At 69.6% G+C, this 57,671-nt stretch carries 31 protein-coding genes and 1 pseudogene (1 of these 32 running past the window's edge); 10 read left to right on the forward strand and 22 right to left on the reverse strand.

Annotated features, from left to right (window positions below; all coding sequences use genetic code 11):
* Positions 1-204: 204 nt before the first annotated feature.
* Both VM889_10200 and VM889_10205 read left to right on the forward strand, forming a co-directional pair.
* On the forward strand, positions 205-1,485 hold the full coding sequence (locus VM889_10200; GenBank protein HVL48917.1) for a helix-turn-helix domain-containing protein: 1,281 nt from the start codon (positions 205-207) through the stop codon (positions 1,483-1,485).
* Positions 1,486-1,556: 71 nt separating this feature from the next.
* Positions 1,557-5,351 carry a fibronectin type III domain-containing protein gene (locus tag VM889_10205; GenBank protein ID HVL48918.1) on the forward strand — a complete coding sequence of 1,265 codons (3,795 nt, stop codon included), beginning with the start codon at positions 1,557-1,559 and terminating at the stop codon, positions 5,349-5,351.
* Positions 5,352-5,643: 292 nt separating this feature from the next.
* Here VM889_10205 and VM889_10210 read toward each other — a convergent pair whose 3' ends face one another.
* Positions 5,644-6,411 carry a 3'-5' exonuclease gene (locus VM889_10210; GenBank protein ID HVL48919.1) on the reverse strand — a complete coding sequence of 256 codons (768 nt, stop codon included), beginning with the start codon at positions 6,409-6,411 and terminating at the stop codon, positions 5,644-5,646.
* A gap of 73 nt (positions 6,412-6,484) precedes the next feature.
* A complete protein-coding gene (locus VM889_10215; GenBank protein HVL48920.1) occupies positions 6,485-7,057 on the reverse strand; it encodes a protoglobin domain-containing protein in 573 nt (190 codons plus the stop codon).
* A gap of 149 nt (positions 7,058-7,206) precedes the next feature.
* Here VM889_10215 and VM889_10220 point away from each other — a divergent pair, with 149 nt between their 5' ends.
* Positions 7,207-8,154, forward strand: coding sequence for a winged helix-turn-helix transcriptional regulator (locus tag VM889_10220; protein HVL48921.1), 948 nt, complete (start codon positions 7,207-7,209; stop codon positions 8,152-8,154).
* Here VM889_10220 and VM889_10225 read toward each other — a convergent pair.
* The 16 genes and pseudogenes from VM889_10225 to VM889_10300 form a co-directional block, all read right to left on the reverse strand.
* Positions 8,151-8,351 (reverse strand): hypothetical protein, encoded by a 201-nt coding sequence (locus VM889_10225; protein HVL48922.1) that lies wholly within the window; start codon positions 8,349-8,351, stop codon positions 8,151-8,153. The two genes, VM889_10220 and VM889_10225, sit on opposite strands and share 4 nt — an antisense overlap.
* Positions 8,352-8,415: 64 nt before the next feature.
* Positions 8,416-8,595, reverse strand: a pseudogene (locus VM889_10230) (hypothetical protein).
* 615 nt (positions 8,596-9,210) lie between these two features.
* Positions 9,211-9,492, reverse strand: coding sequence for a winged helix-turn-helix domain-containing protein (locus VM889_10235; GenBank protein ID HVL48923.1), 282 nt, complete (start codon positions 9,490-9,492; stop codon positions 9,211-9,213).
* Positions 9,493-9,503: 11 nt separating this feature from the next.
* Positions 9,504-10,409: a hypothetical protein gene (locus tag VM889_10240; GenBank protein ID HVL48924.1), complete on the reverse strand. Its 906-nt coding sequence runs from the start codon at positions 10,407-10,409 to the stop codon at positions 9,504-9,506.
* Positions 10,410-10,624: 215 nt separating this feature from the next.
* Positions 10,625-11,242: a hypothetical protein gene (locus VM889_10245; GenBank protein HVL48925.1), complete on the reverse strand. Its 618-nt coding sequence runs from the start codon at positions 11,240-11,242 to the stop codon at positions 10,625-10,627.
* Positions 11,239-12,006, reverse strand: a complete 768-nt coding sequence (locus VM889_10250; protein ID HVL48926.1) for an ABC transporter ATP-binding protein — start codon at positions 12,004-12,006, stop codon at positions 11,239-11,241. Before VM889_10250 ends, VM889_10245 begins: the two co-directional genes overlap by 4 nt.
* A 9-nt stretch (positions 12,007-12,015) precedes the next feature.
* On the reverse strand, positions 12,016-13,416 hold the full coding sequence (locus VM889_10255) for an ABC transporter permease (protein ID HVL48927.1): 1,401 nt from the start codon (positions 13,414-13,416) through the stop codon (positions 12,016-12,018).
* Between the two features lie 289 nt (positions 13,417-13,705).
* On the reverse strand, positions 13,706-15,367 hold the full coding sequence (locus VM889_10260) for an MBL fold metallo-hydrolase (GenBank protein HVL48928.1): 1,662 nt from the start codon (positions 15,365-15,367) through the stop codon (positions 13,706-13,708).
* Positions 15,364-16,209, reverse strand: coding sequence for an HAD family hydrolase (locus VM889_10265; GenBank protein HVL48929.1), 846 nt, complete (start codon positions 16,207-16,209; stop codon positions 15,364-15,366). The genes VM889_10260 and VM889_10265 overlap by 4 nt, the downstream gene beginning before the upstream one ends.
* A 58-nt stretch (positions 16,210-16,267) precedes the next feature.
* A complete protein-coding gene (locus VM889_10270; protein ID HVL48930.1) occupies positions 16,268-17,350 on the reverse strand; it encodes a hypothetical protein in 1,083 nt (360 codons plus the stop codon).
* Entirely contained in the window at positions 17,343-17,825 is a 483-nt protein-coding gene (locus VM889_10275; protein ID HVL48931.1) for a hypothetical protein, read from the reverse strand. The genes VM889_10270 and VM889_10275 overlap by 8 nt, the downstream gene beginning before the upstream one ends.
* On the reverse strand, positions 17,822-18,436 hold the full coding sequence (locus VM889_10280) for a hypothetical protein (protein ID HVL48932.1): 615 nt from the start codon (positions 18,434-18,436) through the stop codon (positions 17,822-17,824). The genes VM889_10275 and VM889_10280 overlap by 4 nt, the downstream gene beginning before the upstream one ends.
* A 2-nt stretch (positions 18,437-18,438) precedes the next feature.
* Positions 18,439-18,999: a MarR family transcriptional regulator gene (locus VM889_10285; GenBank protein HVL48933.1), complete on the reverse strand. Its 561-nt coding sequence runs from the start codon at positions 18,997-18,999 to the stop codon at positions 18,439-18,441.
* 188 nt (positions 19,000-19,187) lie between these two features.
* A complete protein-coding gene (locus tag VM889_10290; protein ID HVL48934.1) occupies positions 19,188-20,249 on the reverse strand; it encodes a hypothetical protein in 1,062 nt (353 codons plus the stop codon).
* Positions 20,250-20,254: 5 nt separating this feature from the next.
* Positions 20,255-20,971: a hypothetical protein gene (locus VM889_10295; GenBank protein ID HVL48935.1), complete on the reverse strand. Its 717-nt coding sequence runs from the start codon at positions 20,969-20,971 to the stop codon at positions 20,255-20,257.
* 9 nt (positions 20,972-20,980) lie between these two features.
* Positions 20,981-21,745: a hypothetical protein gene (locus VM889_10300; protein ID HVL48936.1), complete on the reverse strand. Its 765-nt coding sequence runs from the start codon at positions 21,743-21,745 to the stop codon at positions 20,981-20,983.
* Between the two features lie 146 nt (positions 21,746-21,891).
* Here VM889_10300 and VM889_10305 point away from each other — a divergent pair, with 146 nt between their 5' ends.
* The 6 genes from VM889_10305 to VM889_10330 all read left to right on the forward strand — a co-directional run bounded on the left by VM889_10305 (position 21,892) and on the right by VM889_10330 (position 28,308).
* Positions 21,892-22,437 (forward strand): hypothetical protein, encoded by a 546-nt coding sequence (locus VM889_10305; protein HVL48937.1) that lies wholly within the window; start codon positions 21,892-21,894, stop codon positions 22,435-22,437.
* Positions 22,438-22,523: 86 nt separating this feature from the next.
* A complete protein-coding gene (locus VM889_10310) occupies positions 22,524-22,664 on the forward strand; it encodes a hypothetical protein (protein ID HVL48938.1) in 141 nt (46 codons plus the stop codon).
* A gap of 116 nt (positions 22,665-22,780) precedes the next feature.
* On the forward strand, positions 22,781-24,082 hold the full coding sequence (locus VM889_10315; protein HVL48939.1) for a choice-of-anchor X domain-containing protein: 1,302 nt from the start codon (positions 22,781-22,783) through the stop codon (positions 24,080-24,082).
* Positions 24,083-24,128: 46 nt separating this feature from the next.
* A complete protein-coding gene (locus VM889_10320; protein ID HVL48940.1) occupies positions 24,129-25,031 on the forward strand; it encodes a hypothetical protein in 903 nt (300 codons plus the stop codon).
* Entirely contained in the window at positions 25,015-26,376 is a 1,362-nt protein-coding gene (locus VM889_10325) for a choice-of-anchor X domain-containing protein (GenBank protein HVL48941.1), read from the forward strand. Before VM889_10320 ends, VM889_10325 begins: the two co-directional genes overlap by 17 nt.
* 192 nt (positions 26,377-26,568) lie before the next feature.
* Complete coding sequence (locus VM889_10330; protein HVL48942.1) at positions 26,569-28,308, forward strand: hypothetical protein; 1,740 nt, start codon at positions 26,569-26,571, stop codon at positions 28,306-28,308.
* A 117-nt stretch (positions 28,309-28,425) separates the two neighbouring features.
* Here VM889_10330 and VM889_10335 read toward each other — a convergent pair whose 3' ends face one another.
* Genes VM889_10335 through VM889_10350 form a run of 4 tightly spaced genes read right to left on the reverse strand, consistent with a single transcriptional unit; the run spans position 28,426 to position 52,434 of the window.
* Complete coding sequence (locus VM889_10335) at positions 28,426-29,430, reverse strand: MoxR family ATPase (GenBank protein ID HVL48943.1); 1,005 nt, start codon at positions 29,428-29,430, stop codon at positions 28,426-28,428.
* Positions 29,427-33,368 carry a hypothetical protein gene (locus VM889_10340; protein ID HVL48944.1) on the reverse strand — a complete coding sequence of 1,314 codons (3,942 nt, stop codon included), beginning with the start codon at positions 33,366-33,368 and terminating at the stop codon, positions 29,427-29,429. The genes VM889_10335 and VM889_10340 overlap by 4 nt, the downstream gene beginning before the upstream one ends.
* Complete coding sequence (locus VM889_10345) at positions 33,365-43,060, reverse strand: CARDB domain-containing protein (GenBank protein HVL48945.1); 9,696 nt, start codon at positions 43,058-43,060, stop codon at positions 33,365-33,367. The genes VM889_10340 and VM889_10345 overlap by 4 nt, the downstream gene beginning before the upstream one ends.
* Entirely contained in the window at positions 43,057-52,434 is a 9,378-nt protein-coding gene (locus VM889_10350; GenBank protein HVL48946.1) for a fibronectin type III domain-containing protein, read from the reverse strand. The genes VM889_10345 and VM889_10350 overlap by 4 nt, the downstream gene beginning before the upstream one ends.
* Positions 52,435-52,671: 237 nt before the next feature.
* Between VM889_10350 and VM889_10355 the strand changes: the two genes are divergently transcribed.
* On the forward strand, positions 52,672-57,671 hold the 5' portion of the coding sequence (locus VM889_10355) for a hypothetical protein (protein ID HVL48947.1). 1,057 nt of this gene lie beyond the right edge of the window; 5,000 of the gene's 6,057 nt are visible here — the first part of the coding sequence; it begins with the start codon at positions 52,672-52,674; its stop codon lies off the right edge, out of view.

Genomic DNA, 57,671 nt, shown 5'->3' on the forward strand with positions numbered 1-57,671 from the left:
CCTCACCCCCGCGCGGACACAACAAGGCCGCCCCCAAAACTATCAAAGCGTCCCTCTTCCTTGCCGCATCGCCGGCGTTCTTCGTCGTGGAAGCCGCCTGTTGCCCCTGGGGTGACCCGAATCCGATCGTCGCGCTTACGAAGCTCATCGGCTGCATCCTCGCGGCGGCCCCGCCCTGTTAACGTCGCGCTGCTCGTCTTCGCGATGCTCGCGGTCCTGCCCCCCGCGGCCGCCCAGCTCGAGCCGGGCCCCCCGGGAACCATCACGGTGAGCACGTCGCCCGCGATCGACACGCCGCTGCTGAAGACGCCCGGGGTCCGCATCGCCCAGGACGCCAGCATCCCCGCGCTCATCATTCCGGAGCCCGTGTACGGCCCCGTCGCGGGCCTGCGCGTGGACCACCCGCCCTTCGTGCAGTTCTGGCTCACGTACCACGGCTGGAACATCAACGTGCTGGACCTCTGGTTCAGCAACAACTACTCGAACGAATACCTCCAGAACGGCAACCGCTTCACGGTCGCCGGCTGGCAGTCCTTCGACGGCGAGACGCACTGGCATTCCCGTTGGGCGATCGAGATCGCGGCGCGAGTGCAGGAATACCACACCGGGACGCGGGGCGCGCCCAACATGACGCCCTATTGGCATCCGATCGCCTATCGGGTCCACGACGAGACGCCGAACATCCATTACTCGGTTCACGCCCGCGAGGCGGGCGTCGCGGTGAATGATTTCGTTCCCGTCGTCGAAAGCGAGCACGCGCCGTTGCGGGCGATCACGCCCGCGCGCGCATCCGACTCGCACGCCGCCGGCAATCTCGAGAGCGCCGTGCAGCCGTTGGAGGCCGCGGCGCTCGCGCCGGCCCCGGCGCCCCCCCGACCTGCGGACGCGCCCCTGGAGGCGACGCCGGTCCCGAAAGAGGAAGCGACGATCGCCTCGTTCGCCGATCCCGCCTCAATTCTTTCAAGCCCCACGGCCTTGGCGCTCGTCGCTGCGGGCGCAATCGTCGTCGGCTGGCTTGTCGGCCTCCTCGCAAGCAGCCGGCTGGTCCGCCATCGGATCCTCCAGCAGCGGACGCGAGCGGCGATCTTCGAGGCCATCGACGGCCGACCGGGCCTGACGCTCGCGGAACTCGTTCCCATCGTGGGCGTCCGGCGCCAGACCGTGGCGTACCACCTGCGCGTCCTCGTCCAGCAGAAGTACGTGGTCACCCGACGATGGGGCGAGCGCACCCTGCACTTCGCAAGCGATGCGAGCGAGGCCCGCGAGCCGTTCACGCGGGTCGTGGTCGGGCGCGCGGATCGCGCGCGCCAGATCCTGGAGACCGTCCGCGCCGAGCCGGGCATCACGTCCACGCGCCTCACGGAGCGGCTCGGACTCGGGCGCTCGACGGTGCGATGGCACCTCTCGCGGCTCGAGGCGTTGAGGCTCATCGAGACGCGGCGGGCGGGCGGGGTCATCGAGTTGCGGGCGGCCGGCGTCCGCTGACGGCGTCCGTCATTTCAGTGAGCGTGCCGAATCGAAAATTAAAATAGTGACATTGACATGTCACCCCTTGGGTGGGGCGTCTGGTTTCATTCCGGGGAAAGGAGGCGATTCAATCGGCAGGCTTCGCGGTCATCCTTCTGGTCCTCGTCCCGACGGCTTCGGCTGGAACCGTCGAAGTCCACCCTCAAACGCTGCCCGGTCCGAAGGCCTTCGCCGCAGCGGTATGGACCGGCGAGGCTGTGTACCTCTTTGGCGGCACCAACACTGCCGGGGGATTCACGCGCGACATCATCAGGTTCGACCCTGCGGGAACCGCGACTCTCCTTGCAGCTATGCTGCCTGAAGCCGTCATCGAGTCAGCCGTTGCGTGGGATGGCACGCACGCATATATCATCGGAGGGAAAACGGCGACGGGCTATTCGGATAAGATCACGCGATTCACACCCTCCACCGGCACGGTCGCGGTCCTCGCTTCTAAGCTTCCATCGCCGCGCGGCGGGTCTGCCGCGTTTTGGGATGATCGAGACCTTCCCGCCAGAGGATGTCCCGGCGGTTGCGTTTATGTCCTCGGGGGAAGAATTGGGTCTTACAACGACATCGATGCGATCGTGAAGTTCAACCCAGGCGATGGAAGCGTTACGACACTTCCTGAGGTACTGCCACGTCGCTCTTCTAGCCATTCAGTCGCCTGGACGGGCGACAAGGCTTATGTCGTCGGCATTTACGAGGGCAATCAGGGCTACCTCGATCCAAGCATCGTCGAATATACGCCAACTTCAGGCGCCGTGAGGACAAAGTCCGTTGCTCTGCCTTTTGGTCGGCAAAGTCCCGCGGCTGTTTGGAACGGCTTCAACGTCCTCGTCATGGGCGGTTACAACAATGGCGCGACGTCTCAGATATTGCGCTACGACCCCGTGCGCGATCAAATCGTAAATTTCGCGGTCAATCTGCCGACAGGCCGTTATGCGAGTGCAGCCGTATACCAGGGCGCGCTGCAAACTCTCGTCTTCGGCGGCTACTCAAGCGCTGGCCAAACCTCTCAAATTCTCCGGGTCTTCGGCGATGCGCCGCCCAGCGGGCCTGTGGACACGACCGCGACAGCCGGTCCCGCGCGCGGGCAGGTGACTGTGACGTGGGCCCCCTCCTCGAGCAACGGCGGGGACCCCATCACTGGGTATCGCGTCTATCGCGGAATCGCGCCCGATAACGTCGTCCATCTCGCGACAGTGATCAGCGGAACAAACTATGCCGATACCGGTCACGGAGACGGCTTGGCGCTGTACTATCAAATCTCAGCCGAGAATTCTATTGGCGAATCGGTTCGGTCGGAGGTCGTCAGCGCGAGGACGTTCTCAGTGCCTGGCGTCCCCCAAGCGCTCATTGGCGAGAGCGGCCCAAGGAGAGGCTCGATCACCCTAACTTGGGCAGCGCCGGCGATAGACGGTGGCAAGCCAGTCACGAGCTACCGTATCCAGATCGAGTCCGAGGAACGTGGACCGATGCCCACAATGTCGGTCGGAACGTCCACGAATATCGCGATCGAGAATTTGCTGGACGGTGAGCAGGTCTCAATCCGCGCCGCCGCGGTCAATGAACTAGGAGAGGGACCTGCAACTTCGAGTATCCGCGTTCGGGCGCCTCATGGCCCCCTGTCGGAAATCAAAACCGCCCCTTCAATGTTGACGATGCGCATAGGTGAAAGCGCCCCCTTCTCCGCGAAGGGATTCGATGCGCGCGGGAACGAAATCCCTATCCAATTGACCTGGAGCGCGACATGTGGGGCCGTAGACGCAACTGGGTTCTACGTAGCGCCACGAGAAGTTGGCAGCTGTGTCATTGCTGCAACGGCGGAATCTATCCAAGGCCGAGCGAGTGTCGAAGTTCTCCCGGGCCCTCTCGCGTCCATCGAGATCCTCGCCTTTCCGGTCGAGGTGGGCGAGCGCGTCGAGTTTGCGCTCATCGGCTTCGACCGCTACGCCAACCGCGTGCCGATTGACCCCTCCGTCCTCGTTTTCGAGGCTCCCACACGAGCGGGCGAGATACGCCTCTGTCATTCTCAAAATGAAATCGAGGTCTGCGCATCGGTCATGGTTCAGCCGGGACCTGTTGCCCGCGTCGCGGTCGAATTGCCGGATGGGCCCATCGTCGCGGGACAATCCTATCCGGTGGTCGCGAAGGCCTTCGATCGTTTCGAGAACGAGGTCGCCACGTCCATTGCACTCATCGCTCACCGCGGACAAGCGGATGACGGCATCTACGCTGCGCCCGAGGTCGCCGGATACGATCAGATCGACGCCCACGTTGACGGCGTGGCAGTCTCTCTCTTCGTCGAAGTCGTCGCCGGGCCCCTTGCGACGCTGCGGGTGCTACCGGAGGCGATCACCCTATCGGCGGGTGAATATCTAATGATCGTGGTCGTGGGCTTCGACGCGTTCGGCAATGCGGTCGCGATTGAACCCGAACTGACGGCTTCGTGTGGGTCCGTCACGGGCAGCAGCTACCTAGCCCCGACAATGGCGGATCAGGCCTGCACGATCGAGGCCCGCTTGGGCGCCATCGCCGGCTATTCGCTGATCGATGTGGTGGCGGGACCCTTGGATCTCCTCCTCCTGTCCGGCCCTGAGAGCGTCGAGGCAGGATCCGTGATGACGCTCCGCTTCGATGGCTATGATTTCCACCGTAACCTCATCCACCGTGCCACCGGATCGTTCGAAGAGGCGGTTCCAACCCAGGCGGGCACGGCGAAAACTTGCATCGAAATCGATGGCATTGAAGCCTGCTGGAATTACAGCGTGGTTCCGGGGCCCATCAACGGTTTCGAGTTGCGATTCGAGGAATCGCCTCTCGTGGTGGGGAGCATCTATGCCTTGATCGTTGAGGCCTTCGACCGATACCGCAACCCGGTCATGGCTGACCCGCTCGTCACCGCCGAGCGAGGTTTCATGGAAGGCCTGCAATACAGAGCCCCCACGCTTGCGGGTCACGACACGGTCGTCGCTCGGGAGGGCGGTGTGGAGGCCTCGCTCTCGTTTGTCGTCATTCCGGGCCCCTTGGCCCGCCTTGCTGTGACGGGGTCAACGGCGGTCGAGGTCGGCAGCGAAATCAAGTTCGACGCATTCGGTTTCGACGCATTCGACAATTCCGTTCTCTTCACGCCAACTTGGACCGCGAGCAGGGGAGTGATCCAAGCGGATGGGCGCTACGCCGCGCCGACAGTTCCGGTCACGGCTGAGATCCAGGTCCACGCTGACGGCGTCGCGAGTCCGGTTCACGTCGTCCAGGTGCACGCCGGGCCACTCGCGCAGATCACCGTCGTATCGCCGGCGGCGGTCGCCAATGTGTGGCGCCCGTTGACGGTGGGCGCGATTGGTCACGACCGCTTCGGGAACGATGTGCCCGCGTCCGGTCTCGAATGGTCGACCGACCTCGGTCAGATCAGCACCACGGGCAAGTTCCTATCGACCCGGACCGGCAACGCGACGATCCTCGCGACGGTCGGCGAGATCGTCGGGGCGCTCGCGCTGCCCGTGGTCGATCGGCTCGGAGTTGAGATCGAGATCAACGACGCCGCTGGCTCCATGAGCGGTCTCCTGCGAGGAGACGGCGAGGGCAAGGTCAACGTCACCTTCGCCGACGGAAGTCCCGTGGCGCAGGCGCCCGTGGCCGTGGATCTGCATTACGTCGACGTGCTGGGCCGGCCTCGCTCCGAGCGCCTTGCGTCGGGCGTCACCGGGCCTACGGGCGAAGTTGAATTCGAGTTCCCCGCCAAGCTCTATCCCCCCGGTTCCTACGCTATCGTCGTGTCAACGTCGTGGTGGCAAAACCAAGGCATGGCCTCACGACCGCACACGGTTGCGGCTCCATGACGGTGATTCGAGTCAAGAAAACGGAGGGTGGCCCCCGTCCTCGAGCGGGCCCCGCGGGAGGGCGATACATCTCCCGTGGCTGGCGAGCGTCGAGGACGGAGGACCGGGGACGCAAAGCGAGCCTTGCGCCAAACCTCTCGACCATGGAGAATACGCGGCGGGAGATAAGTTGGTTCTGCCTTTTCTAGCCGGCCGGGTTCGCCCGCCGCGCTGCGCCCCGCGTGGTTGGACGATGAACGGGCACCGGGAGTCGGGGGGATTCGAACCTGTTCGGAGGCCAGCCCCCGGGTGTTCACGCAGGTTCCTTGTGACCGGCCTCGCGCCAGCGCCGGGCCTTCGGGTGGTCGCCCTTGCTGAGGATGAGCTCCTGAACGGCGGCCTTGGTGGACGTCGGGAAATCCTGGTTCGACATCCACTGCAGGTACCCGGGATCCGTATGGGCGACGATCTGGCCCTGATAGCGCCCGAAGTTGTAGACGACGCGGCCCTCGTCGTTGATCACGAACTTGCCCGCGCGGTCGATCTCGTTGTCGGGTCGCGTGAGCTTCACGCTCGACGCCTCGTCGAGGCCCGCCGCCTTGCACATCGCGCGCCACACGTCGAGCGTCATCTCCACGTCGGCCTTCGCGTCATGGGCTTTCGCGTGCTCGACGCCGAGCCATCGCAGGGCCGCGCCCGCGAGGGTGCGCGGCTCGAGCGCGTGCCACATTCGGTAGACGTCGATCTCCTGCACCGTCGCGAGGTCGATGCCGCGCTCTCCCGCGCGCCGCAGCTCGCGGTCGAGAATCAGCGTGTCGAAGCCCCTGGAATTGTATCCGAGGAGCGTGGCGTCCGCGATGAGGCCCTGCACCTCCGCGGCCACCGCGGCAAAGGGCGGCGCCTCCGAGACGTCGGCGTCCGTGATGCCGTGCACCGCGGTCGCGGCTTCCGGGATCGGGACGCCGGGATTCACGCGGAACGTGCGCGCGGACCCGCCGATCGGCAGCAGGGTGATCTCGACGATGCGGTCCTTCTCGGGATCGGTCCCTGTCGTCTCCGTGTCGAAGGCCACGATGCGCATGAAGGTCCTTTTCACGAGCGCTTCGGGGGCTTGTAGCCCTTGCCGTGGCCTGTTTGCCCGCGCTTCGAACGATCTACCAATCGCCGTCGCGTGCGTAGGGTCTCGACCAGAGCGCGACCTGGATCGTGAGCGACTTTCCCCACGCGGCGTGCATGGCGTCGACCTCCTCCGGCGTGTGGCCGCCGAGCGCAAGGAACTTGCGGATGTCACTCATCGGGTGAACCATCGCGACGATGAAGCGAAGCGGCACGACGTCGGTGGACTCGACGCCGTCCGTCCGGTTCTTCTTGCTGCGATGGTGCCGGAGGGCGATCTCGTTTTGGTAATCGAGCCACGCTTGGTCCATCGGACGCTCGAGCGTGTCCTTCAGCCACATGACGAGGCGGCCGTGCGCGGCCTGGAGGTAGCGGTCGATGGGCTGGCCGTCCTTGCCGACGAATCCGGAAACGAAGATGCGTCCGAAGACGCCTTGCCATTGACCGAGCATCGCGTCGAGGTGCTGCGGCAGGAACGTCGCGGCCTTCCGGAGCGCCGCCTCGTCTCGCGGGGTCCACCCGACGCATTCCTGGAGGTCGGCGAGGTCCTTCATCGTGACCGGGGAGCGTGCGACGGCGGCCGTGCCGTACGTGTAGCCGGCGGTGTGCATGGGATCCATCGGGGAGATTCCATGCCGGAGAAAAGGGCGTGGATCGAGGGCCCGACGGTTCATGCTCCGCCGTCGCCGCGGGTTCCGTTTCGTTCGGGGGCGCGCCCGCTTTCGGAAAGGGCTATGTCGCGCGCCGACCGTCCGCGGCCGTGGACGCGACGGACATCGCCATCATGCGGGAGGTCTTCCGCGAGCGTGTCTTCTTCTGGGGGAACCTCGACCCGCGTCTCTCGCTTGAGACCATCGCGCGCCGCGTCGGCCTCGCCCGCACCACGGTCCGCGCGCGGATCCAGCGCTGGTCCAAGGACGGGTTCATCGAGCGCTACGAGGTCATGCCCAACCCCTCTCTCTTCGGCGCGCGGCTCGGCGCGTGCGGGGTCCGCATCGAGGACCCTCGCGCGAAGGCGCGCTTCCTCGACGAGCTGGACCTCGTCGACGGCGTCGTCGTGGCGCTCGATCACCTCGGGCCTTGGGTCGTCGTGGATCTCGTGATCGACGAGCCGCGCCTCCTGGAGCGCCGGCGCAGGCTCATGGCGCGCCTCCCCGGCGTCAACGAGGTCGAGGAATGTCTTCCGATCGAGACCCCGCGCGCGACCGCCGACTTGACGGATCTCGACTGGCGCATCGTGAAGGCGCTCCGCGAGGCGCCGCTTGCGACGATCGACGCGACGGCGCGGAAGGTGGGCGTGAGCGCGAAGACGCTCGCGCGGCGCTACGAGCGCCTCGTCGCGTCGAACGCCGTGTGGTTCGTCCCGGTGCTCGACTTCGGCGGCTACACGGGCGGGAGCGTGGGGCGACTCATCGTCACCCTCGCGAAGGACGCGGACCCGCGCAAGGTCGCGAAAGGCCTGCGCGCGCTTCCGGGTGCCCTCGTCGTGGCGGACCTGCACCCCGTGCACCCGGGCCCCGTCCCGGGGCCCTTCGACGTGCTCTGCCACCTCGACGCCGTCCCGCACGCGGAAGCGGTGCAGCGAGCGGCGCTCGACGTGACGGGCGTCGCGGGCGTCGAGGTCATCTTTCCCCGAAGCCTGCGCGTATACAACGGATGGTTCGAGGCGCAGATGGGGAAGCTCGACGGCGCGTCGCCGCGGCGCTAACGCTTCGGGACGTCCCGGATCGGCGTCATGGGCGGGGCACCGTCCGTGGACCCTCGCGCGCTCGCCACCAGAGCCTCGTCCTGCAGTCGATCGACGCGGATCGCGAGATTCCGGCGCATCGTTCCGTGGCGGTCGAGGTGGTCGGCGTCGCCCTCGTTGAGGATGGGGATCTCGTGATCCGTGCGCGGGATCGGCACCCTCGCCCCTGTCGGCCGCGACGTGTAGAGTGTACGCGGCCATGTGGCCCGTCCGCGGTCCCTATCAGATCTCCACCACGACCTCGCCCTTCGCCGCGTTCGCGTACGTCCGTCCCTTGAACGTCCGCATGTCGCCCGCGAGGCCCGCGAAGCGATCGAGGCTTTTCTCCTGCGTGTGGATGGGGACGAGCATCCCGGGCGAGGCGTTGCGGATGAGCTTCAGGATGTCCTGCGCGCCGCCGTGGCCGCTGACGTGCGTCGTGCCCGTCTCGCTCCGAGCGTCTTCCGTCTGGCGTCACGGGTTCCACAACGAAGTTGAGTTCGCGTTCCCGAGCAAACTCTACCTCCCCGGTTCCTACTGGAAGGGTGCGTCAACGTCGTGGTGGCAAAACCAGGGCACGGCGTCCCGGCCGCACTCGATCGCGGCTCCATGATGGTGGTCAGAGTCAAGAAAGCGAAGGGTGGCCCCGTCCTCGAGCAGGCCCCGCGGGAGGGCGATACATCTCCCGTGGCTGGCGAGCGTCGAGGACGGAGGACCGGGGGCGCAAAGCAGGCTTCGCGCCGAACCCCTCGTCCATGGAGAATACGCGGCGGGAGATAAGCTGGTTCTGCCTTCTCTAGCCGGCAGGTTTTCGCCTGTTTTTCGTACGGGGCCGTTCCCGTCAGGTTTTCCGCGGCCTTTTCTCCTCCAGAAGTTGAATCGATCCCAACCCATGTCACCAAGTCAGTTGACCACGCGGGCCTTGCGCTCCATTTCCCACGCTGTGCGAGACCTCGAATTCACGCCGTCGCCCCGCGGCCGTCGACCGGCTTGTACAAGAATCGCCCAGGATCGCGCGATCGGCTCTTCGGCCAAGGCTCAAAACCGTTCGTCGCCCACGAATTCCCGAAGGGTGCCGACGAAGGCATCGTAGGTCCGCATGCCTTTCGGGGTCATGGCGATCCTTTCGACTCCTTCCGCGTCTCGCGAGACCGCAATGAGGTCCTTGGAAATCATCCAATCAAGATACTTCTTGTAGACGCGATAGTTGAGCCGGACCGCCAACTGGAGGTCCGTCTTCCGGTAGACGCGCTGGTCACGCCAGAGCCGTTCGAGAAACCGGGCCACGACATACAGGTCGGGACGTTCGAGGTCGGCCATCGGTGTCCGCCTCAGGACTCGATCTGCGCCATGAGCTCCTCTTCTCGACGGCGCAGTCGGGCCACTCGTTTTCTCCAATCGCTGAGCTCGCGGTCCAGGGCGCGGAATTCACGCAGCCAGATGCCCGTGAGGCCGAGGAGGAGGACGGCGGCACCCGCGACGAAGGCCCATCGCGCCCACGGCGCTCCGCCGACGGTGTCTCCCACTTGCCACGCCCAGGGAAGCAAGAGGGGGTACCAGAGGAAGATCCCGAGGAACCCCGCCATGAGGAGATATCGGCGCGTCCGGACGAGCCACGCCTCCGTGCGGATCGCGAAATGGTAGAGGGCTTCGGCCGTGGTCTCCTCAGGGGTCACCACGGATGGCTCGCGAGCTCGTCGCTCCTTCGTCCAAAGGGTGAAGCCGATGAAAGCGACGATCGCGCCGAGGGCCGCGAGGGCGGGCAGCACGGCGGAAAAGGGCGAATCGAAGAGCGCGCTCGAAACGAATTGCGCGCGCGCCTCCGGTCGGTTGGCGCGCCAGTCTCCCGAAGCAGGCCATTCGAAGACGGCGTAGAGACCGGGGCATCGCGGGTCCGCGTAAAAGGAATCGACGGCCTCCCCGGCAAGGAGGCGCGCGGGGGGATTGATGATGTCCTCGACGGGTGCGCGGAACTCGTGTTCGCGCATGCCGCGGATGACCGGCGCTTCCGGGCTCACGGGCCGACCCTGGACAAGGTCGAGGTAGGCCCAGCAATCGAGGAAATACGCGTCGCCCGGGCTCACGGGGAAGCGGTACGTGGCCTCGACGTAGCTGTCGTGGGGGATCGAGTAATGGCCCACGAGGCCGAGGGTGACACGCGCCGTTTCATTGACGACGGTCTCGTTCCCGATCGACTCGAAGGGCATCTCGCGCGCGGAGCTGGCGAGGAGGCCCAAGAGGAACAGGCTGGTCCCCAAAAGGACCAGGCCAGCAAGAGCGATCGGCGCGGCAGTGCCCTGATGGACCGCAGTCGATGAATCTCCTCGAAGTTGCGTCAAGGGATCACGGGACATGCTTGCGCGGAAAGCGACCGCGGCGTCATTTCAGCTTTTCGAACCCTACCACGGCCGATGGCTCGGCCATCCCCGGACGAAACGCCCGTCGTCACGTGTTACCGTCCCGAAGGGCCGCGGCGTTCGCGCCGTTGGATCATCAAGCCCGAGAGCGCGGCGAGGATTCCCGTGGTCCCGACAGAAATGAGGACCATCGGAAGCCACCCCTCCATTTCGGGGTTCTGGACGAGTTCGGTCACGGCGCTCGGCGGATTCGATCGCCAGTCGCCTCGGTCGCTCCAAGTCAGGATGACGTAGACGTCACTCGCGCAATGTCCGTCGGATGCGCGCGATGGGAGCGTGCCGGCCTTGACGTGGAACATCCCTTCCGTGACGCCGCGCAAGACTGTCGCGCTCGGACTGAGGGGCGTCCCGGCGAGGAAGCGCTGGTGGTCGTCGCATCCGAGAACGTAGACGTCTCCCGAGCGGTTCGGGAACCGGTACATCCCCATGATGGTGCCGCTGTCGAGGACGTCGATGCCGTGTGGGACGGCGTACGTCCGCGACGCCGTTCCGTCGCGCGCCGTCGGGGCGCCCACGGGGACGAAGTCGTTCCGGTCGACGTCGGCGCTCGCAAGGGCATACGAGAAGCCGCTGATCGCGAGCAGGACGACGCCGACCATGAGGACGTGTCGTCCGCGCGCCGAGGGTTTGACTGGGCTGAGATGAGCTTTCATGCGTTTTCCTCCTGACGGGTCGGTTGTGGAGTTTCAGATCCGGTGCCTTCGAGAAGCTTGATGAGGGCGGCCTCGAACGCGCGCGGGTCGCTCCCGAGCGTCGCGGCCGGGCCGCTGTAGGTGAGGCGACCCCGCGCGACGATGGCGATGTTCGCGCAGAGTTCGTGGACTTCGGTCGCGTCGTGGCTCGACAGGAAGACGGTCACATCCTGCTCCCGCGCGAGCCGCCGAAGAAGCTCCCAGGTTTCGCGCTTGGAGGGCAGATCGAGTCCCCGCGTGGGCTCGTCGAGGAACAGGACTCGAGGGCGGGAGAGCAGGGCGCGCGCGAGATCGACCCGCCGCTTCATGCCCGTGCTGTAGGAGGCGATGGCGCGATGGCGGAAGCGGGGGTCGAGCCGCACCGCGTCGAGAGCCTCGCGAACGGCGTCCTCCGCGCGAGGCATGCCGCGGATGCGGGCGAAGTATCCGAGATATTCCCGGCCGGTCCACGACGGCCGGCTGTCGGCCCCTTCGTCGCCCACGAGTCCGATGATCTCGCGGATGGCGAGCGGCTCGCTGACAATGTCGTGACCCGCGACCGTCGCGTGGCCCGCGGTGGGGCGGATGAGGGTCGTGAGCATTTTGATGGTCGTGCTCTTCCCGGCTCCGTTCAGCCCGAGATAGCCGTAGATCGTGCCGGTGGGAACCGCGAGGTTCACGCCGTCGACGGCGACGAATTCGCCGTATCGGCGCGTCAGGTTCTGTGTTTCGATGGCGTATTTCATGGGATCATCTCACGAGATGCGTAGGCGTCGGACGAAGGCGAAGGCGGCCAACGCGAGGGGCGCGGGCAAGGAGGCGATGAGCAAATGCTCGGACGCATCCGAGACCGCGGCGTGGATCGGGATTTCGGCGTGCGCATGACGCGTCTTGTTCTCGCCGGCGACATCGTACTTCGCGTGGATGTGGGCGACGTAGAAGTTCTTGGAAAATCCGTGCGGGTCGCCCGGATTCACCGTCAGGGGGAGGCGCAAGACGACGCCTTCGATGGGGCCGTTCACGATGGCGCCAGGGAGCGGTGCCGTCTCGTTGCGCGCGACCTGCTCAAACGTGAAGTTCCGCGACAGGTACGTTCCGTTGTCCCGTCCCGCGGGAATCGTGATCTCCACGGTGAGGTTCGTGACCGGAATGGATGGATCGACGGGAAGCAGGAGGACGAGGTGACGCTCGTTGTCCTCGTTGACCGCGAGGGGATCATCGGCCGTCTCGAGGTGGGGGTTCAGGAAATCCAGCTCGAGAGGGCTCGCTCCGGGTTCCCCGAGGGAAGCGAGGATGTTCACGGGACGCGCCCCGGGGATGTGGACCTGGGGCGCGCTCGGCTCCGCGATTCGGTACTCGTCGTTGGCGGCGGCCGCGGGAGCGAGGACGATCGCGGCGACGACCAGGGTTGTCAACCCTTTGTGGCGCGGCGATGCCTCCCAATCTTCGGGACCTTGACCGCGAAGGTAGACCCATGCCGAGAGGAGGGTGAAGCCGAGGGTGGTGACGGCGAGGGCGACGATGGCCTTCGCGGGGTCGACCGGTGCTAGGCCTCCGCTGGCCTCGCTCGATACGGCGTCAAGGAGGTTGGGGTGGGGGAAGAGGTGCAGGATCGCAAGGAGCGTTCGGTTCGGGGCCGGATCCTGGAGCACCTGAGCCATGAAGACACCGCTCATCACCGACACGACCGCAATCGAAACCGCGAGGCCGACGGGCGCGGCGAGCGAGCGTCCGGTGAAGACGATGCCGAGGAACGTGCCGATGGCGGTGTAGGCGAGGATGAGCCCGATCGCGATGGGGACGAAGTCCTGGAAGATCTCCCCGCCCGCGCCGAGATGCCAAGCGATGACGGCAAGAATGGGCGCCGTCGTGACGAGGTACAAGACCCCGACGCTCGCCGTCACCAGAATGTTGGCCGCGAACCATCGGGATTGGGTGATCGGCGCCGTATAGAGGCTGTGCGTGAGGCGGGACGCGCGCGGAGCCGACATGCGGGCGGCGGCGAAGGGCGCGACGAAGGCCGGGACGACGAGAAACGCGACGACGCCGAAAGCGCGCAGCAGTTCGGGTGCGATGGCGACGGCGAGGAATCCGATGAAGGCCGTGGCCGCGGCGGCCCCCGCGAGCGCGAATCGTCCCCGGGGGAGGCCCCGCATCTCCTCTCGGTAGATCCTCCAAACGGTCGCCCTCGCGGATCGAGGCGATTGCCATGACGGGCGGGGGCTCGCGCGCAAGTTCGGCGGCGGTGTCATCGAGACGTCATGGCGCGACGTGGGCAACAGGGTAACGCCACAGCGATACGTACCGAGGATACGTCGAATCCGCCCCGTCCAGCTTGCGGGCGAGTACCACCGGGTTTGCCTCCGCCGGGCCCGTCATGCGAGGGTCCGCCGCGTGGCCACGCCCTCGCGCAGCCGCCCGCCGCGGCACGACGCCGGTCGCGTATCAGACCTCGACCACGACTTCGCCCTTCGCCGCGTTCGCGTACGTCCGCCCCTTGAACGTCCGCACGTCGCCCGCGAGGCCCGCGAAACGATCGAGGCTTTTCTCCTGCGTGTGGATGGGGACGAGCATCCCGGGCGAGGCGTTGCGGATGAGCTTCAGGATGTCCTGCGCGCCGCCGTGGCCGCTGACGTGCGTCGTGCCCGTCTTCGCGACGAGGACGTCGGCGTCGGCCTTCGAGGCCTTCACGTTGTGCTCCATCCCGAAGCGCGCGAGCCAGTTGCGCTGCCGCGCGAGATCCATCGCCATCTCGTCCGAGTAGGGCTCGGTCGAGCAGCGGATCCAGCGCGATCCCGCGGGCGGCGCGAGGTCGAAGAGCTCGTTCGAGGCCCAGAACGAGAGGTGCACGATGTAGCGGTCGGGGTTGTCGAGCACGTCGAAGGCGCGCTTCGCGTTCAAGAAGTGGTGGAGGCCGAGCGAGAGGTAGCCTTCGTCGCGGTCCTTCCACGCCTTCTTCATGTCGGCGCTGCGGTCGCCCCAGTCCGCGAGGTAGCCGGCCTCGTGCTTCTCGTAGTCGCCGGGCTCGTCAAGCATCGACTTCTTGCGGCGAAGGTACACGCCGACGTTGTCGTAATTCTCGACGCTTCGCGAGGGGAATCCTGGCACTGTTTCGAGACGCTTCAGGAGATACGCGGTGCGCGGGTCCACGAGGAGTTGGCGCCCCGTCGCGCTCGCGACGCGCTGGAGCGTGTCGAAGCGGGTCGTATCCTTCCATGCGAACTCCGCGACGACGAGTCCCTTCGCCTCCTGCGCGAGCTCCGTCACGCCGCGCTCGACGCCTTCCTCGTTGTCGGCTGCGTCGTGGTCGATGCGCGTGCCTTCGCAGAGCATCACGTCCGGCTCGAGGCTCTCGGTGGCCTTGAGGAGCGCGCTCGTGCGGTCCATCAGGCGGCCATGGAAGCGGATGTCGCCGCTGTAGAAAATGCGCTTCCCCGAAGGGGTCTTGACGAAGAAGGCACACGCACCGGGGACGGAGTGGTCGACGGGGATCGGGACGACGCTGAAAGGACCGACGTGGTGGACCTCCTGCTCGGCGAGCGTGCGGATGTCGCGGACCCCGTCAGTCGTGTCGACCGTCGGTCGATCGGGGAACGTCGCGCCCTTCCCGCTCGTGCCGAGCTCGCGCCGGCGAACGGTGGAGATCTCGCTCTCGATGTCCGTCCCGTTCACGTCCTGGATGGCGTCGATCATGCCCTTCGTGACGGGCGAGCAGTAGACGGGGATCTGCGGGTCGACGAACGAGAGGTCCTGGAAGTGGTCGACGTGCGCGTGCGTCACGAGGATGCCGTGCACGAAGTTGCGCCCGCCGTTGCGGCGGCGCCACGCGTCGGCGCTCTCGGGGAGGTCCTTGTCGGTCGCGGCGCGCGCGACCGTGAGCATGTCCTCGCGGTAGATCCCGTCGACGTCGGGGAGGAGATCGAGGCGCAGAAGGTCGCGGAGGATCGCGTTCGCGCGGGGCCTGAGGAACTCCTCGAAGTAGTTCCCGCGCGCGCCGATGCTCATGCCGAAGTCGAGCAGGATCCGGTCGTCGCCCTCCTCGACGAGGAATTTGTTGCCGCCAATCTCGTTGACGCCGCCGTAGAGCGTGATGCGCGTCTTCGTCATGGTGCTTCCCCCGGGGTCGTCGGGGCCGTCGCGGCGGCCACGGGCAGAGCGACGCCACCGGACCGTAAATCCATTTGCCTTCGCGGGACCCGATCAGGGACGAGCGCGAGGAGGTCGTCGAGCTGACGGATCTCGCGATCCGCCCGGTGCGCGGGGTGATCGCTCGCGAAATCGGGCTGAAGACCGTACGTTGCGAGGGCCGTGCGGCAGCCGAGCGCCTTCGCGGGCCCGACGTCGCGGCGCGGGTTGTCGCCGACCATGAGAAGCGCGCTCGCCGGGAGGTTGAGGCGCGCGAGGGCTCGTTCGAAGGGGCGGCTGTCGACCTTGCCGCGGGGCGTGTCCTCGACGGTGATGACGTCCTCGAAGAAGGCGCGCAGCCGCGACGCCTGGAGGCGCTTGAGCGCGCGGTGGCGCGGCGCGTCGGTGATGAGCGCGAGCCGGTAACCGCGTCGGCTCAATTCGAGAAGCGTGCGATGCGCGCGCGGATACGGCCGGGCCTCGGCCTCCTCGGCCGCGTCGAACGCATGCCTTCCCAGGATGACGAGCGACGGGTCGACGGTCCCGTAGGCGTCGAGGAGGAACAGGTCCACGACGTCGTCGCGGTCGATGCCCTGCTCGAGGGCCAGCCGCATCATCGTCCGCGCCGCGACGGGAGGGTCGAGGTCGAGTCCAGCGTCGGCGAGCGCCCACGCGGCCGCTTCGCAGGCGCGTTCCTTGAGGCGGAGGATGTCGACGAGCGTGCAGTCGAGGTCGAACGCGACGGCCTCGACCCCGTCGAAGGGCGCGGCGCCTCGCGGCTTCCAGGCGTCGTCGAGGTCGTCGTCGGCGAGGGTGGATCCCATCACACCCCGATTGGAGCCCGAACGGGATCGGCCCTCTTTCAGATCGTTCGATGCCGACTCAAACGACCGATCGGGCGCGGAGGATGGCCCGCGAGGCCTCGACGTCCCGCGCGAAGGTCTCCATGACCGGGCCGCCCCCATGATCGACGCGCAGCATCTCGGCCGCGCCGTGCGCCGGCGTCTTCGCGCTCCAGTCGCCCCAGAGCCGCGCGTTCAACCCGCTCAGGTGGACGACCCCGAAGGCGACCGCTAGGTCATGGACGAAGCGCGCGAGCGTCCGTTCGTCGACGAAACCCTGCGGGATGGCCGTTTCCCGCGGGAGCTGGAGGTGGAGGCTCTTGACCCCCGCCGCCTGGGCGTGCCGCGTCATGTCGCCGTCGGACGTGAGGAGGAGCAGGTCCGCATGGTGCGCGCGCCGGAACGCGCCGTAGCTCTGCGCGATGAGGCGATCGTTCGTCTCCTTGTCGGTGGCGAGCGGCTCGCAGCTTGCGCGCATCGCGCGAGTGTGTTTCGTGAAGGCCTCGACCGCGTCGTATCCGAGCTTCGCCCTGCGGCCTTTCTTGAACGAGCGCCCGCGGAGCCATGACGCGGAGCGCCCCTCGTGCAGCTTGGCCGCGAGCGACGTCACGTCCGCCTCGCTGTACTTGTCGGCGATGGCGCGGTCGAGTTCCGCGAGGACGCCCTCGCTCACGACGTAGCGGAACGACCCCATGCGGCCCGTGAGGAGGTCGAGCGGCAGCCCGCGGTCGGGGAGCCGGTTGTAGAGCGCGTTCGTGTCGAAGGCGAGGAACGTCGGATTCGGGTTCGACGGATTCGCGGCGTTCGCGGCCTCCCGCTCGAGCGTCGCTGCCGCCTCGTCGTGGTTCGCGTATCGGAGCAATCCCGCCGAGAGCATCGCGTCGCGCAGGTCGCTCCACGCAGGCTGATCGTCCGCGAGCTTCGGCTTCGCGGGGGTGTATTTCTCGCGCGCGGCATCGAGCGCTTCCTCCGAAACGCCGTGCGTGATGGCGCCGCTTCGCGGGTCGTACTCGAAAAGCGCGAGATTGAAGTACGGATAGCGGACGACGAGTCGTTCCCGCCGGTCGTGGAGCGCGTTGAGGAGCGCGACGAACTCGTGCGAGGCGACGACGAGATCAGTCATCGGCGAGGCCCTCCTCGGACAGATCGCGGGCGCGTTGGATGCGCGCCGGGACGAGCGGATACGGGAGGTCGCGGTAGTCGTACCCCGCGACGTCGAGGTAGAACACGTGATCGGGTCTGCCGCTTCGGGCCGCGTCGAAGAGCGCGAGCTTCGCGACGGTGCGGCCCGGGGTGACGTCCACGGCCACCTTCCTCGCCTCCATCTGGGCCTTCTTGATGAGACGCAGGGCCTCGTTGCGGATCGCCGCGAAATCGTCGATCTTCACGGGCACGAGATGGATGACGGGTTTCTCGACGCCGAGCGCCTGCAGCGCGACGCCGATTTGGTCGACGAGCCGCCGCGCGCGGTCCGTCGTCGCGTCGGGCGTGAAGACGTGCACGTCCTTGGGGACGAAGCGCCGCTGGCGCGCGGCCGCCCAGAGGCTGTTGAGCGTCGCGAATTCGGACGCATACTCCTGCGTGATGAGGACGGTCACGCCGACCCCCCCGCGGCGACGAAGTGCGACCGATAGTAGTGGCCTGCCGCGGTGAGCGACGCGGTCAGGTGGTCGGCGCGGACGAGGCCGGCCTTGCGCAGGCGGAGAAGCGCTCCCTTGAGTGTCGCGGGCGCGAGGCCCGAGGTCGCCGAAAGCGCCGCCTGCGTGGCCTCGCCCTTCACCGGAAGCGCGAGGAGCACGCCGCGGTCCGTTTCGAGGATGCGGTCCGCGAGCTTCACCGAGACGGCGACCGGGAGCCGGGACACGCCGCGGGCGTGGCAGAAGAAGGCCTCGACGCCCTCCTCGAAGGCGGCAAGCATGAGCGCGGTCGTGACGAGGTTCGGCCCGCCGCCGACGTGCACCCGCACCCCGCCCTTGCGATGGGCCTGGATCGCGGCGCGCGCCGCGGCGAGCGTCCCGAGGAGGTCGGCGGCGTCCACGCCCACGACGTCGACGTCGACCCCGGTGAGACGCTCGTTTTCGCGCACCGCGTCCATCTCGACGCTCTTGGGGTCGGCCGTGACGACAACGAGCCGCGATCGCCCGACGAGCCGTCGCGCGGCGTCGAAGGCTTCGCGGTCGAGGCCGTGCCCGGTCAGAAGCGTCGCCATGCTCACGGCCCCATGAGGAGGAGCGCGGCGGATTCGCGCACGCGCAGCGTCTCGCGGCGGGCGTCCTTCGGGTCGGCCTCGCTCGAGAGGAGCTGCTTCGCCTTCAGGTTCGTGACGTGGTGGCTCACCGTGCCGCGACTGAGCTTGAGCGCGCGCATGATCTCGGCCTGGTCGCATCCCTTCGCGCCCTTCTCGGAAACGAAGCGCAGGACGCGGCGCTGGGGCTCGTTCAGGATCTCTTCGTAGCGAAGGCTCAGAAGCGGGAGCCGGACCTCCTTCTGGCTGCGCTCGTCGATGTACACCGCGCGCACGCCTTCGAGGATGCACGCGAGCGTCGCCGCGGCGCTGATGACGGGCGTCCCGCCCGTGATGTTGAACACGACGTTCTCCGCGCCTTCCTTGCGAAGGTCCGCGCGCATCGCCTTCGCGCACTGGATGATGTCGAACGCGTCGAGCGCGATGGCCTTCGCCGCGAGGCCGCGCTCGCGGCAGAATGCGCGAACCTGCTCCGCGGCCTCCCGGCTCTTCGCCGCGTGGTCGTGGTAGAAGACGAGCTTGGTCACGTCGTCGTAGGCCGTGACCGTCGGGAGCAGTTTGCCCGGCGTGAAGCCGAGGGTGCCAAAGACGATGATGTTGAGACCTCCCCGTTCGAGCGGCCGTGAAATATTCGACCGGGGCGGATAGATGGTGTTGGATTATTTAACGAATCGTAGAACGAGCGGGGCCGGACCCGGCCCCGCTCGGGTCGCGCCTACGCCGTCCGGTCGAGCATGCGCCGGGCGGCGAAGGCGAGGAAGGCCGCGACGAAGGCGCCGACGACGATGGCGAGGAACGTCGGGCTCATGACGAGCGCGAGCGTCGCGCTCACCCACGAGGCGGCGCGCGGCGCGGGCTCTCCCGCCGTCTCCGTCGCGACCGTCTCCTGGGGCGCCCCTTCCTCGATCCGCGTCTCGGCAGGCGCGGTCGCGCCGGGCGTGCCCATCGTGAAGAACACGCGCGGCCCGTCGGTCTCCTTCGCGCTCCCCGCCACCGTCTGGAGGAGGATGCTCGAGCCGATGTCGTGCTGCACGAGGTGGGGCACGCGGTCGACGCTGCCCGTGACGTGCTCCACGACGGCGGGGTCGAATTCTCCGTTCGCGCTTACGCCGTTGAGCTTCGTGAAGGAGTACGTCCCGCTCGCGCGCGCGACGACGCGACCGGCGCCGTCCGTCACCGTGAAGAGATACGGCACGCTCGGCGCGGCGCGCGCGAGCGACACCGTCGCGCGCACCTCGCGTCCGACCGCGCGGACCGTCTGGGACTCCGCCGCGCTGATCTCGCCATCAGCGTCGGCATCGATGCCGAGCGTCGCGCTGCAGCAGTCCGGCGTCCGCAGGTGGCCGACGAGCGCGACGGTCGCGCTCACGTGCCCCTTCACGACGCGCAGGCTCGTCGTGTCGCGCGGGAGGTCGAGGCGACCGGAATCCACCTCGCTTCCGAGGATGCGGATGCCCTCCGCGGAGAGCTCGCCGCCCACGCGGAGAAGTCGAACCCCGGCGAGCGTGGCAAGCTCCACCGACCAGGACCCCGCGCCGCCTTCGACGGGCAGGGAAAGGCTTCCCGCGAGGGCGTCGCCCGCGCGCGCCGCGAGCGTCGTCTCGGCCGTCGCGTTCGCGAAGGTCGCGCGGAACGTCCCCTGGAAGGGGGCGCGCGCGACCACGTCGCCCAGCTCGAAGGTGACGAACAGGAAGGAATCCCCGGCCGGAGCGGCGGGGGCCGTCGGCACGAGGGCGGTCGCGAGAACGAGCGCGGCGATGGAAAGCGTGGTGCGCATGTGTTTCACCCGTGGATGATCCCCGTCTGGGGCGTGAGATTCGCGAGGGCGCGGTCCGAGCGCTCGACGTACTGGGCGTAGCCGGGCTCGGTGCGGAGCGTCGGGAAGACGGCGTCGATCTCGGCGTCGGAGAGCTGGACGAGGATCGCCCAGTGGAGGTCCTCGCCCGGCCGCTCGTGATGGCTCCACATGTGGCGGTGCGGCCGGTACGTCGTGTCCATCTGGCGGTAGAGCGACTCCCCCTGGCGCGTGTCGCCGGCCGAGATGAGCCACATCATGGGCGAGCCGTGTCCCTCGGCGGGCGCCGTGAGCGGACGCGGGCCGTACGTGTCGACGCCTTCGAGCAGGCGCTCGATCGCGTCCTGGATGCCATACTCGCCGATCGACGTCTGGACCGCGGTGGGCGTCATGAAGATGCCTGGCATCAGCTCCTTCGCGAACGTGCCGGGCTCGCGGCCGTGCGTCGTCCGGAGGACGACGAGGTCGAAGAGGTCGAGCACGTTCTGGAGCGCCAGGTCCGTCTCGGTGCGGGCGCCCTTGTTGACGACGACGAGGTTGAGCTCCGACGGGCCGAAGCGCGCGAGGTGATCCGCAAGCAGGCCGTCGTTCGTGACGCCCTTCGACCCGCTCGTCGCGGATCGGGCGACGCGCTGGACGACCTCGAGCGGCGCGATGCGGCGGCTTCCCGGCAGGCTCGATCCCCTGAATCCGTTGGTGTGCATGCGGTTTCCTCACAGGACCTTGACGCTCTCGACGACGGGCTCGACGGGCGTCTCCGCGGTGAGCGGCTGCGCGGCGTCGGTCACGAAGCAGTTCATCCGGAGCTTCGCGGGCGTTCGCGCGAAGTCCTCCCTCAGGGCGTGCGCGCGCGTGAGGCTCGTGTAACCCTTGCCGACGCCGACCACGACGCGCAGCAGCGAAAGCTGGGACGCGTCGCGCTTCAGGCGCTCGAGCGCCTTCGCGTGTTTCACGCGCTCCCGGCTTGCGAGCTGCAGGGCCGGCTGGACCTTCGAGTCGCCGGCCCGCGTCGGCTCCAGGAAGAGCACGGGCTCGCCCCACACGCGCTTCGAGAAGCCCCACGCGTCCTTCGGCCGGACGACGTACTTCCGGCGGTGGCTTGCGACGAATCGCCGTTCGGTCGCCGGCAGCGCTTCGCCTTCGGCGAGCGCGGCCGCGGTGACGCTTCCGGCCGAGAACTCGAGGATCGGGGCGGTTTCACGCGCGCGGGCCGCGGCGCGGCGCCGACCGATCACGTCGCGCAGAAGGAGCGTGACGCTTGCGAACGTCAGCGCGAGGAACACGAGGACGCCTCCGAGGAGGAGCAGCTCGCGGACCTCGAGCGGGATGCGTTCCCAGACGGCCACTACGTGTCCGCCGAACAGGCCCCATGCCAGGTACGCCGTCATGCCGCCGACGACGAGGCCGAGCGACACGACGCCGATGAGCTTCAGCGTGCGGGCCGCGCCCTTGACCTCGCGCCACAGGTTCGCGATCATCGGGGCCGCCGACGACAGCCCGGCGGAGAATTCCTGCGTCGAAACGTTCGAATTCCCTCAGGACACGCGCGCCATTCGATGCCCGATCGAACGTGACGAAGGGATTCCTTTCCGCCGCCGCGTCGAGGCGGGGTCGGAGGCCTTTCTTGGAGATCCATCCCCATCCCACGTCCCCCGAGGCGCCGCGCGCGAACGCCCATCCCCTCGGTCTTCGGGACGCGTTCCGGCCCCCCACCGTGCTCGACGTGACGAGCGTCGCGGCCGCGCGGGGTTTCGTCGCGCGCGTCGGCGTGAGCCGAGTCGTCGAGGAGCGCGTGCTGCGCGTCCACAGTCAGTGCCTCTGCCCGCACTGCGAAAGCGTCGCCGCCGCGGAGATGCGCGACCGGCTCGAGCGCCTTCTCGGCGCGCTCGAAAGCGCCATCGCGGCCGCGGAGGACGGCGCGCAGGAGGTCCCTTTCCTGCTCGACATCCCGGTGCGTTGGCCGGGGCCCCCCGGACGCCGGTTCGCGGGCCTCAGGGCGCGGCTGGTCCCGCTCGACGATGGACCGATCCTCCTCATCACGATGGGCGACGAGGTGCACGAGGCGCCGTTCGCCTTCCGTCTCGGCTCCGCCAGCCCTGGCTACGGTCCGGCCTTCTTCCTTGCGACCGCTGACGGCGACGCCGTCCGGGGGGAACGCTCGCATCCATGAGTTTCCGGGCATCCGTCACAATCGTTTGATCACGGCCCAAACGATCTCACGCCAGTCTTTCGCCCGCCGCGGTCCTCGTCCGTCTCATGAGCGCGACGTGCGCATGCTGCGGCGGCATCCTCGGGGCCGATTCCTGGTCCTTGACCATCTGCGACGAGGCCTGCCTCGATGCCGCCGCGGCCGCGTTCACGGCGGCGCCTTCCCGCGTCGGCTTCGCCGAAGCCTGACGTGGTCACGTCCACCGATCATCGCGAAAGATTAAGCGGAGCGCGCGCCCCCGCGGCGCGTCGGGCGAGGTCCGGGACGCACGTCCCGTCCTCGCCGGCTGCGTCGAGGATGTATCATGATGCCGCGCTCCGCCCATGGTCGCGACCGCTTCGCCGAACGCCGCCCGAGGCGCGCCCTCGGGGACGATGCCCTCTCGGACGTCGTCGCCACGATGCTCCTCGTGGGCGTCACGGCCTCTCTCGTGGCGGGCGCGTCGCTCGGCCTCGTTTCGACGAGCGGCGCCCCCTTGCCTCCCTCCGGCCTCGCTCTCGCGGCCGCGGCGCTCGAGGGGTCGGATCACGTCACGCTTGTCCACGCGGGCGGTGAGACGTTCAGCGGCGGCTCGCTCCGCGTCGTCGTCACGGTGGACGGACGGAAGGCGCACGATGCCCCGCTTGCGGCCGAGCGATTCGGGCTCGGGGACGCCGTCGCCGTGCCGGTCGCGCAAACCCTCGCGCTCGGAGGCGCCGTGTCGGTCGCCGTCATCGACGTCGCGCGAGGCCACACGCTCGCGACGGCGGAGCTCGACGTATCGGGCGCGGTCGTCCCCCGCGTCGATCCTCCTCCCGCCTTCACCATGAGGCTGCGCGTCCTCGGGGCCGGGTCGCCCATCGTCCTCGCCCCGCCCGCCGAGATCCTCGTCGAGGCCGACGTGTCCCACGAGGCCGGCCGCAAGAACGTGCGCCACGTCTACGTCGATCTCACGTCGATGAAGGGCCCCGCGTGGGCGGCCCTGCGCGACGACGGCGCGGGCGGAGACCGCCTCGCGGGCGACGGCGTCTGGGGCGCGCTCGTGCTCGTGCCGCGCGACGTCTCGGGGGGCTCGAAGACGCTCGATGCGACGGCCATCGATTTCGACGGACGGCGCGCGACGGCCTCCGTCGTCGTCGAGCTCGTCCGACGCCTCGAGGCGACGGAGGAGTCCGCGAACCCGACGAGCACCCCGATGCCGGACGCGCGGACCTGTCCCGGGGGAACCGGAGCCGTCGCGGGCTACCGTTACGGGATCTCGGGCGCGGCCGCGGCCGATCTCGGCGGCGCCGTGAGGCCGGGGGACCACGTGACCGCCTACGTGACGATCGCGCCCGGGTGCGCGAACGTGACCGTCTCGCTCGTGACGTACCGGGCGCCCTCGGCCGCGTTCTCATGGGAGACGGCCGGCGGGCAGACCCTGTTCGACAGCGCGACCGCGGTCCTGGGGCCTGGCGAGCATGCGCTCGAGGTCGACGTGCCGGACTGCCATTTCCAGGTCAGTCTCGTCCTCGGCTTGCCCATCGTCGCGCAGGGTCCCGAGCACACGAACAACTTCTATTCCAGGCAGAACCGGCTCCTCGACGCCGACAACGGCGGCGACCGGTCCTGCGTTTCGGAGGCTTGAGATGGAACGAAGAAACTTCTCCGACGACAGGGCTGTGGCCGGGGCCGTGGGGATCATCCTGATGATGGCCCTCGCGGTCACCGTATACGCGAACGCCGTCCGAAGCGACATCCCGGTGTACGGGATGGACGCGGAAAGCGCGTGGGACGCCGAGATCGCGGGCGCGCTGCGCCAGCTTTCCCGCTCCACGGGTCAGGGTCTCGCGGAGGGCGCTCCTGTCACGGTGCTCCTTCCGCCGCCGCCCCCCGCGCGCGCGGTCGAAATGCCCTTCATCGGCGGCGCCGTGCCGTTCAGCCCTTCCGGAACCGTGTTCTTCGATCCCCGGTGCGGCTCCTTCGGGGCGACGCACGTTGCGGGCGACGGTTCCGCAGTCACGGACCTCGTCTCGGGTTCGACCGGTTGCCTGGCCTTCGACGCTCAACCCGTGTACTCCAAGGCGTTCGGATACCGCATGGAGTACGGCGGCCTCGTGCGCGTGCAGGGCGACCGCGCGATCGTCGTCTCCGGTCCGCCGCTTGAGGTCGAGGCCGTCTCGCCCGGCGAATACCGGGCGAGCCTTGGTCTCCCCGGCCTCCGCGGCCACGCGATCTCGGCCTCGAACGACGCGGGAAGCGTGCGCGTCGACCTCGTGCCCGGACCCGCCGCGCGCGAGATCGAGGACGCCGCGAACGCGAGGAACGCGACGTGGACGCTCGTCACGGAGCACCCGGCCGCCTGGAAATCGTGGTTCGAGTCCCGATTCGCGCAGGCCGGTTTCACGGCCTCGCGGACGGCGCCGCTTCCGGGACAATCCGCCGCCGACTACACCCTGCGGTGCATGCCCGTCGACTGCTCCGTCGGGGCGTCGGGCAAGGGAACGCTCGTCGTGACGCTCGAAGGTCCCCGGACGGACGTCGCCGACCTCCGCCTCTCCTTCAGCTACGGGGTGTACGATGTCAACGTCCAGTAAGCGGACCCTTCGCGCCGATCGTGGCGTCTCGGACGTCGTCAGCACGGCGATGAGCCTCGGGACGATCGTGACGCTCGTCGCCGTCCTCGCCCTCCATCAGGGGCCGTCCCCCGTCGTCGAGCGCTACGATCCGCTGCCGCTCACCGTCTCGGCCGAGACGCACGTCGGCGCGCAGCATCTGGTCCTCGTGCACACGGGCGGCGCGGACGTCGACATGGCTTCCGTACGCGTCCACGTCGCGGCGGGACTCACCACGTTGTTCGACGGGCCCGTGGGCGCGGCGGGCCTTGTATGGCATCACGGCGAATTCGCCACCCTCCTGCTTGCGTCTCCCGTACCGCCGGGCGCCCCGCTGTCCGTGCTCGTCGTGCACGAAGTCGCGGGCGTTTCCGCGCACGGTGCGGCGACGGTGAACGTCGACCCCGTGGCGCCTCCGCCGGAGCTCGAGGGCCTCGCCGCCTCCGTCTTCTTCGGCAACGGCGCGGACCGCATCGTGGCGAACGGCACCGAAACGGTCGTCATCGAGCTTCTCGTCGACCACCCGTCGGGGCGCAAGCTCGTCGCGAGCGTCACGGGACGCCTCGCGGGCGTCCAGGTGCCTCCCGTGGAGTTCCACGACGACGGGACGCGCGGCGACGCGGTCGCGCGCGACGGCCTTTACGTCGGGACCTTACAGCTTCCGCTCGACGTCGCGCCCGGCCTCTATCCGACCACGGTGACGGTGGTGGACCTCAATGGCGCGCGCTCGTACATCACGGGTCTCGTCGAGGTGCTTCCGCCGGTCGTGATCCCGCCCGATCCGCTGCGGCCCATGATCCCCCCGTTCGAGATCCTCCCGACGGGCGGCGTCCGTCCGCGCTGCGCCGGGCCGCTCGTGCTCGAAGTCGTGGGCGTCGACATCACGTACGGGGCCACAGGTCCTCGCATCCCCGTGTACGCATGGTCCACACGCAACGGCGGCGCGACGTTCTCGCCCCTTTACGGCGGGGTGCCGGTCGCGCGCGGCATGCAGGAGAGCTTCGTCGTCGGACCGGGCGACATCGTGGGCGTGCGCGGGCAGGCCAACGGCTTCGGGTTCGTCTCGACGTGGAACTCCTGGTCCGCTGATCCGCACGTCCGCGTGCTGCGCGACGGCGACCTGCCGCCGGACGTCCCCGCGTTCGGCACGCTCCAGACCGACATCGCCGTCTATCTTGCGCCCTACATCGAGAACGGACGGATCGCGCTCGCCGAACACGAGGTCATCGTGCTGTTCGAGTTCAACCCGGACCTCGCCTCGACGGCCGCGGACTTCCAGGACCTCGTGATCCTGTACGACTTCATCGCGGGCAATTGTCCCGGGTGAAGCCGTCACGCGGGCCGGTCGCCGGGCCTGCCCGCCGCCGCGGGTCGATCGGGGCGGGGTGGCCCCTTCGCCGCGACCCAGGGACTTCCCTCCGATGATGTTGGCCGCGGAGGCGTCGGGTCCCTGGCCCCGACATGAGCGGCGATCGGACTGACGAGGAGGGGAAACGGTGAAGACGCGAGTCGCAAGGTGATGGCGCGGAGGCTCCTCCGGATGGATTATCGTCCGCTCCTGCTCATCGCGCCCGCGCTTCTCGCAGCCGGTTGCGTCACGAACTTCTCCGTCGACGAAACAGGGGAGATGGAGGAGCCGAACGGCCTCCGGCTCGAGGACCTCGGCCAGAAGACCTGCGTCGAGGCCGCGCGGCACGGCGAAGCCTCCGCGGCATGTCCGAGGGTTCCCACGCGCTTCGAGGCGCCGCAGACGGGAATCGAGATCCTCGACAGCTTCTTTGCCGTCTACGGTTCCCCGCCTCCGCTCGGCGACGAGGTGGAGCAGGCTTTCGCTTTCGTTTCCGGCGAAAGCGCCCAACCCCCGACGGGCGCCCTGGGCTCGCTCAAGCGGGGGACCAATCCGTCGCGCGCGAGCGGAGGCGCGATCGGCGACGTGATCGCGCCGGGGGGCGGATTCTTCATCGCCCTCTGGGGGAAATGGGACAACGTGAACGGCGACGCCATGGTGGACGTCCGCTACGTCGATCCCCAGAGCTTCAGCCACGCGATGGACAACGAATGGGCCATCGACATCACCGGTGATCCGCTGCTGGGGTACGTGGAGCCGGGGAGCCATCCGACGCTCCTCAGCGCGTCCCGGTTCCAGGAGGACATGCCCGATTTCGTCTACAAGGCCCAAGCCGACGTGTTCGTCTCCTCGGGTGACGCAGCCCAGTCCGAGGTCCCCGTGACCTCCCATATCCTCTTCACCGACGGCAGCCTCTTCCGCCACGTCCGCGTCACGACTGTGTCGCGACCGTTGCTCGCGCCCGACCCCGATGGACGCTTCCCCTTCACGCCGCGGCCCGGCAGCCTCGTCGACATCGACGATTACTCCGCGCTCGCGCCCGGCCCTGTCGCAGCGCTCTACGGCGTGCTCCTGGGCGAGGCGGTCGAGTCCGTCGGGAGCCCCAACCTCGGGATCTGCCCCCGCCGGTGCGCCCCCGACCCCGCGATCCTTGCGGACACCCCGCTTGCGCCCGTCGCACGCGAAGGGTGGAGCCCCTATCCGCAGGAATGGCGTGTCGACAGCGGATCGAGCCGGGCGGGCCGATGGGAGGAGCACAAGGCGGCCTACGCCCCCTGGATCGATCTCCTCGCGCTCGCGCGCGTCAATCCGACCGGCGGCGTCGCGTCCCAGCTCGAATCACGGGACGGCCCGCTCATGGGACGGCGCGCCGACGGCGCCCAGACGAGCGCACCGGGGCTCGTCACGTTCGAGGCGTGGACCGGATTGTGGCGCGACCTCGACGCGGATGGCTTCGTGGGTCGCGCGGGCGACGAGCCCTACGGGCAGGGAGCCCGACCCCAGCCCGACGATTATTACGCAAGCGGCGGGGAATACCTGAGCCTCCGACCGCTCCAGGAGTTCACGGTGACGCTCACGCCCCACGATACCTGGGGCGACGGCGTGATCGTGGTCGCGGGGTATCCGGGATCCGTCCTCGCGGAAACGCCCTGGCCCGTTGTGGCCATCCTCGCCTCGCTCGAACGCGGCGCGTCCGATCCGATCGTCCTGCCGATGCGGTATGCCCACGCCGAGGACGGCGTCTTCCCGGGACACTACCTGACCCCCTATTCGGTCCTCCTCCCCGCCGGGTCGCCCGGGTTCGACGTGTGCACGGAAACCCTTCCGTTGCGCTACGAGGTCGGAGGCGACGCGGGCGAGACGGTCCTCTACGACTGTGACGTCATCGCGCCTTGGGAAGGCGCGCCGTAAAGGACGCAGGGCTCGCGGCCTCGGCGCAGAGTGCGCGCACCCCGCCGCGCGCGAGCGCGACGTCAGGGGCGCTCCCGCGTGCGGCCGCGCGCGACCGGAGCGAGCGCCCTGGCGCGATCACGGGGCGATGGACCGGGGCGTGGCGGCCACGGCGTTCGTGAATTTCGGGACCGCCGTCTTCTGGAGGATGTCCTCGAGCACCGTCTTCGTCGTCCTTCCCGCAAGCCGCGCCTGGGGCTTCAGGATGAGGCGGTGGGCCAGGACGGGCACGACGAGCTCGCGCACGTCGTCCGGCGTGACGTAGGGTCGGCCGTGGATCGCGGCCCACGAGCGCGCGAGCTTGAAGAGCGCGAGACTGCCGCGCGGGGACGATCCCGCGTGGAGATCGGGATGCCGGCGCGTCCCATCGATGATGTCGGCGATGTAGTCGTAGATGGGCTCGGTCACCACGACCGTTTCGACGATCTTCGCGAGTCGGACGAGCGACTCGGCCGACGCGACGGCCTTCACGTCGAAGCTGTCGCGGCCGCGCTGGGCGCGCCGCTTGAGGATGTCCTTCTCCTCGTCGCGGGAGGGATAGCCCATGCTCAGCTTCAGCATGAAGCGATCAAGCTGGGCTTCGGGGAGAGGGTAGGTTCCCTCCTGCTCCACGGGGTTCTGCGTCGCGAGAACCATGAAGGGGGCGGGCAGGCGGTACGTCGTGCCTTCGACGCTCACCTGCTTCTCGGCCATCGCTTCGAGCAGGGCCGACTGCGTCTTGGGCGAGGCGCGGTTGATTTCGTCGGCGAGGAGGAAGTTGCAGAAGATCGGGCCTCTGCGGAACGTGAACTGCCCCTCGCTCTGGTTGTACATGCTCGTGCCCGTGATGTCGCCGGGGAGGAGGTCCGGCGTGAACTGGATGCGGCGGAACTCGCAGCCCGAGGCGTGGCTCACGGCGCTCGCCATGACCGACTTCGCGAGGCCCGGCATGTCCTCGAACAGGATGTGGCACCCTTCGGTGATCATCCCCGCGGCGAGGTACTTCAGGACCTGGTGCTTCCCGACCACGACCTGTCGGACCTGGGACAGGACGGACTCGAGGGTATCCTTCACGGGCGCGAGGTCGGCGGGACTGGGTTTCATCGGGGTGGCTCCTGGCTTCTGCGGGATCGGAACGTGACAGCCGCCCAAGCGACCGCGGCGATGATGAAGATGACGGGCGCGAAAGGCACGTTCGCGCGACCGGAGATCTCGGCGTCGACGAGCGTCGGTGTCGCTCCGTACGCGAGGGGACGGTCGACAACGACCCGGGCGGCGCCGCCCTGGCCCGCGAGCACGGCATAGACCTCCTCTCCCGCCGGGACGCGACGCAGAGTCAGGTGGTCGCGCACGCGACCGTCCTGCTCCAGCTCGACGACGACGTCGTAGGCATCGCCCGTGCCGGCGTTGCGGATCTTGACGGCGGTGGTCCCGGGTTCGGAGGGCGCCGGGGTCGCGCTGAGGACGACGCTTCGCGCTTCCCAGGGCACGGCGGCGCCGCGGGCCCACGCCGGGTCCGGCGCGATCAGGGCGCGTCCCGGCTTCACGTCGGGCGCGAGGGTGACCTCCGCCGAGAGGATGGCGCGCTCGCCGGGTTCGAGCGTGGGTTTCGGCGAAGCGAAGTCGAAGCGCCATCCCTCCGGTCCGAGCAGACGCGGCGGAAGCGGGAGGGGGACGTTGCCGTCGTTTATCACCGCGAGCTTCGTCGGCCGCGTGCGTCCCACGAGGGAAACCGCGGGTTCGACCGGGTCGAGGGTCACCACCTGGCGCTCGGGGACGGTGAGGTTCCATTCGAGCTCCCACGCCGAGGCGTCGTCCGCGACGAGGCGGTAGGCGAGCGCCGTCGTGCGCGGCGGCGCGTGCAGGGGAAGCGCGAGGTCGGTCTCGATCTCGAGGATCTGTCCGACGGGCACCGAGACGGGCGGGGGGAGGCTCACGACCGATCCGGGGAGGAGCGAGCGCGGAATGATCCGCAACGTCTCGCCGCCGTTGCCGTTGTTCTCGATGACGAAGCGCGCCCTCGCCCGTCCCGATTCGTCCATGACGAGGGACGGGGTCGGGATCTCGATCGCGAGATCGTGACGCCTCGCGGCGAGGACCTTGAGGTCGACCGAATCGGAGATGGGGACGTCGCCGACGAACTGCGGAATGGTCTCGACGCGGACGCGGAAGGCGAACGTCTCGCCGCGCGAGGCGTTGGCCCCGACGAGGATGGTGGCGTTCAGGTGGACCTTCGAACCCGGGGCGATGCCGGCGAGGTTGGAGATGGCGTGCGACCCGACTTCGATGGCCGGCGAGCCCCAGCCGGGAAGCTCCACGCCCGTCACGTTGAACCGGACGCTGATGGTCTGCTTCCCCTGGTTCGTGATGGTGAGCGGCATGCGCGCCATGCTTCCGGGCGCCGTTTCGACAAGCGTCTGCTTCGCTTCGAGGTCGAGCCGGATCTGCGGCTTGATGCGGAGGTTGGCGAGGATCTTGTCCACGGCGCCGAGGTTCGACGTCGACGTGGCGGTCAGCTCGAGCATCGACTGCGACCCTCCGGAGACGTCGGGCGCGGTCGTTTCCAGCACGAGCGTTCGGATCTCCCCCGCGTCCATGTCGAGCTCGACGATGCGGCCCGGCGGCGATTCGAACGTCGCCGACCAATCGTTGCCGAGGACCTCGGCCGCGACGAAGATGCGGTCGGGCACGGAAGCCTTGTTCCGGATCACGACGGGAATGCGGTTCTTCTCGGCGGGGCGGGACAGGAGATTCTCGGCCTTGGGTCCCCCCTCCGTGTGGAACCAGATCTCGACGCCGTAGGTGGCCCGGACGAGCGTCAGGGTGTTGATCCTGTCCGATTGCCGCGGATTGCCTTCCGAGACGGCGGTCACGGCGAGCGAGAGCCGGGACCCTTCCGGGGTGGCCGCGTCGGGCGTCACGCTGACCTTGATCGTCTTCGAGCCTCCCGGGGGAAGATCGACGACCTCGTCGGAGACGGTTGCGGTCCATCCGAGGGGCGTGGGGGGCAGGGTGATCCGCGCGCGGTCTGCGACGGGATTTCCGCGGTGGTCCTTGGCGAGATTGCGCACGACGAGCTCAAAAGTGGCCGTGTGGCCGGCGCCCGCAAGGGCCACGACGGGTTCGCTGCCGTCGCCGGCGGGCGCGATGTCGAGCAGGTAGCCTCGATAGTCGGGGTTGGGAAGCAGGCGCGTCTTCAGCGTCTCGTCGAGGCCGACGAAATACGCGTTCGCGGTCGGACCGAGGACCGCGAGCGGCTTGTTGGAGCGCACGACGACCGGCGCCGCGGCCGTGGCCGCCACGTTGGCGAGCTCGCCCGCCGTCAGCCCGATCTCCGTGACGCTTCCCTGGGCATCGGTGATCGCGATCTCGGTTCCGACGTGGAAGGCGATGACGCTCGCGGGCCAGTAGAGGTTGAACGTGCGTGCATCGCGACCCCCGATCGCGGTGAGGGGAACCCCGTTCGGGAAACCTCCGAAGGCCGAGATGGCCTTCGTCGCGTCGATCCGTTCCGAGGCGACGGATTCCACGGCGTCCCACCGGGTGAAGCACTGATCGCGGACCGCCATCGCGAACGGGCGGCCGAGGATCACTTCGGCCGCGTCGCTTCGATCCCCGACGCGGGACGGGATCTGGTAGTTGGCGGAAAGCATGTGGCGACCGCGGATCCAGTTCGTGCCGTCGAAGCCCGTGACCGAGAAGACGCCGGTCGCGCCGCGCGTGAGCGCGATGCCCTGCGGCCCCGCCAGGGTCGAGACGAATCCATACGTACAAGGCCTCACGGACGGGCAATCGGGTCCGTTGCCGTTCGGAGTCGTCCCGAGGGGATCGCAGATCCTGAGGGTCTGCCCGATCGCGAGGATGGAGGACGAAGCGGGGGCGCCCCAGGGCGAGACGCCCTGGACGATGCCGACCGCGTCGCGGTTCAGATTGGGCAGCGCCCAGACCATGATGGGCGCGTCGCTCGTGATGTGGACCGGAGCGGCGACCTCGTCCCCGACGGGTATGATGCGCCAGGGATTGGAGGGTTCGAGAACGTGCGTCTGGACGCCCTCCTCGACGCGGGCGGTTCCTTCGGGGGCGAGGAGGATGTAGCCGTTCTTCACGAGAGGAAGGACGAACTCGCGTCCGACAAGGTTCCCATCCGCGCTCGGAACGGGCCCCGCCTGGGTCGACAGCGTCACGACGGTCCCGCTCGACAGCCGCTGCGTGGACGGAGGGGGCAGGCCGACCGCCACGACGGGCTTGCTGGCCGTGATCCGGATCGGCGTCGGGGTGGTCCCGATCTGGATGAGCCTCGTTTCGCCGTCCGTGGTCGTGTAGGGATTATCGTTCCCGTTCTGCGACGAATACTGGATGGGGCGGGCGCGGCCGCCCGCGAACCCCTCGATCGTCACCTTCGTGTCGGGTTCGAGCGTCGTGATCATGAGACGCTGGGCCATGCCGTACAATGTGGTTCCCCGAGAGATCCAGTAGCGGCCGCCGAAGCGATCCTGATCGGGCGCGCCGAGCACGTTCGCGGCCTTCGGTCCGTTGGCCATGCCGTCCAGGTAGATCATGAAATAGCGCGTGGAGCCCGGGGCCGTCTCCCCCGGAAGCGCCCATTCCACGTGGAGGAACGGCGACTTCGTCGCGTCGAAGGCCGCGTTTCCGACGACGCCGCCGAGCCACGCGCGCGCCGGCACCTCGCCGAGCACGAAGCCGTCGAAGGCCGAGTCCGTGCCGAGGCCGCGGTACTCGACGACGCGGACGGAGGCCGGATCGAATTCGAAGCCCTGGAGCTCGGGGCCCGAGGCGGATCGCGAAAAGCTCCACCCCGCCGCGGCGAGCGCGGCTCGCACGTCGACGTCCCGCGCGACGGTCGCGTCCCGCAGCGTGAGCGAGGAGGGGTTGTCGACGGCGACCGGGATGCGGACATGCCAGCCTTCCGTCATGCCCGTCGGTCCCCACCACAAGGGCCGCGGCGGCTCGCCCGCTCCGACGACGGCGACGTCCGCCACGAGAAGGGCGAGGACGACGAGGAGCGGGAAGCGGAGCCTCATCGACCGGCCCTCCGCCGGGCGGCGAACGCGAGGGCGAGCACCGCGAGCGCGAAGAGGGGACCCGCGTTCGGGATGCTCTTGGGGATCTCGACGAGGGCGGCTTTCACTTCGACGGATTCCGCGAACGCGGGCGGCGACGCCGACGCGGGGTCGCTCACGAGGATCGCGACGGCGTGGGCGCCGGCCTTGGCGCGCCATTCCAGGGTGACGCGGTCCTCGATGCCGGCGCCGATCGCCGGTACGACCTTGTGGTCGACGAGGAGCCCGTCGACGAAGAGCCGCACGCTGACGTTCCGGGCCTCCGCGTCGCCGGTGTTGCGGATCGAGGCGTGGTACGTGACCATCTCGTTCGCGGCGACATCCACGCTCCCGCGCTCGGCCGACTTCAGCTGCAGGTTCGGGTTGCGGTTGTCCATCAGGACCTCGACGAGATCGGTCGTCTCGATCGCGGGCGCCGTCCCGGCCGGGTCGATGAGGGCCACCTGGAGGGCCCGGAGGCCCGTCGCGGGGGCCGACGCCGGCGTCACGGTGAGCAGGATCCTCTCGCTCCTGCCGGGCGCGAGGTCCACGATCGAACGGTTGAAGCGTCCGTCGCCCGCGGCGAGGCCGTAGAGCGCGAGCGAACGCGTCGAGGGCGCGTTGCCCTCGTAGGCGAGGTCGAGCGCGTATCGGCGAGCGCCGCGCTCGTCGCGCCCCTCTTCCACGACCTGTCCGCGGACGCGACCCCATGCGGCGACCTCGATCGAGACCGGTCCGCGGGCGCGCTCCAACTTCCCGTCGAGGACGATGAGCTCGCCCTCGATCGTCCCGGGCGGCGTGCCGGGGGGAAGCTTCCAGGTCAGGCTTCCGAGGCGCGACGAGCCGGGCGCGAGGCGAGGCGAATCGGAGCGCGCAAGCTCGGCGCCGTCGCGGGCCCTCAGGACGACGACGGGCTCGATCGCGACGTTCCCGACGTTGACCGCGTCGTACTGGATCTTGGCGACGGTCGTCGCCTGGGCCGGATGCACGGTCACCGCGAGCGCCGGGTTGGCTTCAGACTCGACCGGGAAGGTCCGGACGGCCTTGAAGCCGGGTCCCGTAGCGAGGACCCGGACAAGGTGGAGGCCCGGCGCGAGATCGCTCCGCGTCGCGATGGACAGCTCGACGGAGCGCTTCTCGCCCGGCGCCAGCGCGAGTCGCGCCGGGTTGAGCAGGACGGAGCCGCCTTCGAGCGTGCCCGAGAGGTTGAGGAGGAGCGGGAACGGGCCCGCGTTCTCGAACTCCGACACGATCGACGCGGGCTGACCCGGTCTCAGCGGATGCGGCTTCGAGGACCGCGGCACGACGAGCTCGGGCGGATAAATCGGCACCTCGACGTCGATCTGGTTGTTTTCGCTGCGGCCTTCGAGATCCTGCGTCGTGACGAGGAACCGGTAGGTGCTCGGCTCGGCGGGCGCGAACTGGGTGAGCGACAGCGTGAAGGAGCGACCCGGCTCGACGATGTCCCACGTCTCCTGACCGAGGATGGTGCTGCCGGAGATGATGCTCAGCGTCACCGCGCGGGCGCTCGAGAGACCGAGGTTCCGCCCCGTCGCCTGCACGCGGATGAGCTCGCCGGGCGCGGCTTCGAACAGGGGGTCGCCCGCGAGGGTCGTGAAGGCCACGTCCTGCGGCGCGATCGAGAGATCCGGGCGGATGATGGGCACGACCTCGAGGGGGATCGAGATGCGGTTGTTCGAGCGGTCCACGTCGGGCGTCGAGCGATCCGGGTCGACCACGACCGTCAGAGTCCGGTTGCCGCGGCTTCCGAAGGCGGGCTTCCAGGAGACGCTGACCACCGTGCTCTCCTCGGATTGCGTGATCGGGGGCAAACCTTCGACGTCGCCCCTCGCTTCCCAGACGACCTCCTTGGATTCATCCGAGGAGACCTGGAACAGGATGGGGAGCGTCGGCGTCGAGGCGTCGCCGCGGTTGCGGATGATCGCGGTCAATTCGTGCGGCATGGCCTCCTCGACCGCGATGCGCACCGACGGGGCGCGGCCGTCCACGAGCGCGCTCACGGAGAGATCCGCGCGGGGCCGGGGGTCGAACGTCAGGTCGGCGCGGAACGTCCGCGAAACCTCAGGGATGTCCGTGTTGAAGTAGCGGACGATCGGGATGAGGCGTCCGAGGACGTTGTCGCGGCTCGCGGGCGTCCGCACGTGCATGTTGACGATCCCGTGGCTTCGCGGTTCGATCTCGAGGATCGCGGGCTCGAAGGTGAACCACCCGAGCTGGTCGGGCAGGAGCCCCGAGCGCTCGCGATCGAGTTCGAAGGCGACCCGGATCCTGGAAGCGCCCGGGTTGTCGACGCGGTAGGCATAGACCTTGTGCGCCTCGTCCGTGATGCGCGCGACCCACGTGGGCGGCGTCGCGGTCGGGACCGAAGCCATGACTGCGACGTCGTCCAGCCGCCATCCCTGGTCGTTCCCCGCGACCACGAAGCGCACGAGCACGACGCGGCCGACGAGGGACGTGGGGCCTCCGCAGAACGGATTGGCGGTGGAGAGGTCCATCAATACCGATTGCCAGTCCGAGAGGCGTCCCGTCGTGGTCATGCCGGGAGGCAGGGCGGCGAGCGTCGACCACGAATTGCAACCCTGGACCGTGGCCTGCACGAGGACGATGCCGTTTCCGAGCATGGGCAGATGCTTGAACGCGAGCATCGGCCGGTTGCCGAGGCCGCGCAGGTCGATCGGGGGCGTGACGATCGTCACGGTCTGCGGGAACGTGGCGCCTCCGAGGCGCGAGCCGCTCGCGTACTCGGCGTCGGTCGCACCGTAGAGGAGGCTCCAGCGTCCCGAGGCCGCGCGACCGTCGTCACGTCGAACGCCGTTCGCGAGCATCCAGCCGTCCGTTCCGTCTTCGAAGAAGGACGTCCATCGGACCTCGTTCGTCGAGACCTTGACCAGATGGTCGGGCGCGACGTGGAGCGTGGTCGTCGCAAGCGGCGTGATCCGAAGGACGCTCACGCGGACGATGTAGTTGCCCGGTTCCGTCACGGTCACGTTGGGCGTCACGAAGGCGCGCGTCGTGCGCGGCATCGTGCTTGCGGTGGGCAGGGTGAACCGCGCGATCTCGAGGGGCGGGGTCGTTCCCGCCTTCTCGACGCGGACCTGGATGGCCGCGTGGGCGGTCGTCGTGCCGCGGTTCTCGAGCACGCCCGAGACGGTGAAGTTCCCCGGCTCCTGGACCAGGGTCGGGGCGTTCGCCAGGTTCGTGATCACGACGTTGGTGATGTCCGCCGTCGGCAGCTCCACCACGCGCAGCGCCCTGTGCGGAACGTCGTCGCGCGCGGGGGCGTAGGCCAGGCCGTTCGGCGTCAGGTAGCCGTCGAGGACCTCGAAGGCGAGCCGGTGGAGATTCTGCCCGGATCTCGGATAGATGAGGAACTCGAAATCAGCCGTCGATCCCGCCTCGCCCGCGGGGGCCAGCCGGAAGGGACCGGCCACCGCGCGATAACCCGTCGCCTGCGTGATGGGCGCCGCGACCACGTTGATCTGGGACGGAGGCTCGGATCGCACTTCCCGGACGCCCACGGCGACGAAGCGTCGCTCGTCCGCGCCGTGGTTGCGGATCGCGACCCGGACCGCGGCCGGGTCCGTGGACCCGATGGCGGCGGGCGCGTCCAGCGTGAGCGCCACGCTCCGATCGTACGGGTGCCCGAGGACCTCGAACTGGTCGATCTCGAGGGAACCCTCGCGTCCGGTCGCGTCCGTGCCGAGGCGGAAGCGCAGCTTGGTGTCGGGACCGCTCAGCGCTTCTCCGACCACCCGGATGTCCGCGATTTCCCAGAAGCGGTTCGCCGGGCCCGGCTCGCCGCCGCCCCACTGTCCTCCGGACCAGCCGTGGAACGCGAAGCGGACCTGCTCGCCGATGTACGGGGTCAGGTCGAACCTCGCGGGGACCCACGTCTGGCCGTTCCCCGCGGAGTTGCCCGAGAACACGAAGGAGGTCGGGACTTCGAACGCGTCGAAGGCGATGATCGTGGCGCGTCCGTAGCGCTGCGTCAGGTTGCGGACGAACCGGTCGAAGGTGTCGCCGGCGTCCGGGAGGGTTGCCGTGTAAGGGGCGCCCGCGGGTTCGCCCGTGGCGACGCGGAACGGCGCCGGCCGACGCGCCTGCGACGGTCCCTCGGAATCCGCGAAGAGCTGCTTCCACGCATCCCATCGCTGCGTGGAGCGGTTGTACAACGACACTTCCACCACGCCGGCCTGGTAGGCGCGGTTCGTGGTCCAATTGGGCGTCGTCCTCGCGATGGTGTTGTCGAAGAGCGGCGCGGCGGCTCCGTCGAGGAACAGGAGCTGGTGGCGGTGGAGGATGTCGAGCGAGGCGCGAGTCCCCTGCACGGAGGTCAGGTTGACGACCGGCGTGACGAGCCTCGTATCCACGTTCAGCCGCGTGGCGGGATTCAGCCCGAACGTCCAGGCCGGGATCGGGACGCCGTCCGGCCCGGCGCGGACCGTCGAGGACCACGTCGCGGGCCGCGACGCGATGCCGACGGCGCGCTGCCACTGTCCGGTCGTCGTCCAGGCGGCGATCTCGGCGGCGGAATCGTCGGCGCCGATGAAGCTCTGCACCACGACCGGCCGCCCGTCCCGGTTCACGACGGCGTTGACGGTCACGTTCTCGACGGCCCACCCGAGATCGTTGATGGCCGTCTGATGACGCTGGGCGACGAAATTGAGCACGAACGTCTGCGCCGGATTGTAGCCTTCGAAGGTCCGCGTGAGCGTGTGCCACTGGCCGTCCTCCGAAACCTCGAGAAGGCGGATCGGGGTCGCCGCGAGATTCGCGGTCGGGACGTTGTTGATCAGCTGGAAGGCGGTGACGTCGACCGACATGCCCACGCCCGTCCACCATTCCCCGGTCCGGCCGGCGCGCCAGTCGCGCCACGTGACGGAAAGGGTCGCGTTCGCGGGAATCGAGCTGATGTCGATCTGCCGGGACAACGTTTCCGTCGAGCGGATGATGCCGGCGGGCGGCGCCGCGCTCCGCCCCGTCCACCAGAACGCGTCACCGTTCGTCCGCCTCATCGTCTCCGTCAAGTTGAGGATCTCCCAACGGTCCTCGGAAGAGGCGTTCGCGAGCGAGCGCGGGACGTAGACTTCGCGACCCGCGGGAAGGATGGGCTCGCCCGCGAGGCTCGGGATCTCGACGTTCATGAGCGTGACCGTTTCGGTCAGCTCGGGTACGTGGCTGAGGTCGAAGGATACCGGCGTCCAGCCGTCGAGGTTGAATTCCGAGGCGCGCGAATTGCCGGAGAATGCCGGCAGCCATCGCTCGGGCGAGGTGGACCGCGAGATCGGGTTCGACCCGACGATCTGCGAGGGGTACGCCCCCAGAGCGCCGTCGCGCCGGGCCGGGGCGATGGAGACCCAACCGTTCTCCCCGAGATACTCGGCCGTGACGCCGTCGTAAGCGTCCTCGAGGTCGTATCGCGCGAGGAAGTTGATCTTGGCCTCGCGGAGGTTCGCGAGGGGAATCGTGGGCGATTCGATCCAGCCGTGGGCGTCCGCCTTGACGAGTCCGCCGGAGGCGTTGCCGCCGACGAGCGCCCGTCCGCCGCGGAATCCGTCGCCGCTCGACCACAGCGCGTCCCCGTTCGTCGTCCACGCGGCCAATCCCGATTCGAAGTCGTCGGCGATGATGGCTTCCGTGGCTGTGAGGAACGAGCGATGGAGGTTGTCGTCGGGGTTGTGGTCGCGGTACTCGGGAGGCAGCACGACTTCGAAGGTGACGACGAAGTTGCCGGGCTCGCCGGGGGTGAAGAAAGCCACGTCCTCGGCGAGCGGAGATTTCAGCAGTCGCGCGAGGGTGACGGACGTGGGATCCGCCACGATGGCGTCCTCGAGCTTCCAGACGTGCTCCGAAACCAGGACGGCGCCCCGATCCGTGATGCGCTCGATGCGCTGCCGTAGCTCCGCATCCGGAACCGCGATGTTGCCCAGGTTGCGGATGCCGGTCGAGAGGACGCGCGGCAGGGTCGTCCTTCCGTCCGTCGGGAACACGCCGTTCCACGCGTTGAGGTCGATGCGCGTCTTGGCGAACAGCGAGCCGTCGCGCCCGATCGCCACGACGTCGTTCCACGCGTTCTCGTCCCGGGCCGCCGTCCCGTTGGACGGCAGCGCCGTGACCACGATCTCGTAGAGGATGTCCTCGCCGTGCGGGATCTGCGCGCGGACGACGATGTTCCTGGATTCGCCGGGCAGCAGCTCGCCGGCCCGGGACTCGAATTCGGCCACGGTTTCGCCGCCGAGTCGGCGGACTTCGATGCGGGCGGTGAAGTCCTCCCGGAACAATCCGACGTTCGCGAGCGTCACGTTGATCGGAATGACGCTTCCGGGGCCGAGCCCGAGGAGGCGCCAGTCGTACGCCACGGGGATGTCGACGTTGGTGATGGCGGCGTCGACCGCGAAGGTGGAGACGGGGTCGACCTGGACGCTTCCGATCCTCCAGAGGCTCGTGTCGGTGCGATCCAGTGGAAGGAATTCGCGGGCGGAGATGTGGAACGCGAAGCGCACTTCGAGCCCCTCGAGATCGATTTCGGACAGCGCAGGTTGGTCCCTCAAGCGGAACATGGCCGGCTCGCGCCGGGACGTCGGCAGGTCCCAGAGGTAGGGATTGCCGTCGGGGCCGAGGAGGGTCTGCGAGACGGTGTTGGTGCACCATGCCGTGGGGAACGTGCACGGTCCGGGCCAGAAGTACCCGTCACCGCCGCGGAAGAAGGTGCCCGCTCCATGCGTGGCCGGCTCTCGCCGCATGCCGTTCGCGGTGGTTTCGAAGTAATGCGGATAGTTGCCCACCGGCTCGAGCCTGATCCAGCTCGACCACTGGCCGTCGGACCGCTTGTAGGAAAGGTCCACGGTCGAGGTCCGGTGCATGAAATATCTCGGCGCGGCCGCGAGGTCGTCGATCGCGCCCTGGAATCCGTACTCGTGCTCGAACCTGAGCACGGGATCGACGGCGCCCTGCAGGACGAGGGAAGGCGAGATGAGGCGCGTCGCATTTTGCGATATCTGGATGTTGCGCGTGTCCAACGGATGCCTCGAGTTGTCGAAGAAGAAGCCCTGCCAGAGGACGGGCGCGTTGTCGAAGCCCGTGAAGCGGTGCGGCTGGCCGAGGTTGGTCCGGTTCGTCCACTGGATGACGGCGAAGCCCTGTTCGGAGGCCTGCTTCGCCATGGTGGCGTTGACGAGGTACCAGCCATCCCGGTATCCGACGTCGCGCATCGCGCCGACCGTGTAGGTCTGCGTGCGAGGGGGGTAGATGAGGTCGCTCTCGTCGCCCGTCAGCCGGAACAGCTCCACCCGGTCCTTCTCCAGGCCGCCTTCGGGGACGCCCGTCACGCGAAGGTCGTCGATGAAGACGTCGCCCGAGAGCAGCACCTGCTTGATGCGCAGCTCGTAGAGCGAGGGATTCCAGAGGTTGAAGTAACCACGACCCGCCTCCGGCATGATGTCGGTCGAGAAGTAGTGCCACGTCCGGTCCTCCTCGATGAGGCGGCGCGCGCTCGCTTCCGGCGTGTCGACGTACCGGATCTCCTGCCAGACCGCGCGTCCGCGCGGCGAAACGGGGCCGGAGGACCAGACGACGAGCGGTTCGTTGGCCGCGTCGCCGTAGAGCGTCTCGCGAGGTCCGACCGAGATGGCGCCTCTCGGCGCGAAATCGACGACGATCGCCGACCGATCGGTCATGTACCGCATCGTGAGCTTGAGGTCCTGGTAACGGGGGTACGTCAGCGGGAGCGGGAGCACGTGGAATGACGTTTGGGCCTGGTTGTTGGCGGGCCCCTTCCCCCAGTAGCCGCCGTCGAACACCTCGGGTGCGCTGCCTTCGACCGGCAGCCAGCCGGGATCGGGAACGCGGTCCAGGTCCGCGAACAGGGGCGGAGGCGACGAGCGCACGTAATAATGGGCGACGTCGCGCGCGACGAGGCCCGCGCTTGCCGCCGTGAAGGTCACGTTGTGCTGGCCCCGATCGGCCGATCGCAGCGTCCACTTCCAATCCGCCGACGTCCCCGGCTTGAGCACGATCACGCCGGTCGCGGCCTCGATCGTTTTCGGGGTCGACGTGTCGGTGATCCGCCACGTCAGGATTTCGGCGCTGTTTCCGCGGTTGTGGAGAACGCCGCTCGCTTCGACCGGTTCGTCCTCGTCCACCATCGCCGACGAGGGGGGGATCGAGAGGTCGGCGACGATGTTACGGATGGTGGAAACGACGTATTCCTGCACCTTCGCGTTGTTCTCGGGCGTGGGGTCGGTCATGGCGCCGCCCCCCTTCGCGAGGGTTTCGGCCTTCACCGTCACGCTGACTTTTGCCCCTTCGGCGGCGGGCGTGCGGAGGGCAAGGCTCGGCGTCCAGACCGCGCCGGGCGCGAGGGTGGCCTCCTGGCTCGCGGTGAGGTCGCCCCCGGACAGGCCGGTCACGGTGAACGTGACGCGCAGCCGCTGCTCGAGCGAGGCCGCGTTCAGGACGGTCGCGGTGACGTTGATCGGCTCGTCGCGCGCGATGTACTCGGTTACGTCGTCGCCCTTCCGCATCGAGGGGACGTCGATCGCGTGCACCTTCGCGTCGTTCTGGAGCGCCGGACCCAGGATTTCGAGATCGTCGATGGTCCAGCCGAAATCCGTCGGCCGGTCGAAGGTGGGCGTCCGGAAATACGAGGGCCCCTCCGAATCCGCGCGCTGGGAAGCGACGAATCGGAAGCCGAGATGGATCTTCTGGCCCGCGTAGGGCGTGATGTCGAAGACGAGCGTCTCCCAATCGCGCGCGCCCGTGAATCCAGGCTGGTTCATGAGACCCGCGACCTGCGGCGTGTAGCTCGAGCCGTTCAGCGGAACGAGCAGCTTCCCGGCGCGGTAGATGTTCGCGAGGGGCATGCCGGAGTTGAGCTTGTCGACGGGGTCGAACGGGAAGCCCCAGATCTGGGCGCCGTCGATGTCGCGGGCGATGTTGAAGCGGTGCTTGAGGATGAGGTTGACCTGGTCGTCGATGGCGCCGAGCCGGAGCGCGTCGGCGTGACGGAGGTCCGCGGCCTCGAGACAGGCGCGAAGCGGGATGCCGCCGGTCGGGTCGCCCGCCTGCGGGCGCGAGGGGGCGTAGAGCCTGCCCCAGACGAGCACGTAGGCGACGCAGGCGGAGTTGAGAGGAATGTCCGAGATGTCGGCGCAGAGGAAGGGCGTCCCGCAGATGGCGAGCGGATACGCGGAGAGGTCGATCGCGGGCGAGACGAGGAGACGCTCCCCGCCGGCGTAGCCCGCCGCGTCGGGACCGGAGACGGCGCGACCGGCCGAGCCGTTCCAGCCCGCGCCTTCGGCCACGATCCAGCTGCGGCGGCCGATCTCCGCGTAATCGCCGTATCCTCCTTGTCGGGTCCCGGGATCCATCCCGTCCACGAAGACCGGGCTCGGCAGCGGAGGCGGCAGGGCGAGCTCGATGCCGGCCTGCCCCGCGAGGCGTCCGATCTCGCGCGCCGATTCGTCGAGCGCCGCGAGCGCGTCGCGCCGGACCTGCTCGACCGTCGAAGGGACCGGGAGCGGCGTTTCCGGCGCTTCCGACGATCCATCGGCGATCTTCTCGCGCTCGTGGTATCCCGAGGCGAGCGGGACGGCGATGTCGGCGGCAAGAAGGATCAGCAAGCAAACGACGACGAGATTCTGACGGGATCTCATGGACGGGTCCTCCTTCGGTCGAGGATGAGGGCGATCCAGGCGGAGATCGCCCAAGCGATCGGGACGAGGAAAGGCAGGGGGGTCGTGGCGCTCGTGGCGGACGCGAGCGTGGCGAACGAAGCCGGCGGAAGCCCCGCCACGACGACGGGTCCGGCGAGCGTTTCAGACGCGGCCTCGGCCTGGCCGAGGCGCGCGGAGAACGCGAAGCGGTGGGGCCCGGAGTTGAGCGTCTCGACGCCGACCTCGACGATGGATTCGTACCAGCAGCCGTCGTCGCAGTGCTCCGCGCGCGTGCGCATCGGGAACTTGATCCCATCCACGGCGACCGCGACGGCGAGATCCGGATTCCAGGGTCCGGGCGCGAAGACGCGGAACCGGAACGGCCCCGGGCCGGCGATCGCGGGCTCCACCGTTCCGCGCTCGAGCGCGATGGTCGCGATCGGGACGACGGACGCGGTCGTCGCCGGTCCGACGTTGCCGGTCGCGTCGACCGCGCGAACCTCGTACAGGACCTCCTTCGATCCTTCGACGCGATCCACCAGGGACCGCTGCGCGTGGTCGCCATCCACCGTCGAGCGGCTTCCATCGACGATGCGCGTCACCTGATGGCGCTCGACGCCGACGTCGTCGGTGGCGGCTTCCCATCGGACGAGGATGCGGCCGTCGCCGAGGGCCAGGGCCTCGAGGCGCGACACCGCGGTCGGCGCCTCGCGGTCGGGCTCCGTGACGACCGTGAGCGCGAGGACGCTCGCGCGCCCGCTGCGATCGATCACGTCCACCGTGAGCGAGGTGGACGAGGCGGGCGCCAAGCCCGCGATCCGCAGCGTGGATCGCGTATCGTAATACTCCGTGGAGAACGAGCGACCGCCGGCCCTCGAGACGAGACGCACCGGCTCGTCCGCGACGACCTCGATGTCGGCGGTGGCGACGCCCGGCTTGACCGTCGAAGCGAGGACGACCGGGGCCGCGAGGTCGACGACGCCCTCGAGGTCGATCGAGGTCGTGGCCCCGGAGGCGGACACCGCCGTCAGGGTCGCCTGCAAACGCTGCGATCGATAGGTCTCCGGCACCGGCCAATAGCCGGTCCACTGGGCGCCGTCGCGGCTCGCGAGGAGCGGCCAGCGCGCGGGGCCTCCGGAGGCGCTCAGGTCCGCGGTGACCGTCCGGGCCGGGCTTCCCGAGACCCAGGCCACGATGAGGGCGCGTCCGCCATTCCGGATGTGGGGGTCGCTCTCGCCGACGAGGCGCGCCTCGACGAAGGCCGCGACCGCGCTGTCGAGCCGGACGGCCTGCTCGAAGACCGCGACGTTGCCGGCCTTGTCGCCGATCTCGATGCGAAGATCGACGTGGGTCGTCTTCAGGTGATCCGGGATGCGGCAGCTGAGGGTTCCGTCGCGCCACGTGGCCGCGCAGTCAACCTTGCCGAACGTCCACCGGATCGAATCGAGCGCGATGCCGCTGCCCCGCTCCTCGACGCCGAGGGCCAGGATGCCGCCCGGCGCGCCGACGAGCTTCGCGGGCGCGACCACGAACGGCGCCACGCGGTCGAGCGTGAAGGGAAGCGCGACGCTTTCGCCGCGGCCGTCCGGGGAGCGCGCGCGGGCGACGATCTCGTAGTCGCCGTCGCGGACGTCGGGGATCGCGAGGCTCACGGCGCCCGGTCGGGCTCCCTCGACCTCGGCGACGGTTCGAGTCGGGCCCCGCTTGGGCACGAGAAGCACCTCGATGGACGGAGCGCCCCGGGCGGGCGCGCCGAGGTGGTCGAGCACGCGCAGGAGCACGGCGGCGCCGCCGTTCGAGGCCGGGAAGCCCTGCAGGGGCTCGAGGTCGACCTTGAGGGCGAGCCCGGTCCTGAAGGTGAAGAACTCGGAGGGGGTCTCGATCCCGGATCGCGTGACCGAGAAGGCGCGGGCCACGTATTCGGTTTCGGGACGCAGGCCGGTGACGTTCACTTCGTGCGTCCGGCCTTCGCCGCCGAGCGGCGTTCGAAGCCGCTGCTCGGCCCGCAGGCCGTATTCGACGGTGCCGCGCGCGGTCGCGTCCGTCGTCCACCGGATCACGGCCCAGTCGGGACCGGTTGCGACGACTTCCGCGGGCGTGGCGCGGATGGGCGCGCCGTCCACGACGACCTCGAGGTGATGCACCCGGACGTTGCCGGCGGGGTCCGTGAGCTGGATGGGCACGACGGCCGTCCCGTCGGGGATGCGGTCGACGACGAACTCGGCGGAGGCGTAGACGCCGCGGAGGCGGTCGTACGGGAGCTTCGCCGTCGTCGCGGACGTCAGGTTCGACAGGTCCGCGACCACCGCGAGGCTGTCGGGCCTCGAGTAGTCGTCCGTCGCGCGCACGACGAGGCGCCCCTTGGCGCCCGGGCGGGCGGCCGCGGCGCCGCTTGCGAATTCGACGGCCGCTTGGGCGACGGTGGGCGGTTCCGCGTCGACGGTCACGAGACCTGCGTTGAGGGTGGCCTCGTTGCCCGCGCGGTCGCGGGCGCGGACGACGACGAGGTGCTGGCCCGGCTCGCCCGCCGTCCAGACGCCCACGCGGTCGGGTCCGCCGTCGGACACGAGCGGAACCGGCGCCCCGATGCCGATCTCCGCGCGGATGAATTCGAGCCCGCTTCCGGATTCGGACACGCGGATGGCGAGCGGCAGCGTCTCGCCGGGCCGCAGGGTGGCCTCGACGACCGGTCCCGAGAGGACCGGCGCGCGCAGGTCGATCTGGTAGCGCTGGACGCCGTGGGCGGCGATCGCGAAGGGAATGCCGTCGGAGGCGTGTCGGGCGCCGCCCGACCACGGCAGCGGACGGTCGGCGTGCTCGACGTTCCCGACCCGGTCCATCGAGGCTACGGCCACTTCGATCGTGTCCATGTGGTTGGCGCCGAGGACGATCGCCTGGCCATAGAGGACGTCGTTGCGTTGGGCCGGATTGACGACGATGTCGGGGCCGAACGTCCAGGGCTGGTCGTTCACGCGGAAGGACGTCGTCGTCTCGAGGATGCCCGTGCCGTCGTCGCGGGTCACGAAGGGCACGGCGACGCCGAAGTCGGTCGCGTGGTCGAGGTTCAGCCACGCGCTCACGTTCCAGACCGTGCGCGGCGCGGTGCCGTCGACGACGACCGGCGTCCAGGCGGTCGCGACGCGGTCCTGGCCGTCCCGTGTTTCGGCGACGAGCCGGTACGTCCCGTCCTTCACCGGGTACCGGCCGGCGTCCCACGCGAGGACGTGATCCGTCCGGCCCGAAAGCGGGATCGACTTCTGGATGGTCGTCGTTCCGGTCGCGTTCTGCAGCGAGAGGTTCACGCGGTGGCCCGGAGCGGCGCGCGCGAGGATCGTCTCGGAAGCGACCTGCGAGGCGCGGCCGGATTCGTCGATCGGGATGACGCGGTACCGGTAGCGCTGGTCCAGGACGGGCGTGACGTCGAGGAAGGTCGTTCCGTTGGAGGTCCCCACGACGGCGAACGCCTGGGGCGTCGCGTCCGGCGCCCGCTCGATCCTGTAGCTCGCCGCGCCGTCGGCCGCGCGCCACGCGAGCAGCACGCGGTTCGCCTCGCCTGCGTGCCGGAGTCCCGAGGCGGGCCCGGGGCCCTGCTCTTCGCCGACACCTACGACATCGGATCGGGCGTAGCTCACGCCGGTCGTCTCGATGTAGATCGCGTCGACGGTGAATGCCGTGGCATCCGCGGGTTCGTCGAGGCGGTACCGCGTTGGCGCCCGCGCGTCCACGAAGGCGATGCGCTCGGATTCGACGTCCCCGATCTTCACGATGTCGTAGCCCACCACGAGACGCCCGGGCGGGACGGCGGGCGGATCCCACGAGATGTACACGCGTCCGCCCGCGCGGATCACCGTCGGCGCGACGGACGGACATTGGCCGATGCAGGAGCTGTCTTCTTCTTGATAGGGAAGCCGCGGCGTGGAGAGGTTCGCCCAGGGATCCGGTCCAGCGTCGAGCGTGACGTTGCAGACCCTGCAGACGGAACGCTCGAGGTCGCGATCGACGCGCAGGACGAACGGCACGGTCCCCGGGGCGCCCGACACGTTGGCCGCGATGGCGGGCGCGCGCGCAATAGGCGGGCTGTCGACCGCGACGTTCGGCATGGACAGGGTGATGGGCATCGTGTCCACGGCAACGCGCCGACCGGTCCCGTCCGCGCCCGTCGGCGTTCCCGAGCGGAAATGGACCGCGGCCGCGAAGTTGCGGAAGCCGTCGTCGTGGACGGGCCAGCCGTCGGCTCCGGTGACGCTGGGCGACCACGCGTAGTTGTGGCCGCCGGCGCTGCGGACGCCCGTGCCGACGCTCCGGTTGTCGATGTAGAAGACGACCCGGTCGACGAGCGTGTCCGCGAGGCTCGCGACCTGCGCGTTCGTCGACGCGCTCGCGACCACCCGGAGCACGACCGTGGAGGCGATCGGCAGCGTCGCGGGCGCGCCCGCGGGCGAGAGGATGCGGAAGGTGGGCGCGAGCCCGCCCGTCCCCAGGACGTTCACGAGCGGGTTCGTGGCCTGGTTCCAGGAGGATTCGGCGTCCTCGCTGTCCCACCCGATCGAGGGCGGACCGGAGGCCCAGCGAAGCCGGTTTCTCGCGGGCGTCGAAGCCTCGTAGACGTCCTGCCCACCGAGATCGACGAAGGCCCCGAGAACGGCGGGACCCGCGGGGCCGCGGCCGTGACCGAGGGCCGTGGAACGCAGGCGGTACGTGTCGTTGCCGTTGCGATCGTAGAGGAGCGCGATGCCGCTTGCGGCCGGGGCCCAGCCCTGCGCGCTGCCCGCGGCGTCGTAGCGATCGTCTCCGCCGAAATCGAGGAGGATACCGCTTCCGACGTTCATCGCCCCCTGCGTGAGGTCCGCCACGCCGTTGTAATAAGAGCCGTAGAAGTCGTCGCCGCGGTTGTCGACGAGGAGCCCGACGCCGTTCGCGACCCCGAAACCCTGGCCCTGGCCGGGGCGGTTGGTCCCCGCCAGGACGCGCCGGTCGTCGCCCTCCATGTCGATGAGGATACCCGTCGATCCCGCGGCGCCATGGCCCTGCGCGTCGCTTTCGGCGCCGAGGTCGTCGTTCCCGGGTCCGGCGAAGACGAGGATCCCGGAACCGGTGATCCCGTTCACGGCGAAACCCGCGCCCTGCGCCGACCGGTTCGCGCGAAGCACGTTGTCGCCGCCCGCGTCGACGAGGATGCCCACGCCGCCGAGGCCGAAACCCTGGCCGGAGGCGCGGGCGTTCGCGTCCACGTTCTTGGTTTCGAGGAGATACTCGTCCGCGCCGATGCCGTCGCTCGCGAGGAGCCCATACCCGAGGACACCGGCCCCTTGCGCGTGCGTCCAGGCGCTCGGGACGATCGTCGTGGCCGGATCCACGGGCTCGAGCGGACCCGCGCGGGCCGTGAAGTTCGCGCGACCGGTGGTCGACAGGATGCCGACGCCGAGGAGTCCGGCGCCCTGGAAGACGCCGTAGATGGGCGGCAGCAAGTTGCAGCCGTTGCAGGCGGAGGAGGTCACCCGGGCGTGGAAGACGTCGCGCCCGCCGCCGTCGCGGAGGACGCCGATGCCGAGAACGCCCGCGCCGTGGGCCGATCCCACGAACGATTCGCAGTAGCTGTTTCCGCAGAGAGGCGCGGACGGCGGCGCGGGGTTCACGGCGCCGGCGGGAGCGCCGCTGAGCGGGCGCCACCGGCTGAGCTCGGTGCCGCCCTCGTAGAGGTATTCGTCCGATCCGCCGACGTCGACGTGGAGCGACGTCGACCAGGCGGGCGATGTCGCGCCGATGCGGCCCGTGTAGCGATCGTTCCCGCCGAGGTCGATCGAGAGGGCGTAATCCTGGCCGTGGTTCCAGACCGACGCCGTGTCGTCGCCGACGGCGACGCCGAAGCGCGGGAGGCGCAGGAGGAAGCCGGGGGATTGGACGGGCCCGTCGGAGCCGGCCCCGGGATCGGTGTCCGCGAGGGCCTCGACGAGATCGGCGTCCGTGGGCGACGTCCCGTCCTTGTTGCTGCCAGCCTCGGTGTCGATGAACGTGCCCAGGATTCCGTTGTTCGAGGATTCGATCGATCGGAAGCGGATGGCGTCGTCCTTCGCGAACCGCGCGGCGTCGCGCTGGCCGCGGACCGCGTCCCACTCGGTGTAGGTGTCGCGGCCTCCGAGGTCGAGGAAGGTCGGGACGACCGGCGCGGCCGGCGCGGGCGCGGTGCCGGAGGCGTGACCGCGGGCGAGATGAGGCGCCACCTGGAAGTCGCGAATCGTGCCGACGTCGTAGACATCGTCGCCCTCGCGATCCAGGAAGATCGCCTGCGACCCGCCTCCCCCGAAGTGGAACACGTGACCCTGGGTCGGCGCCACGTAGCGGTCGGCGCCCGCGAGATCGACGAAGGCGGCCTGGCCTCCCGCGATCGCGAACCCGAGCGCGCCGCCATAGGGGTATTCGTAGCGGTCGTCGCCCGCCACGTCCACCATGATCGCGAGGGACCCGACGCCCGCGGCCGCGGCGAGGCCGAAACCGTGCGCTCGGTAGCGGTCGTCGCCGCCGTAGTCCACGAGGAGGGCCACGGAGGGGCCCGTCGCCGAGGCGAGGCTCCCGTTGCGGTTCGAAGGGGTGTAGGCGTCGTCGCCGCCGAAGTCGAGGCCGATGCTGACCGGGAACGTCCGGCGCAGATTGCGGAAGGCGTTTTCGCCGCCCGCCACGTTCGTGACCGACGCGGGGACGTTGGACGCCGCGGAGGCGACGTCGCCGCGATAATCGTCGGCGTCGTCGAGGCCGAGGTCGATCGAGATCCGGTAGGTCGACTCGAAGCGGCTCGGGACCCCGGCGGCGCCGATCGCCAGGATGCCGGGAAGATCGACGAGGAGGCCCGAGGAGGATCCCTCGGGCGACGTCGCGTCGATGGGCCGGCTCGATGCGTCATCCGGCGACGTGCCCAGGAGGGACTCGATCTCGTCGGGGACGCCGTCGCCGTCCGTGTCGTCGGGGTTCGATCGGCGTTCGGGCGACGGGTCGTACTGGTCGTAGAGCCCGTCGCCGTCGCCGTCGGCGAGGTTCACGCCGACCCCGTTCGTGATCACGGCATACGATCGATCGGGATCGGGGTACATGTAGCCCGTGGGGGGAGGCGGCGGCCCGCCTTCCGTGGTCGCGCGGTTGAAACCGGCGACGACCTCGGCGGCGGACGAGCCGGCGTTGCCTCCCAGCGGTCCGTTGTTCGGGTCGCCGGGACGGGGATACTTCGTGGGATGGTTGACGCCCAGGTCCGCGAAGACCACCGTTCCGGTCAAGCTTCCGCCCTCCCTCGGCCGCGGCGACGCGAAGCAGGAGATCGCGGGGTTGTTTGAACAAACGCCCGTGTAATTGTTCATGCCGCCCCCGTCGACGAAAAGGGCCGTCGTGGAGCGCGCGGTCGCGGTCGCGGCGAGGCTCGCGAAGCCCGAGCCGCTCGTGTAATTGTCGTTGCCGAGCCGGTCGGCGAAGATGCCGATCCCCACGTCGCCCGGTTTTGTCGTGGAGGCGGAACCGAGGCCGCGCGAGGCGACCTGGAACCGGTCGTTGCCGCTGAGGTCGAACGCGAAGCCGAATCCGTCCCAGCCCACGCCGAGGGCCGGACCGGCGAGCGCGTAGACGTCGTCGCCCGAGGCGTCGAGGAAGAGCGCGAAGGCCGGCGCGCCGCCGGCGCCGCGCGCCGCGCCGAGCACCCACGGCTGGTCCGTCTCGTAGCGGTCGTCGCCCCCGAGGTCGAGCGCGATCGAGACGCGCGCGAGGCGCGACGGGTGGCCCGAGTCGAGGTCGGGATCTCCGGCATCGACGCCGCCGATCGGGGCCGCGTACCGGTCGTTGCCTCCAAGGTCGACGAGAAGGACGGGCGCCTTGTGGAAATCCTGCAACGTGTGCTCGGACGATCCCGCGCCCGTGATCACCACGAAGCTGTCCCTGTAGATCACGTCGTCTCCGCCCGCGGTCGTGCTCGCGGACGTCCGCATCCCGCCGGTGGGCGTCGCGGCGCGCACGTGCTCGACGGCGTCGACGATCGTCATGACCGCCCCCGCAAGCGACTCGCGGTGGCGGAGCTCGGTCCTCACGGCGTCCCGCAGGCGCGCGAAGTCCGCGCCCGACCGGACGCCGTCCTCGAGGAGCTCGCGCGCGGTCGCGCGGGCGGACTCGAGCGCGCGGATCTCGGCCGATTCGGCCCCGAAATCGCGCTCGTAGGTCGCGATGGCGAGAAGCAGCGTCCCGAGGGCGGCATCCATCGTCAAGTCGAGCTCGGGGACTTCGCCCGGCGCAGTGCCGCGGTTCGCGTGGAGCGCGGCCAGGCCGTCGCCGAACGACGCGACGCGGACGGGACCGGGGACGGGCGCGGCGAGGGCGTCGGCCAGGGCGGGGCCGACGACGGACGCGGGCGAGGCGACGGAGACGGTGCCGATCGCGCGCGGAAGTCCGAGGGACTCGCGCGCGCGGCCGGGGGTTTCGGTCGACGCGCGGTAGGCTTCGGCGGCGAGACGCTGCTCGAGGCGCACGAAGGCGCCGAGCGCGCCCCGGGCCTCCTCGGGGTCGTCGACGAGCGCGGCCGAGAGAAGCTCCGCGATCGGGCCACGCAGCGACGCGGGCGTCGCGGCCGCGGCCGCGAAGGCCTCGCGATCGCTCGCGCCGGCGCGGACGAGCGTCGAGACGAGGTCGCCGCCCGGCCGTCGGGGCTCCGCGGCGAACGGCGCGACCAGTTCCGCGACCGAGGGCTCGCGCGCCGTCACGTCGGGCCATCCCGTCTCCCGCTGGACGGCGGCGAGGCCGTCGCGGCGGGCGGCGAGCTCGAGCGCCCTCGCGGCGTCGAGCCGGGCGGCTTCGGCGAGACGCGCGGGCGCATCCTGCGCGGCCCGCGCGAGGAGCGCGCCGGCCCGGCCGAGCAGCTCGAGGTCGAGCTTGGCGATGAGCGCCATGTCCGAGGGCGCGAGCGCGTCCTCCCGCGCGAGCGCGGCGGCGAGGCCGGGCAGACGCGCGCGTTCCGCCGGATCGAGAACGTCGAAGACGCTCGCGCGGAGCGTCTCGGCGACGGCCACGCTCGCGGCGAGGCGGCCGACTTCCCGCGCGACGTTCGGATGCTCCTTCTCGAAGGCCGCGAGGGCGCGGGCTTCGGAAGGGTCGAGGTCGAGGCCGAACGCGCGGCGATAGGCGAGCCACGGCTCCGCGACGTCCGCGAGATCCGGCCCGGCCGCAAGGCGGGTCCAGAATTCGAAGGCCGCGTCGGCGCGCGTGGGCACGGCGTCGAGGTCGACGCCGCCGTTCTGGATCCAGCGCGCGAGCACGGCGGCCAGCATCGGGTCGATCGCGACCGGTGCCTCCGCCTCCGCGCCGGACCTCAGGGCCGCGAGCGAGGGCGTCATGAGAAGGATGAGCATGGCCGATGCGATGGCGCGTCGTGACATCACTTTCGCCTGTGCCTCCTCCGCCGGGCGGCGAGTCACAGTGTGACAGTATCAACCTTTCGACGGACGTTGAAAGGAGAAGTTCACAGCGTCCCCGATCAAGAGCGGGAAAAAACACCGCGAAATAAGCGCATGGAGGGCATCGATGTGTAGGATCGAGTCTCTAATCAAGCGGAAACTACATGACGGGGTGAGGCTCCTCGGGGAGCCGTGAGGGAAGGCCACTTCCAGGATGCGCGCCGCCGCTTCCGGCGCCGGGCCCTCGCGCGCAGGATCGGGCTTCTCGCCGCAGCCGCGGCCCTGGTCGTCGCGGTCGGCTTTCTCGCCCTCCTCGCGCGGCCCACGGTGCAGGGCCTCCACGTCGCGGGAGCGTCCTCCCTCGACGACAATCGCAACGGCGTTCCCGACATCTACGAGAACGCCGTGTTCGGCCTCGGGCCCGAAGCCCAGCGCCCTTCGGGGGCGCTTCCCCTCGCCTGGATCCAGAAACATGGGCTCGACGTGGCGGATCCCGCGCTCGCGAACCGGACGGCCGCCGTTCCTGCGCCGTCGCTCGTCCCGGCCGTTTACGGCCGCGCGGGCTATCCCGCCGAGTTCTCGCTGACCCTCGCCCAGGTCTACGCGCACGGTCGGCCCGCCACCTGGTCCGAGGCCCAACAGGGCGCCTGGGACAGCGGCCTCGATCCCCGCGCCTGGGACGTCGCGGGCTCCGGCGTCCCCTACGGCTGGCTTCTCTACTATGGGCTCGACCCCCTCGATCCCTCCCTCCTCGACCGGGCATCGAGCGAGGTGTCCTGGACCCCCCGGGAGGCGTGGCGTCGCGGCCTGAGCCCCCTTTCCCCGGACCAGGACGCCGACGGGCTCCCCGACCTCGACGAGATCGAGCGGCACGGCACGAACCCCCGCGCGGCCTCGACGGCCTCGACCGGCATCCACGACGGATGGCTCGTCGCGCATGGGCTCGACCCGCTCGATCCCGCCGTCGCCTACCAGGATCCCGATCTCGACGGGCTCGACAACCTCGAGGAATTCGAGGCGTCGAGACGCCTGTTCGGCGCCGCGAGCATCGGGTCGGGGCTCGATCCCCTGCGCTTCTCGACGGGCGGCAGCGGACTTCCGGACGGGTGGCTCGTGGCCCACGGACTCCCCCTCCTCGATCCGACCGTGGGCCAGCTCGTGACCGAGCGCGTGTTCTTCCCGAACGGGACGCTCCGCGGGATCCTCACGGCCGGTGACGAGTACCGCGTGAACCGGCCCCCGAGCTGGAACGAGTCCATCCATGGCGCCTGGTTCGGCGGCACGGACCCCAACGCTCCGGATACGGACGGCGACGGTTTGAGCGACGCCGACGAGATCCTGGGTTGGGCGATCGAGAGCGGGGGTCGCGCCAAAATGGTGTTCTCGGATCCGACGAAACGCGACACCGACGGCGACGGCCTCACCGACTTCGAGGAGCGCGAAGGGCGCTGGGGGACGCGCGTGTTCCCCGTCACCGATCCGACCGCGCCCGACACCGACTTCGACGGCCTCCTCGACGGCGAGGAGGTGGGCGCGCATCTCTACCGGGGCATCGCGCTCGAAGGCCTGGATCCGACCAACCCCGACACCGACGGCGACGGGCTCTTCGATGGCCGCGAAGCGGCCTACTGGATGGCCCGCCGCGCCGCGTGCCTCGCGGGCCTTCCGTACGAATGGGGGCGCGCCCCGCGCCCGACGCTGCAGGACGTCCTCGGCGGCGGGCCCTCGGCCTGCGACAGGCTGCTGCCGACTGCGGATCTGGAAGGGGACGGCCGCGCCTCCATCCTCGATCCCGACAGCGACGGCGACGGGCTCTTCGACGGGTGGGAAGTGGACCCCGACCTCTACCAGACCTCGTCCTATGCCTCGGCCCGTCGGCGGTCCGAGACCGACCCCGCGAACCTCGACACCGACGGGGACCGGCTTCCGGACGGATGGGAGACGCGGTACGCGGTGTTCGACGAGACGGCGGGTCGATGGAACCTCGACGCCGCGAAATGGAGCAGCGCCGAGAACGGGATCGGGGACGGAGACCAGGACCTCGACGACGACGGCGCGGTGTGGTACGCCTTCGTGCGCGACGGCGCGCGCCTCGTCCCGGAGCGCCGCACGTTCGTCGCTTCGAACTTCGTCGAGTTCGAGGCGGGCTCGGATCCGAACCGGCGGTCGTCGAGCCCCGACGGGATCCCCGACGGCTGGAAGATCTTCTGGGGCACGACCTACCTCGGCCTCCTCGACGAGGAGCGGGGCGTCCTCTATCCCGGCGCCCCGGGACCCCTCGTCCTTCCGCCGGACCGTCCCGTCCCGCGCCTCGGGAACGACGACAACACGCCCCGGCAAACGCAGTCCTACGTCCGTTTCGCCGAGGCCGCCTCGGGCCGGCTCATGCCCTGGGAGAAGCTCACGTCCGTGCCGGGGACGCCCTCCACGCTGCGGGCGATCGCCGGCCAATACAACGAGACCTACGGGTCGAAGGTCGGCCACGGCACGAACCCCTACCTGGAGGACACCGACGGGGACGGCGTCTCGGATCTCTGGGAATCCATCTGGGCGCCCCTCGGGCCGGCCGGCTCGCGGGTGAGCCCCGTGCAGCCCGACGCCCACTTCGACGTCGACGGCGACGGGCTGACGTGGCTCGAGGAATCCCGCCTGCGATCGGACCCCTACCGCGCCGACTCGGACGGAGGCGGCGCGGACGACCGGCTCGAATCCAAGATCGGCCTGAACCTCCTCGACCCGCGCGACGACGCGCGCGCCCTCGACGAGTCGGCGGACACGGACGGCGACGGGGTCTCCGATCGCTCGGAGGTCGTCGGTTGGATCTCCCCCACCTCGTCGCAGCAGTACGTCACGGACCCCTTGGACCCGGACACCGACCGCGACGGGCTCCTCGACGGGAAATCCCTGAGCAGGATCCTGGGCCGCGTGCTCCGCCTGAGCGACCCTGACGACCTCGCGATCATCGAGCGCTACGAGGCGCGCGGGCTCCTCGCGGTCCCCTTCGGCGGCGACACCGTGGACATCCTCGGCGAAAGCGGGCTCGGATCCGATCCCACGTCGCTCGCAAGCGCCGGGGACGGCATTCCCGACGGTTGGCTCGTGCTCCACGGCCTTCCCGTCGGCGAGGGGAGCGGGCGCTTCGAGGACTACGTCTACGGGAGGCCCGCGTGGTGGAACGAGACGAAGCACGGCGTCTGGCGGTGGGGCCGCGCGCCGGGCGTCGCCACGACGAGCGATCACGACGGCGACGGGCTCGACGATCGCAACGGGGAGGATCCGCTTCCCTTCGCGGGCCCGGGTCTGCGACCCCGGCGGGGAGACCCCCGCGAGGACGGTCTCGACCCGCTCGAGGTCCTGAAGCGGGCCCAGGCGTGGGGGCGCCCCCCGCGCGAGGCGCGCGCCCCGATCCCGGCGCGCGAGCGCGTCGTCGTGGTCCTGGACCCGTTGCCGTCGCCGCTCGCGCTCGATGCCGCCACGCGATTCTCGGGACGCGTCACGACCGCGAGCGGCGAGCCGGTGGTCGACGCCGTCGCGCTCTTCTCGCTCCAACGGCGGGATCTTGTCCTCGGCGTCGCCACGACGAACGAAACGGGCCATTTCTCGGGGTATTTGCAGCCGGGCGGAACAACCGCGGCCTCGGCCGAGATGCGCGACCGCGTCGTCTTCTCCTCGCTGAACGGCGACGGAACGCACGTGAACGACCCGCGGCTCGTCTCCCGTCTGGACCTCGCGCGACCGATCGAGGCGTTCGTCTGGGTCTACAACACGTCGTCCGCCTCGCCCGAATCGCAGAGGGGTCCTTCGGGCCACGGCTTCCTCGGCGCCGATTCGGCGTCCCGCAGCGTCCGCCTGAACCTGCCGACGACGCTGCTCGTGGATCGCCCCGCGCGCGTGGGCGCGGGTGAGTACGGCGTCCTCAACGCGACCCTGCGGGACGCCTTCGGCCGCCCGGTCGTCGCGGCCGAGGTCGCGCACGCTCCCTCCGGGGCGACGGCCACGACGGACGTCGACGGCCGCGTCTCCTTCCGCGTGCTCGCCACGCGCGATCCCGGCCTGACGGCGCACACCGTCTCCTTCGGCGGCCGCGAGCCCGCGCTCCTTCCTTCCGAGAGCCGGTTCGACTGGCAGGTGTTCCTCAGGCCCCGCATCGACCTGCAGATTCTCAGCGATGCCGTGCGTCCGGGCGGCGTCGTGTTCTTGGCGGGTCGCATCGAGGCGGGCGGGCGGCCCGTCGCGGATGCGCTGAAGATCTCGGCGTTCGGAACCGACGTGAAGATCGAAACGGACGCGCACGGCGAGTTCCACGTGAGCCTGCCGGTGCCCGTCAGCGCGCCCCTCGGCGCGCAGACCCTCGAGGCCCGATACGCCGGCAACGAGGAGCTGGGTCCCGCCTACGCGGCCGTGGCCTTCGAGCTGCTCGGCGTCCCCGGCTTCGAAATCCCGGCATGGCGGGGCGAGGTGGGGGCCGTGGGCCATTTCCGCGCGCGGCTCGTCGACGCCGTGGGCGCCGGCCTCCCCCGGTCCCGGGTCGAGGTCGATGGCCCCGACATCGAAAAGGCGCAGAACGTGACGGACGCGGAGGGCTACGTGACCTTCGCGATCGATCTCCGTCGCGCGGAACCGGGCGATCGCATCGTGTTCCTCCGCTACGACGGCGGAGCAAAAGGCGTCGCGCGCCAGCCCCATACGCTCGTCGCCACGAGCGCGACCGCGATCCGGCTCGATCCCGTGGACGCCATCCGGGGACGGTCGGTCGAGATCGCCGGGACGCTCGTCGACGCGCGCGGCGTCGGCGTGGCGCGGCAGCTCGTCGTGGTCGCCTTCGGCACGGAGACGGGCGAGACCATCACGGACCTCGCGGGCCGCTTCGCGATCTCGTTCGTCCCGGGCGAAGCGACCGGTCTCGGACCGATCCGGGTCGCGGCAAGCTACGCGGGATCGAAGGGCGGGGCCCTCGCGGCAAGCGAAGGGGTGCGCATCGCGCAGGTCCGCGACGCCGCGCGATTGACCGGCTTCCCGGCTTCGACCCACTTCGCTTCCCCCACGCTCGAAGCGCAGGTGACCACGCTGCTCGGGCGCGCGGTCGTCTCGCGCAACGTCGAGGTCGAGGGACCGTGGGGCCAGGTCCGCGGCACGACGGACGCAAGCGGCCGCTTCCGCGTGTCGCTCCCGCTTCCCGCCGACGCCGCGCT

The sequence above is a fragment of the Candidatus Thermoplasmatota archaeon genome (assembly GCA_035540375.1).
Taxonomy (GTDB): domain Archaea; phylum Thermoplasmatota; class SW-10-69-26; order JACQPN01; family JAJPHT01; genus DATLGO01.

Bases quoted from the DNA above. Each gene is read 5' to 3' on its own strand.
- VM889_10340 (HVL48944.1), bottom strand. From the start codon at position 33,368: ATGAGGCTCCGCTTCCCGCTCCTCGTCGTCCTCGCCCTTCTCGTGGCG.
- VM889_10270 (HVL48930.1), bottom strand. From the start codon at position 17,350: ATGACTGATCTCGTCGTCGCCTCGCACGAGTTCGTCGCGCTCCTCAAC.
- VM889_10255 (HVL48927.1), bottom strand. From the start codon at position 13,416: ATGCGGGGCCTCCCCCGGGGACGATTCGCGCTCGCGGGGGCCGCCGCG.
- VM889_10345 (HVL48945.1), bottom strand. From the start codon at position 43,060: ATGAGATCCCGTCAGAATCTCGTCGTCGTTTGCTTGCTGATCCTTCTT.
- VM889_10265 (HVL48929.1), bottom strand. From the start codon at position 16,209: ATGGGATCCACCCTCGCCGACGACGACCTCGACGACGCCTGGAAGCCG.
- VM889_10300 (HVL48936.1), bottom strand. From the start codon at position 21,745: ATGATCGCGAACCTGTGGCGCGAGGTCAAGGGCGCGGCCCGCACGCTG.
- VM889_10235 (HVL48923.1), bottom strand. From the start codon at position 9,492: ATGGCCGACCTCGAACGTCCCGACCTGTATGTCGTGGCCCGGTTTCTC.
- VM889_10280 (HVL48932.1), bottom strand. From the start codon at position 18,436: ATGGCGACGCTTCTGACCGGGCACGGCCTCGACCGCGAAGCCTTCGAC.
- VM889_10200 (HVL48917.1), top strand. From the start codon at position 205: ATGCTCGCGGTCCTGCCCCCCGCGGCCGCCCAGCTCGAGCCGGGCCCC.
- VM889_10310 (HVL48938.1), top strand. From the start codon at position 22,524: ATGAGCGCGACGTGCGCATGCTGCGGCGGCATCCTCGGGGCCGATTCC.
- VM889_10290 (HVL48934.1), bottom strand. From the start codon at position 20,249: ATGCGCACCACGCTTTCCATCGCCGCGCTCGTTCTCGCGACCGCCCTC.
- VM889_10260 (HVL48928.1), bottom strand. From the start codon at position 15,367: ATGACGAAGACGCGCATCACGCTCTACGGCGGCGTCAACGAGATTGGC.
- VM889_10325 (HVL48941.1), top strand. From the start codon at position 25,015: ATGTCAACGTCCAGTAAGCGGACCCTTCGCGCCGATCGTGGCGTCTCG.
- VM889_10315 (HVL48939.1), top strand. From the start codon at position 22,781: ATGATGCCGCGCTCCGCCCATGGTCGCGACCGCTTCGCCGAACGCCGC.
- VM889_10215 (HVL48920.1), bottom strand. From the start codon at position 7,057: ATGCACACCGCCGGCTACACGTACGGCACGGCCGCCGTCGCACGCTCC.
- VM889_10210 (HVL48919.1), bottom strand. From the start codon at position 6,411: ATGCGCATCGTGGCCTTCGACACGGAGACGACAGGGACCGATCCCGAG.
- VM889_10245 (HVL48925.1), bottom strand. From the start codon at position 11,242: ATGAAAGCTCATCTCAGCCCAGTCAAACCCTCGGCGCGCGGACGACAC.
- VM889_10335 (HVL48943.1), bottom strand. From the start codon at position 29,430: ATGAAACCCAGTCCCGCCGACCTCGCGCCCGTGAAGGATACCCTCGAG.
- VM889_10350 (HVL48946.1), bottom strand. From the start codon at position 52,434: ATGCTCATCCTTCTCATGACGCCCTCGCTCGCGGCCCTGAGGTCCGGC.
- VM889_10330 (HVL48942.1), top strand. From the start codon at position 26,569: ATGGCGCGGAGGCTCCTCCGGATGGATTATCGTCCGCTCCTGCTCATC.
- VM889_10295 (HVL48935.1), bottom strand. From the start codon at position 20,971: ATGCACACCAACGGATTCAGGGGATCGAGCCTGCCGGGAAGCCGCCGC.
- VM889_10250 (HVL48926.1), bottom strand. From the start codon at position 12,006: ATGAAATACGCCATCGAAACACAGAACCTGACGCGCCGATACGGCGAA.